We start from the raw sequence: 47,702 nt of genomic DNA, 5'->3' as shown, positions 1-47,702 counted from the left end.
CGGTACGGAGGGCTTCTTCCACACGGGGGAACCGAGACGGGTTCGGTACCCCAGCGAGCGACATATCCGTGCGGATACGACGGCCCAGCCGCACCCTGTCAGCCGCCGTCGACACCGACGTACCCGTATGCGCCGCGAGCAGCTTCTGCACCGTCGCAAAACCCAGCCTCACCGTCAAACGGTCGTCCCCTCGGGTAACCTCGCACCGGGCATCCACTGTCAAAGCGAACTCGACCCGCAAAGCATCAACCAACTTACCAAGCCGCTCCACGAGCACCAGACCCGTCAACGCATCCGCGTCAGACAACCCAGCCACCAGCCCGTCGGCAAGCCCAGTGGGCGCGGCAGAACGGCACCCAGACAGCGCCTCGATCGAGTCGATCAGCGCGCGCATCCCATCACCCACAGACACGGAAGAAGAAGCGGTTTCGTTCATGACCCAAGTCAAACACCAACCACTGACATTCACTCACCTTCGACGTGACGGTCGACGCGGGCACGAAAAAGCCGTCGGCCCCGAGCGAACGCGAGGCCGACGGCCGGTGGAGCGAGACTCGAGTTAGGCCTGCAGCGAAGCCTCGAGGTCGATCGTGATGGTGACGTCTTCGCCGATCATTACGCCGCCGGCCTCGAGGGCTGAGTTGAAGCTCACGCCGAAGTCGGTGCGGTTGATGACAGCCTTGGCGGTGAGGCCCAGCTTGTAGTTGCCGTACGGGTCGGTGATGAATCCGCCGAACTCGACAGTGAACGTGACCTCTTTCGCGACGCCGCGAATGGTCAGCGTGCCGGTGACGAGCAGGTCGTCTTTCTCAGCGACGACGCCGTCGGAGACGAACGTGATGGTCGGAAACTCGGGGGCGTTGAAGAAGTCGTTGGTGCGCAGGTGGCCGTCGCGGTTCGGGTCGCCCGTGTTGATCGACTCGACCTCAGCGGTTGCGGTGAGCTTGGTGTCGAGGGGGCTCTCGCCGGTGACGAAAGTGGCGTCGAACTTCTCGAACTTGCCCTTGACCTTGCTGATGAGCAGGTGACGAACGCTGAACGAGACCTCGCTGTGGCTGGGGTCGATGGTCCAGGTGCCTGCTTTGTGCCCGGGAATCTGGTACGTGTCAGTCATGGTTTCTCTTCTCTAAATAACCGAAAGGGATGAGGGCAGACCTGCCCGCATCTATACAAATGCATCGAATCGCCGGTTTATTCCCGCAGAGTGAGAGAGTTTATTCATGGCTGACTCGACAACACGCGTAGATTTCTGGTTCGACCCCTCATGCCCGTGGGCGTGGATGACCAGCAGATGGGTCGACGAAGTGGCCGAGCATCGCGATCTCGACGTGTCGTGGCACATCATGAGCCTCGCCATTCTGAACGAGAACAACGACGTCTCAGAGAGCTACCGAGCGTTCTTTCCGCGGGCTCTGCGCTATGCCCAGCTCGTGACGGCGGCGAAAGAGCTGCACGGCGACGCGGTGATCAAGCCGCTGTACGACGCACTCGGCACGCGCATTCACTTGGGCGATCGTAAGGATGTAGATGCCGTGATGGCCGAAGCTCTCGCCGAAGCGGGTTTACCAGCCGAGCTCATCGAGCACGCGCCGGCCGACCCCGCCGAGCATCCATTCGCGTTCGAGAAGCAGCTGCGCGAGTCGCACTTCAGCGGAATCGATCTCGTGGGTCAAGACGTGGGTACTCCTGTCGTCAGCGTGAACGGAGTCGCTTTCTTCGGCCCGGTGATTTCGCCCGCGCCGAAGGGCGAGCAGGCTCTGGTGTTGTGGGACGGCGTGGTCGCCGCGGCGAGTTACGACGGGTTCTTCGAACTGAAGCGCAGTCGCACGCGTGATCCGATTTTCAGCTAGTGTGCAGATTCACAAGCCAGTCGCGCCCGGCATTTTCGCAACCGTCGCCTAGCGTAGAAGAATGATCCGTTCGGCGCGCCTCCTCGCCGGGAGTGTGCTCGTCGTTGTGGCCGCTCTCGCGTCGCCGTTGACCGCGAACGCGGCGCCAGGCGCGCCTGCAACGTCGGCAGCGTCGGCAGCGGCAGATTCGGCAACCGCCGCCCTCTCTGCCCCCGTGGTGCTCGCCGACTACCCCAGCTGGGATGACGTCAACGCCGCCGAGCAGAACGAAGCCGCAAAACAGGCCGAGGTCACGAACATCAATAGCCTGCTGAGCGGTCTCGAAGATCAGGCCGCCCAACTCGGCGATGAAGCCGTGAAGAAGGGCAACGACTACCTCAAAGCCGCGGCAGAGCTTCAGTCAGCCACCCAGGTCGCCGACACCGCGAACCAGCGCGCGAGTGACGCCGAAACCAAAGCAACGGCTGCCAAACAGCAGGTCGGTCAACTCGCCGCGTCGCTCTATCGCTCGGGTGGCGATTCGAGTGCCGCCCTGCTGCTCAGCGACAGCAATGCCGATTCGCTGCTCTATCAGCTCGGCACCATGAGCAAGCTCACCCAGCAGTCGGCGAAGCTCAACGAGATCGCCACCTCGGCCCAGAACCTCGCCACCACGCTCAAAGACCAGGCGACCGTCGCCGAGACGGCGCGCCAGAGCCTCGCGGCGGCAGCCCAGCAAGCGGCCGACGATGCGAAGGCCGCGCAAGAGGCCGCTGACGCTCAAGTGGCCGATCAGAAGGCGAAGAGCGACGTACTGTACGCCCAGCTCGCGGCGCTGCAGAACACCACGGCTCAGATCGAAGAGTCGTATCGGCAGGGTCAGGCCGAGGCTGCGGCGATCGCTGCTCAGAACGCCGCCGCAGCGGCCGCGGCAGCCGCGGCGAGCAGCTCGGGGTCGAGTTCAGACTCGAGTTCGGGGTCGGGCTCGAGCGAGGGTCTGCCGCCCGGCTCGGTCATCGTCGACCCGGGTGCCGCGCAGGCGTACGCCGCGAGCCGGGTCGCAGCCATGGGCTGGGGCTCAGACCAGTTCTCCTGCCTCGTCAGCCTCTGGAATCGCGAGTCGGGCTGGCGAGTGAACGCGTACAACGAAGACGGCGGTGCGTACGGCATTCCGCAGTCTCTACCCGGAAACAAAATGGCCAGCGCCGGTTCAGACTGGCGAACGAACGCCCAAACCCAGATCAACTGGGGTCTCGCCTACATCAAAGGCGTCTACGGCTCCCCCTGCGGTGCGTGGGCTCACTCGCAGAACACGAACCCGCATTGGTATTGAGCCGTACCGAGTCGGTCTGAGCCGTACCGAGTCGGTCTGAGCCGTACCGAGTCGGCCTGATCTGGCCCAGGTCGGCCGCGGGCGCACTCCGCCGCGAGCCTCAGTGGCTGAACACGTCGTTCAGCGTCACCGTCTGAAGCCCACGGCTCCGGATGATCTGCAGCAGCTGCGGAAAAACCTCTGTCACCGGCATGAAATTCAAGTGCCCGATCACTACGTGCTGGGGCAAGAACCACTGGTTCGCAAACCCCACGAGCTGGTCGTCGGTGATCAGCCCCGAGTCAGACAGCGATCCGTACCAGAGCACGGGGGTGGTGTAGCCGATGCTGGCGGCGAGGTGGTCGGTGTGATGATTGCGAAAGCCGTACGGCGGCCGGTAGTACGGCCGAGCATCCACCCCGTAGGTGCTCATCAGGAAGTCGTGATTCTTCTGCAACTCGTCGATGACGTCGTCGTCGCTGATCGAGGTGAGGTCGGCGTGATCCCAGGTGTGGTTGCCGAGCTGAATCTGGCCGCTTTTCACGAGGGGGCGCAGCAGGTCGGCGTTTTCGGTCCAGCCCGGGTAGCTGCCGTTCACGAAGAAGGTGAGCCGGGTGCCTGAGCTCTTGGCGAATTCGACGTATTTGCGAATGACATCGCTGTTCGAGCCGTCGTCGACCGTCCAGGCGAGCAGGTTTCCGTCTCCGGGAAGGTCGGTCATCACGCCGTCGGGAATGGGTACCTTCACGAGAGCGGGCGCCGTTGCCGTGGGGGTCGGTGTCGGAGTGGGGGTGGGGGTGGGGGTGGGCGTCGGGGTCGCAGTCGGTGTCGGTGTTCGCGTGAATGTCGGCAGCGGGCTGACCGGCCGAGCGATAGGTTGAGCCTGAGGCGCGCACGCGGTGAGCCCCAGTGTGGAGACCCCCGCGGCAGCCAGAGTGAGAAACAGTCGACGGTCCACTCGTCGACAGTATCGGCTGAAAGGTCATTGATGAGCGATGTTCACACCCCCCGTTCGGGTCAACATCGGTCGCTTTTCCGTGCGCTCGTGGCTGCCTGCCACCCAGGGCCCACCGTCGCGGTGACTCTGCTCTCGGTGGTGCTCGGCATCGCCATTGGGCTGACTCCGCTGCGCGTGGGCGAGGTGGCTCTGGCCGTGTTGGCGGGTCAGTTGGCCATTGGATGGTCGAACGACTGGCTCGATGCGCGGCGCGACGCCGAAGTCGGGCGGCTCGATAAGCCCGTGGCAACGGGGGCGGTTCGGGTGCAGACCGTGCGAACGGCGTTCATCGTGGTGACTCTCGCGGTCATCCCGTTGTCGTTTGTGCTCGGAGTCGCGGCGGGCGTCGCCCATCTCGTGCTCGTCGCCTCGGGCCTCAGTTACAACCTGGGGCTGAAGAAGACGGCGCTCTCGTGGCTGCCGTATGTGGTGAGTTTCGGGCTGCTGCCGCTGGTGGTGACGCTCGCGTCGACTCCTCCGCAGCGAGCGGCCTGGTGGGTGATGGGCGCCGGCGCGCTGTTGGGGCTCGCGGCGCACTTCGCGAATGTGTTGCCCGACCTCGACGACGACCGGGCCACCGGGGTGCGCGGCCTGCCCCACCGGCTCGGCCGAACTCCCTCGGGGCTCGCCGCGTTCGGTTCGCTTCTGGTGGCGTCTGCTCTCGTGACGTTCGGCGCCGGCCGTTCGCTCGGCGATGTCGGGGTGGTCGGTCTCGTCGGCTTCGCCCTGGAGGTGATGATCGCGGGCGTCGGAGTGTGGCTGGTGCTGACAAGGCCGCCGGGGCGGCTGCTGTTTCAGCTGATCATCGCGAGCGCGCTGCTCGCGGTGGTGCAGCTCGCACTCTCGGGCTCGAGCCTGATGGCCTAGGCCGCGACGAACTCCCGGAGGGCGTCGAGCAGAACCTCCGGGGTCTCCATTTGCGGCACGTGGCCGGTGTGCAGCAAGAGTTCGAAACGGGCATCCGGAATCGCAGCGGCAAACGCCCGCCCATAGTCGACGTCGCCGATGCGGTCTGCCTCGCCCCAGAGAACGAGCGTCGGCACGTCGATGCCGGGGAGCCGGCCAAGCAGCGTGGGGTCGACCATCCGCTTGCCGTAGAGGGCGAGTGATGCGCGGTTTGCGGCGAAGATCTCGCGCGCAGCGGGCGGCAACGCCGACGGGTCGAGGCTCGGCGCCTTCGACGGGTCGTACCAACTGAATTCGGCGAGCTGGGTGGGCGCGAGATCTGCGGCAACGGGGTGACCTTCAACCTCAATGCCCACCGAGTCGACCAGGGAGACGCGGCCGACTCGGGGCGAGTGCCTTAGTGCCAATTCGGCCGCGATCCAGCCGCCCATCGAGTTACCGATCACCGTGGTGTCGTCGAGCTCGAGCGCGTCGAGCAGGCCGGCGTAGAGCTCGGCGAGATTCTCGACCGAGGTGAGCGATTCGGGCCGCGGGGTGCCCCCGAAACCGGGGTGCACGGGCACGATTACGCGAGTGCCGGTCTCTTCGGCAAGCAGATCGGCGAATGCGGCGACCGAATTCGGGCCACCGCCGCCGTGCAGAATGACGATGGGCCGGCCGGTGCCGCGCTCGTCGATGGTGAGGGGTACGTCGCCGAACGAGGTCGAGATGGTGAGTGAAGTCGAAGTTGTCATGGCTGCAACTCTATATCCACATGTTTAGATAGGCAACAACTTTATATAAACATATTGACTCAAATGGAGTAGAGTGAAGAACATGACCATGACGATTCCCGAACTGGGCCTGGCGGTGAAACGCCTGCAGGTGAAACATCACCGTGCTGCGACCGAGGGACTGCGGCCGCTCGGCGTGACCCTGGTGCAATGGGATGCCCTGCGGCACCTGCACGAGAACCCCGGCGCATCGCTGCACGACCTCGCCGTTCTCACCTTTCAAACCGATCAGGCGTTCGGAACCCTTGCGGCGCGGCTTGAGTCTCGCGGGCTGATTCGGCGCGTGAATGGCGCCGGACGGGCGATTCGCCCCGAGCTCACCGACGAGGGCGAGCGAGTGTTTGCCGAGGGCCGAATGGTCACCGAGCGTGCGGTACGGGCATCCTTCGCCCCCCTTGATGCCTCTGAGCGCGCCGCGCTGGGCGACATGCTCGAGCGGCTGCTCGCCGCGTAGCGCCTAGAGGCTGGGCCCACGCTGGCCTCAGGCTCCGACCGCGACGTCGGCGGGCGGAGTGGCCTAGTGGCTCGTCACTCCCAGAACGCGCACCACCGCGATGCCCTGCTCGGCCGAGGCCACGAGGTCGACCTCGGCGTCGATGCCCCAGTCGTGATCGCCTTCTGGGTCGTCGAAGGTCTGCCGCACGAGCCAGACGCCGGGCTGCTCGGTCACGCTGAGCATCGACGCGCTTCGGGCGGCCGCGCCGGTGCCGAGGTGGTCGTATTCGCTGAAGTACTCGTCTAGGGCATCCGCCCAGCCCTCGGCGGTGAAGCCCGAACCCGAAGCCGTCTCGAGTTCGCCCAGCTCGTCGATCTTGTCGAGCGCCGCGAGCTGAACGCGCCTGAAAAGCTCGTTGCGCACGAGAATGCGAAAGGCGCGCAGGTTCGACACCACGCTGTGCGGCGCAGGCGGCAGCACGGCCGTCACCCTACGCGCGACACCCGTCACGAGATCAGCCTCGCCTTGCACCTCGGTGGGGTTCGTCAGCTCTTCCCACTCGTCGAGCAGGCTCGAGTCGACCTGGCGCACGAGCTCGCCGAGCCATTCGATGAGGTCGAGCAGGTCTTCGGTCTTCGACTCATCGGGAATCGTCGCGCGAGCGGCCCGAAACGCGTCGGAGAAGTACCGCAGCACGAGCCCCTCCGACCGGTTGAGCTTGTAGTAGCCGATGTAGTCGTTGAACGTCATCGCCCGTTCGTACATATCACGTACCACGGTCTTGGGGCTGAGCTCGAAGTCGCCCACCCAGGGCTGCGACGCCTTGTAGATCTCGAAGGCCGCGTCGAGCAACTCCTCGAGCGGCTTCGGGTGCGTGATCTGTTCGAGCAGCTCCATGCGCTGGTCGTACTCGATTCCCTCGGCCTTCATCGCTGCAACGGCTTCGCCTTTCGCCTGAAACTGCTGGGCCGAGAGCACGGGCCGCGGGTCGTCAAGAGTAGCTTCGAGCACCGAGATCATGTCGAGCGCGTAGGTGGGGTCTTCGAGATTCAACAGCTCGAATGCCGCGAGCGCGAACGGCGACAACGGTTGGTTGAGCGCGAAATTCGGTTGCAAGTCGACGGTCAGTCGGATGCTCACCCGCCCGTTCTGGTCAGGCTCACTCTGCTCGACAATGCCCGCCGTGCGCAGCGTTCGATAGATGGCGAGCGCCTGGCGCTCGAGTTCGAGCTGCCTGGATCTGGGTTCGTGGTTGTCTTCGAGCAGCTTTCGCGTTTCGCTGAAAGGGTCGGGCTGTGGGCCTTCTGGCCCGGGGCCCCGCCCGATGATGTTCAGCAGCATCGCATGGTTGATCTGCATGCTCGACGTCAGCGTCTCGGGCTCGGCCGCGATCAGCCGGTTGAAGCTCGGCTCACCCCACGAGACGAAGCCCTCGGGCGCGCGTTTCTTCACGATGCGCTTGATCTTCTTGGGGTCGTCACCGGCCTTCGCCACGAGCCGCGCGTTCTCGGTCTCGTGCTCGGGCGCCTGGCACACCACCGTTCCAGCGGTATCGAATCCGGCGCGACCCGCGCGACCCGCTACCTGGTGAAACTCGCGTGCGGTGAGCTGGCGCATCCGGGTGCCGTCGAACTTGGTGAGCGCGGTCAGCAGCACCGTGCGGATGGGCACGTTGATGCCCACGCCGAGGGTGTCGGTTCCGCAGATGACGCGCAGCAGGCCGCGCTGGGCGAGCTGCTCGACCAGCCGGCGGTACTTCGGCAGCATGCCGGCGTGATGCACGCCGATTCCGGCGCGGATCAGCCGCGACAGGGTGCGGCCGAAGTTCGTGGTGAAGCGGAAGTCGCCGATCGCGTCGGCGATCTCGTCGCGCTGCTCGCGGCTGACGATCTTCACGCTCGAGAGCGCCTGCGCCCGTTCGAGCGCGGCGAGCTGCGAGAAATGCACCACGTAGATGGGTGCTTGCGCAGTTTTCAGCAGGTCTTCGACCGTTTCGTGCACGGGCGTTGTGGCGTAGTAGTAGTTCAGCGGAACGGGTCTCTCGACCCCGGTAACCACTGCGGTTTCACGGTTGGTGCGCTTCGTGAGGTCTTTCGACAGCCAGCTCACGTCGCCGAGCGTCGCCGACATGAGAATGAACTGCACCCGCGGCAGCGTCAGCAGCGGAACCTGCCACGCCCAGCCGCGTTCGGGGTCACTGTAGAAGTGGAACTCGTCCATCACGACTTGGTCGACTGGAGCATCCGCGCCGTGCCGCAGCGCAATGTTGGCGAGAATCTCGGCGGTGCAGCAGATGATCGGAGCGTCGGCGTTGACGCTCGAGTCGCCTGTGACCATGCCCACGTTTGTGGGGCCGAAGATCTCCACGAGGGCGAAGAACTTCTCACTGACGAGTGCCTTGATGGGTGCGGTGTAGAACGTGCGGCGGCCGTCGGCGAGCGCCGCGAAGTGTGCCGCGACGGCCACGAGCGACTTGCCGGTGCCGGTCGGAGTGCTGAGGATCACGTTGGCGCCCGAGACGATCTCGATGATCGCCTCCTCCTGCGCCGGGTACAGCGTCAGCCCGCGACTCGCCGTGTACTCGGTGAACCGCTCGAAGAGCACGTCGGGGTCTGCGGGCTGCCGGTTCGTGGCCCCGCTGGCAGCCCCGCTCGCTCCGGCTCCGGATGCCCGGCCATCGGTCTCGGGCACGTAGTTCACCAGCGAGACGAGCGAGTCGAGCTGGGCATCCGTCATTGTTCGAGCGTACGCGACCACGCGCCCCGCAGCCTCGCACCCTCGCTACCCCGACGAGACAAGCTCTTCGAGACGAGAGAAGCCCGCGCAACAGCGTCTCTCGTGCGTACCGGCTTCTCTCGTGGAGCGTGGCGCTCGAGTGCGGCGAATCGAGCGGCCACGGAAGAACTGACTACTACGGCGAATCGGATGCGACGGCGATCACCATGTCGTCGAGATTGGGCAGTGCGTGGGTGAGTCGGTGACGGGCGTCGCGCACGATGGCGGTGGCAGCGCCGACCGTCGTGTCAGCCACGGCGATCTCGGCGGCGCCCTGCAGCCGGTGTCCGACCCAGCGCAGCTGAATGCGCGTGACACCACGCACACCGGGCGTTTCTTCGAGAGCGTGCTCGGCGCGGTGCAACAGTTCGGGTTCGACGCCGTCCATAAGACGGCGCCCGATGCTGCGCACGGTGCCCCAGAGCAGCAGCAGAATCGAAACGGCGATGAGCAGCCCGACGAGGGGGTCGGCGAGCGGAAACCCGAGCATCACACCGACGGCCCCGAGCACCACCGAGAGCGAGGTGAGGCCGTCGATGCGGGCGTGCACGCCGTCGGCGACGAGCGCTGCCGAACCGATCTTGCGGCCGACACTGATGCGGTAGATGGCCACGATTTCGTTGCCAGCGAAGCCCACGACACCGGCCACGATGACCCAGCCGAGGTTGGTGACCGTCGCTGGGTGAAAGAAGCGCGTGATCGCCTCCCACCCGGCGATGACGGCCGATAGGGCGACCACGGCCACGATGAAAAGGCCCGCGAGGTCTTCGGCGCGGCCGAACCCGAACGTGTACGCGCGCGTGGCCGCACGGCGGGCGAGAACGAACGCGATCCACAGTGGAACGGCGGTCAGTGCGTCAGAGAAGTTGTGAATGGTGTCGGCCAGCAACGCGACCGAGCCGCTAACGATGAACACCCCGAACTGCACGAGCGTCGTGCCGAGCAAAATGAACAGGCTGATCTTGAGCGCCCGCACCCCCGCCGCGCTCGCCTCGAGTGCGTCGTCGATCGAGTCGGCGGCGTCGTGGCTGTGCGGCACGAACAGCTGAAAGAAAAACCCGCGCACGCCTGTCGGGTGGGCATGCTCGTGCGGATGTTCGTGGTCATGATCGTGCCCGTGGCTGTGCCCGTGTCGATGCTCGTGATCGTGCGTGTCGTCGTGGGTGCGCGGTGCGGGCTGGGCGGGCCGAGCATCCGGAGCGTTGGTCACTCGGCGTGCTCCGCGTGGTGGTGACGCGGGGTGCCGCCGAGGGAGTGTTCGGCCTGGAAGATCGCGTCGCTGACCAGCTTCGATGCGTGCTCGTTCTCGAGGCGGTAGTAGACCTTCTGGCCGTGCTGGCGCGTCGCGACGATCCGCGCGAGGCGCAGCTTCGCCAGGTGTTGCGACACCGACGCGGGGCTCTTGTCGACGATGTCGGCCAGGTCGTTCACCGAGCGCTCGCCGTCTCGCAGCGCCAGAATCACCCGCACACGCGTCGCATCGGCGAGCATGGCAAAGATCTCGACGGCCAGCTCGACGAATTGGCTGTCGGGGCTGCGCCCACATACCTGCTTATCTGCATCCATACGCAAATACTAATATTTCGGATCGATCACCGTGTCAGCCGCGCACCCCTCCCGCTGGGTGTTCAGTTGTGGCGGGTACAATTCTTCGAGCCCATGAATCAGAACATTTCGCCCGACACACGTCTGACCACAGACGGCATCGCCCCCGAAGACCTCGAGGTGGCCCTGCGGGTATTGGCGAGCCTGCACGAGCTCGACGACGAGCATCCAGATTTCGTGGCTGTACGACGAGCCACCGCCAAGATGTTCAAGTCGGTGAAGAAGAACCGGCGCGACGAGAAGCGCGAGGCGATTCAGGCCGCCGACCGCAGCGTGGTCGCCGCCACGGCAACGGGCGCGCCCGACCGCATCGACGACGAGACGCGCGGCATTCCGCTGGCGCTGACCACGGCCGCCCCCACCGCCGGCACGCTCATCAAGTCGCGGCCCTGCTACATCTGCAAGCAGCACTACACCCAGGTCGACGCGTTCTACCACCAGCTCTGCCCCGACTGCGCCGCCATGAGCCACGCGAAACGGGATGCCCGCACCGACCTCACCGGCAAGCGCGCCCTGCTCACCGGCGGTCGCGCCAAGATCGGCATGTACATCGCCTTACGGCTGCTGCGCGATGGCGCGCACACCACCATCACGACGCGGTTTCCGCGTGACGCGGTGCGCCGGTTCTCCAGCCTGCCCGATGCGCACGAGTGGTTGCATCGGCTGCGTGTCGTGGGAATCGATCTGCGTGACCCTGCCCAGGTGATCGGGCTGGCCGAGACCGTTGCAGAGGCCGGGCCGCTCGACATTCTCATCAACAACGCCGCTCAGACCGTGAAGCGCTCGCCGGGGTCGTACGCGCCGCTGGCCGAGGCTGAGCTGAGTCCGCTGCCCGATGGTCCGCTGCCGGAGATGATCACGTTCGGGCACACGAACGACGCGCATCCGCAAGCGCTCGCGGCCTCGGTGGCGGCGCATCCGCTGCTTCAGCGTGCGGGCGCGGCCAGTGCGCTCGCTGCGACGAAGGCGAACACAAACGCAAACGCCAACGCGAACTCAGAGCTGGTCGGCTCCAACCTGCTCGGGGCCGCGCTGCTCGACGCCGGGCTGACCCCTGACGAGCTGAGCGCCGACGAGCTCTCGGGCCTGGCGCTCGCTGCCGGCTCGTCGTCGCTCGAACGACTGGCGGCGGGCACCGCCATCGACGCCGGCGGCCTCGTTCCAGACCTGCACCACGAGAACAGCTGGACGCAGGCGGTGCAAGACGTCGATCCGCTGGAGATGCTCGAGGTGCAGTTGTGCAACACCACAGCCCCGTTTTTGCTCGTGTCACGACTGCGCCCGGCGATGGCGGCTGCGGCTGGGGCGGCGGCCTCTGGCCGGTCGTACATCGTCAATGTGTCGGCCATGGAGGGCGTGTTCGCTCGCGGATACAAGGGCCCCGGGCATCCACACACCAACATGGCCAAGGCAGCCCTGAACATGCTCACCCGAACGAGCGCCAAAGAAATGCTGACTGACGGCATTCTGATGACGAGCGTCGACACCGGCTGGATCACCGACGAACGCCCGCACCCCACGAAGGTTCGGCTGGCCGAAGAAGGCTTTCATGCGCCGCTCGACCTTGTCGACGGGGCTGCGCGGGTCTACGATCCGATCGTGCGTGGTGAGGCCGGCGAAGATGTCACCGGGGTCTTTTTGAAAGACTACAAACCCTCGGCCTGGTAGCGCAGGGCAACGGCGGCCACGCCTCGCGAAAGGGGGCGCCAGGTGTCAGGTGACAGTGCGGGGGGCGTTGGCGCGGGAGCGGCCGGCGCAGGAGACTCAGGCGCGGGAGCCCCGCGAAGCGCGCCAGTACCCGCCCGAGACCTCGCGGCCGAGGCCGCCAACCAGGCACAGGTACGGCAGACTTTCGTGCGCCACGCGCTCGCCCGGCTGCCACTCGTGGGCGTCTTCGTCATCACCATCAACCTGTTCGTTCAAGTGCGTGGCGACATCGGCCTGGCCGTAGCCATTGCGCAGAACCTCACTTTCGGCGCCATCGCGGTGATCGTGCTGCTGAACCTGGTGGTGTACATCATGCTCGGCATCATGGTGGCGATCATGCCGGTGGTGTTCGATCGCGACTACAACATCTGGACCCGTGTGGTGGGCACGACCGTTCTCCTCCTTCTCGCTGTGGTTCTCGTCTTCACGGCGTCATGGCTGCTGCTGGTTGCGCTGCCTGTGGTCTTCGTGCTGATCAGCATCGTCGTGGTGCGCGGTCGGCGAAAGCCGAACGTCCCGGTCAGCCGCGAGACCGTCACTGAGGTGCTGACTCCACAATTGCCGCCGGTCGACTCGGGCCTCCGAACATTGTGGGCCGAGGGCCGCGCCATGCTCCGGATGATCTCGCCTGGGTCACTCGCAATGACACCGGTCGAGGCATCCATTCAGCCGCCGCCCGAACCGAAGACTTTGGCGGCCGTCGCCGACGAGTGGAATGCGCGGTCAGCCCAGATTCGCGAGCCGCAGTCGAAGTCGCTGAACCGGCTGGCGTTCGCGGGCATCATCGGGTTCGTCGCATTGTTCGGCATCAGCATTCTCACCCAGCCCATTCGGTTCGCCCCACTCGAGCTCGTCTCGATCAACGGCGCGAACGCAGAACCGGGCTTCGTGCTGCTGCAGGGCCCCCGAGGAGTTTTCGTTCCGAATCCATTCGGCGCCGCGCAGTTCATCTCCTCAGACCAGATCACCTCGATACACCTCTGCGAAGACACCCCGCACTGGTGGTCGACCTCGCTGATCGACATCATCTCGCCCATCGTCACGAGCGGCGTCGACTGCTCCACCGGGTGAGAGTCGTCACGCGGGAGCTGGGCGCCGGCGACCGAGGGCACAGGGCGCGAGACACACCACGGAGGTCACAATGAGCACCGAGATACGTTCACTGCTGCGCGAGCACTGGCCTGCCGTGCTGCGCATCTACGCCGAGGGCATCGCAACCGGGCAGGCCACGTTCGAATCCGAAGCACCCGATTGGCAGGCGTTCGACGCCGGCAAGCGCGCCGATCTGCGAATCGTCGCCGTCGACGACGGCCTGGTACTCGGCTGGGCGGCCGCTTCGCCGGTCTCGATTCGCGCGGTGTACTCCGGAGTCGTGGAGCATTCGGTGTACGTGGCCGACTCGGCCCGAGGGCGAGGCGTCGGCACCCTTCTGCTGAGCGCGCTGCTTGGCCGTGCTGCGGAAGCGGGCGTGTGGACTGTTCAGTCGAGCATCTTTGCCGAGAACGTCGCGAGCCTCCGTCTGCACGAGAGGTGCGGCTTTCGCGTCGTCGGGCGCCGTGAGCGCATCGGGCTGATGAGCTTCGGGCCGCTCGCCGGCACCTGGCGCGACACGATTCTGATCGAGCACCGTTCGGAGAGCTGAGCGCAACCGCGACGGCTGTGGCGGCTCGCTGCCGCGCGGCACAGGAACGGTGGCGCAGAAAAAAGTCAGTGCGCGCTGGCGCTTTCGACGCGGCGGATGGCCATGTCGTTGTCGATGCCCTCGAAGTCGGCGGCGCCGAACTCGGGGGTGTGCGGCAGGCGCAGGGTGAGGCTCGACATGGCCTGCATGGTGAGGGTGCCCGAGGCAATCGTGTAGTCGAGGCTGTGGCCGCCCACGGCGCGGGCGTCGTCGAGGTAGTGAAAGTGAAAACCGGCGACGCTGATGCCCTGGTAGATGCCCGGTGCCCAGAATCCGATGAGTGAGCCAGAGGTTTCGCCGAGTTCGCTTTCGGCCTGCGTTTTCATCGCCTCAATGAGCGGTTTGAAGGGGTGGTGTTGGCGAATGGGCTCGCGTACGAGCATCCGGTCGAATTCTGCTTCGAGGCGAATGGCGTAGAACAGGTTGGCGCTCGGCATCAGTGAGCTGACCCGAGATTCGAACGCCTCACGGTCGAGCGGGCCGTCGTCGCCCAGCCGAACGCTGAGGGTCGGCACGAAGTCGACGACCTCGGCGAACGGAACGCGTTCGGTCTCGTCGACGAGGCTCACGCGGCCGTCTGACGTGCAGCGGTAGATGAGGCCGTCGACGAACACGAGCTCGCCGTTCAGCGCTTCGCCGCAGCCGATTCCGAAGTCGCCTTTCGCCAGAACTTGCTCGGCGGGAAAGACGCCGTCATACAGCCCCGCCATGAGCGCGTGGATCACGGAGAACTGCGTGATGTTCAGCCCGATGGCCGGGTTGAGGTGCCCGATCGTGCCGCTCGCTGCAGTCGTGACGGTCGTGGCAATCGTGCCGCCCGCGACGGTCGTGCCGCTGCCCGGCGCACTGGCCACCGAATCGGGGCCGTTCGTGCCCACTGCACCTGCCTCTGCGCCGCTCACCGGGTGACGCCGGTGCGGCCCGCGCCACGCTTCGAGATCGCACTGGCGATAAGCCGCCAGCCGAGCAGAAACACGCCCAACACAATGAGCGCCACAATCACGAAGCTCACTTCGACGCCCTGCCCGCTGAGAACCCGCAAGAACATGCCCACGACGACAGTGAACAGCCAGATCGGGATGCCCGGCAGCACCACCCGCACCGGGTACCGCCACGCACGAGTGGCCAGCCACCCCACGAGCAGCCCCACCGCGAAGGGCCAGAACGTCACGAGCGTGCCGCCGAGGCTGAAGCCCTCGCTGTGGCTGCTGCGGCCGATCAGAACGAACACCAGCACGAGCACCACATCGGCGACGGCAGCGAGAACGATCGTGCTGGTGGCCGCGGGGCGCCGCACGGGCGTGGGGGTGGTCTGGGTCATGGCTTCAGTCTATTTGCGGGCGTGCAGAGTTCTGGCTTCGCCGGTGTCTGCCGGGCGAACGCGCGAGCACTGCCCGCGCTCAGGCGCCGGGCCGCAGATCGGGCGCGCGCCTGATGCCGAACTCCACCGCGAGCGCCCGCCGCGCCGCGTGCCACCCGCCGAGCCCGTGCACCCCGGGCCCGGGCGGGGTCGACGACGAACACAGGTACACCCCGCGCACCGGCGTCTGCCACGGGTACGGCGAGAGGGTCGGCCGGCGCAGAAGCTGACCGAAGGTCGCCGCCCCCGCCGAGATGTCGCCGCCGACGTAGTTCGGGTTGCCCTGCTCCTCCTCGACCGCCGTTCGACCCGACGTCGCCAGAATCGTGTCGCGAAACCCCGGAGCGAACCGCTCGATCTGACTGATGATGACCTCGCTCTGGTCGACGTCACTGCCCGCCGGCACATGCGTGTACGCCCAGAGCACGTGCTTGCCCTCGGGTGCTCGCGACGGGTCGACCACGCTCGGCTGCGCCACGAGCACATACGGTTTCGGCGCGTGCTTGCCCGAGGCCACCATCGCCTCACTTCGGGCGATCTGCGCGTGCGTTCCGCCCACGTGCACGGTGCCGGCCCGGCGCAGCTCTTCGTGCGCCCACGGCACCGCGTCACTGAGCGCGAGGTCGAGTTTGGCCACCGCGTTGCCATACCGAAAGCGGGTGAGGCTGCGTGCGTAGCCCCGAGGTATCCGCTCACCGGCGAGAGCGAGCAGTGCCTTCGGGGTGAGGTCGAGCAGCACCGCACGCGCAGGGGGCAGCTCGTCGAGCGAGGTGACCTCTGTCGAGGTGACGACTTCGCCGCCGTGGGCGAGCAGATCATCCACTAACGCCAGAATAATCGATTGACTGCCCCCGACCGGAACCGGCCAGCCCACCCCGTGCGCGTAGGTGCCGAGCAACAGCCCGGCAGCGGCCGGAGCGAGGCCCGGCAGCGGCAGAATCGAGTGCGCCTGAACGCCGCTCAGCAAGGCGGGGGCGATGTCGCTCTCGAATCGAAGGCTCCACAGCGGGCTGCCCTGCTCGAACGCCCGGGCGCCGAACTGCGCCGCCAGCTGCGGATGCCGCGGAACCCGCAACAACGACGTACCGGTGAACTGAGCGAGCTCACGCCAATGGCTCACGAGCGGCTCGAACAGCCGCTTCCACGCCGGGCCGTCGACGCCGAGCGCTCGTGCGGTCTCGTCAAGGCTCTGGTAGGCGAGGCCGGCCCTGCCGCCGTCGAGTGGATGCCCGTAGGCAAGCTCGGGCCGCAACAGCTCGATGCGTGACGAGAGCCGAAATCGCCGAAAGAACTCCGATGCCAAGGCCATCGGATGCACGGCAGAGCACACGTCGTGCAGGTACCCGGGCAGCGTGAGCTCTGCCGTTCGGGCTCCCCCGCCCGGCGTATCGGCTCGCTCGTAGACGCGAACCCGAAGCCCCGCGCGGGCCATGGTCACGGCGGCGGCGAGACCGTTCGGCCCGGCCCCCACAACGACGACATCGACGGCATCCATGCCTTTAGTATGCCTCCCAAAGTTCACTCACAGGTCACTGTCAACCCCTTGTTGGAGGGTGAGCAAAGTGATTGTCTACTATCAAGCACCAAACCAAAGGAGGTTGATGTGACCATCGAATTGAGCCCTCGGGCTCTGGCGCCAAGCGTCACGAATTCGGTCTCGCTCGCGGGCACCGGCTCGCTTGCCAACACGACTCTGCCCGGCAGAACTCTCAGCGACGCGCCTCACGCGTCTGACATTCGCATCTCGATTCTCTCTGACCACGAATGGCGCATCTGCGACCGTCGCATTCCCGAAACCAACGCCGAAAGCGTTCTCGGCTACATCGAGAAAACGGGCGGATTCTTCGAGGTGATGCGTCTCACCGCCACGCGAAACTTACTGTACTACGCCGACTTCGAGCACGCCGTCGAGAGCTTCTCGTCGACCGTCGCTCCCGTCGCGGTAGGCCGCGTATCGTAGCCGCGCCGCCCGGGCCCGCCGCCCCTGACGCGGCGCCGACCGCGGGCGAAGCGTCGTTCGACAAGCACGTAGCCGCGCCCGCGGCGGTGCTCTTCGATATCGACGGCACCCTGGTCGATTCGAACTACCTGCATGTGCACGCGTGGAGCCTCGCGCTCGCCGACCTAAGCCACCCCGTCGACGACTGGCGCATCCACGCCGGCATCGGCCTGGATTCAGCCAAACTGCTCGACGCGCTGCTCGGCGACGAGGTCGACCGCCTCGGTGATAAAGCGAGCGACGGTCACAGCGAGCGCTACGCCTCGCTGGCGACCGAACTGCGGCCGTTCGCGCACGCCCGAGAGCTGCTCTTCGCCGTGGCAGACCGCGGTGTGCGCGTGGTTCTGGCCACCTCGGCGCCAGAAGACGAGCTGAAGAAGCTGCGCGCCGCCCTCGACAGCGAAGACGCGCTCCATGCCGTGACCTCGGCCGATGACGTCGAGACCGCCAAACCCGAACCCGACGTCATAACGGTCGCCCTCGAAAAGGCTGGCGTCGCCGCCGATCGGGCGCTGATGGTGGGTGACACGGTGTGGGATGTCGCGGCATCCGCTCTCGCAGGTGTTCGCTGCATCGGGGTGAAGAGCGGCGGCATCGGCGCCGACGAGCTGCGTGACGCAGGCGCCATCGCCGTCTACGACGATGTGGCGGCGCTGCTCGATGCCCTCGACAGCAGCCCGATCGCCGACCTCTGGCAGAACTAGCGCTCGCTCTCACGGGCAGCGTGTCGCACGGGCAGCGCGATGCACAGCCAGCGCGACATGGGCAGCGCAGATCGCCGAGCGCGCTCACCGAGCTACGAGCAAGGCGCACCGCGCGATCTCCTCCGCACGGTAACGTTTTGACCCATGGACGACCAGACCTGGGCCCGCACTCCGATCGAACCGCAAAGCGCCAACGCGCCGCTTTCGACCGCCGCGATCTTTCTCGTCGTGACCATAACCGACGGGGCCGAAGCCGCGACGACCGCGCGCGGCGTCATCTCTGACCTCGGCGGACTCGTGCGCACCGTCGGATTTCGTGACCTCGCCGGGCATCTCTCCTGCAACGTCGGCATCGGCGCGGCCGCCTGGCAACGCTTCGAACAGCAGTCGAAGCCAGCGCAGCTCGACCGGTTTCACGCGATTCCGGGCTTCGCGCACACCGCGCCGGCCACACCAGGCGACCTGCTCTTCCACATTCGAGCCGAACGCGCCGACCAGTGTTTCGAGCTCGAACGCCTGCTGCTCGGCAAGCTCGGCACAGCGGTAACCGTGGTCGACGAGGTTCAGGGCTTTCGTTACTTCGACTCGCGCGACCTGCTCGGCTTCGTCGACGGAACCGAGAACCCCACCGGCGCATCCATGATGCAATCCTCGCTCATCGGCGACGAAGACCAGGAGTTCTCCGGCGGCAGCTACGTGGTGGTGCAGAAGTACCTGCACGACCTCACAGCGTGGGCGACGCTCAGCACCGAGCAGCAAGAGGCCATCATCGGTCGCACCAAGGCTGACAACGTCGAACTCGACGATGACGACGCGCCTCGCAAGTCGCACAAAGCGCTCAATACCATCGTCGATGAGAACGGCGTCGAGCACGACATTCTGCGTGACAACATGCCCTTCGGCCGCCCCGGCCAGGGCGAATTCGGCACGTACTTCATCGGTTACGCCCGCAACCTCTGGGTGATCGACCACATGCTGCGGCGCATGTTCATCGGCGACCCGGTGGGCGACTACGACCGCATTCTCGACTTCTCCACCGCCGTGACCGGTTCGACCTACTTCGTGCCGTCGAACGACCTGCTCGAATCGCTTGCGCCAGATGCCTGAACGAAACTGCCGCCTGAACCTCCCGGGCGCTTGGCGAATGCCCGGCGAAGCGTCAGCTTTACGGCACTAAACTCCACTCATGGATGAGCAACTGATCAGCTCGCTGCGCCGCGCGGTCGCTACTTCTCCCGATGACATTCATCTGCGCCTTCTGCTCGGTCAGCTGCTGCTGAAAAACGGTGACGCGAGCGAAGCCATCACTTTCGCCGCGAGCATCCTGCAGCTTTCACCAGACAATGTGGATGCCCGGCAGCTCATGAACGACGCCTTCACCACCCCGGCCCCCGCCGCCACGGTCCCTACGGCCACCGTCGAGCAGCTCGAAGTAGAGCGACCCGTGCCCCCAGCCGCCAACGTCGCACCCGATCTCGACGTCGCGCAGGCCCGCTCCGAACCCAGCGCAGAGCCAGACCCAGAACCCAACGCGGAGTCAAGCACACAGCCCGGCACAGAGCCGAGTGCCGAACCCACCTTCGACTGGAGCGCCGCCGAGAACGACGTGCACGAACTCGCGCAGCCCATGTTCGTCGACTCCGAGCCGTCGAAGGCGCCCGGTTCGTCGTTCGACATCGAACGCTCGGTGGTCACTTTGGCCGACGTCGGCGGCATGAAAAGCATCAAAGACCGGCTGAATGCCGCCTTTCTGGCTCCGCTGCGCAACCCCGAACTGCGAAAGCTCTACGCGAAAAGCCTCAAGGGCGGCCTGCTCATGTACGGCCCTCCCGGCTGCGGCAAGACGTTCATCGCCCGCGCCATCGCCGGAGAGCTCGGCGCACACTTTCTGAGCGTCGGGCTCGCCGACATTCTCGACCCCATGCTCGGCAACAGCGAACAGAACGTGCACGAAGCCTTTCAATTAGCACGCCGTGAGGCTCCGTGCGTGATCTTCTTCGACGAGATCGACGCCCTCGGCCAGCGCCGCAGCCAAACCCGCAACAGCGCGCTGCGCGGCACCGTGAACCAGCTGCTCACCGAACTCGACGGCGTTGCCGACCAGAACGAGGGCGTGTTTGTGCTCGCCGCCACCAACCAGCCGTGGGACGTCGACCCGGCGCTGCGGCGCCCCGGCCGCTTCGACCGCACGGTGCTCGTACTGCCGCCCGATGAAGAGGCCCGCGAGTCGATCTTTCGGTACCATCTGCAGCACCGCCCCGTCGAGGGAATCGAGCTGGGGGCGCTCACCCGGGCATCCGGCGGCCTCTCGGGTGCGGACATCGCCTACGTCTGCGAAGTCGCCGCCGAACGTGCGCTCATCGACAGCGCCACGACCGGCGAGCTGCGCATGATCACCATGAAAGATGTGACGGATGCCCTGGGCGAGGTCACCCCGTCGACCTCGAGCTGGCTCGACAGTGCCCGCAACGTGGTGCTGTTCGGAGACGACGACGGCACCTACGCAGAACTCAAGGCCTACCTCAAAAAGGCCAAGCGGCTGTGACGGAGCACGCCGCGAAGCCTGAGGATGCCGCACTCACCCACGCCCGCACCTACCTCTCTCTCGGCAAACCGGCCGACGCGCTGCGTGCCCTCGCGCCCCACCTCGCGTCGCATCCCGACGACGACCGGGGCCTCTGCCTGGCCAGCCAGGCCCACCTCGTAGCGGGCGAAGCGTCTCGCGCCCTGGATGCGGCTCAGCACGCAGCGGCCCTCACCCCCGAAAACGAGTGGGCCTGGCGGCTGGTCGCCCTCTCGTATTCGAAGCTCGGGCATCACGCCGAGGCACGGGCCGCCGCCGCGACGGCGCAGAGCATCGCCCCGCAACTCTGGGTGACGCACGCGCAGGTGGCGCAGGTCGACATCGCCGCCAAGCGCATCACGGCCGAGTCGCAGAACGCAGCACGCGAGGCGACCCGCCTCGCCCCTCTGGAGCCCGACGCGCACCTCACTGTGGGCAACGTCGCACTCGCCCAGCACGACTGGCCGACCGCCGAAGCGGCCTTTCGTTCGGTACTGCGGCTCGAACCCGAGCACGCGGCCGCGCGTAACAACCTCTCGCTCGTGATGCTGCGGCAGGGCAAGGCCGGCAGCGCGGCGGCCGGGTTCGTCGACATTCTGGCGAACGATCCCGACTCCGAAGTCGCGGTGCGCAACCTGCGCGCCGTCGCTGCGGTCGCTTTGCGGCACGTGCACTTCATACTGTGGGTGGCGTTCGCCATCGTCACGGTGGCCTTTTCGAGCGCGGGGCAACCCGACGAATCGCCGGTGTACGGCCTGGCCTGGTCGGAGTTCTTGGGCGGGGTGGCCCTCGTGTCGGGCATCGTGGTGCTGGTCTACGTGCTTCGTCTGAGACGTGCGGCCGGGGCTCGATTCGGCCAGTTCATTCGCAGCGTGCCCCGGCTCGACAACCTGCTCACCGCCTGGGCTGCACTGCTCGTCGCCGACTACCTGCTCATGGTGGCGGCGTGTTTCACCTCGGTGCACCGAGCCCAACTGCTCTACCTGCTCGCCGGTGCGGTTCTCGTGGCGGGCTCGGTCGTGGTCATCTTGCGCCGCAACCGCGCCCGAGTGAGGCTCTGACCGCAGGTCTGAAACCCCAGCAACAATCGGCTTCGCCCTGCGCAGCCACTTCACTGCGACGAGCTTCGCGCTGCGCAGCTAATTCATAGACTCGACCTCTACGGTCGGGGGTTGGGAAACTTTCGAAGGAGTTGCAGTGCCGGCCGACGTGTACGAAGAGCAATTGCGTGGCCTGCCGAAAAAGGAGCGCAAAGCCCTTCAACGCGAGTTCTCTCGCATGCAACGCGAAGACCAACGTAAGCGCAAAAAGCGCAACAAGATCATCCGTCGCACCAGCATGATCGTGGTCGCCGTGGCGGTTGTCGCCATCGCGACTCTCGTGACCGTCAACAACATCAGAGCCGGGCTCATCGGCCCCGCGAACATGGCCAGCGACGGAATCGTGTTCTCGGGCTCGCCGAGCCAAAGCGCCGACCAGAGCTCCAGCAGCCAGAACACCATCACCGCGGCAACCTCAGCGGCATTGCAGGTCGGTCAGACGCCCACACCAACGGTGTTCGACCCATCGACCGGGGGGCTCAGCGTGGTGCTCTACGTCGACTACGCGAACGCCGATGCCGCCAGCTTCGAAACCACCAACGCGTCGAACGTGCAAGGCTGGGTGAACCAGGGCTACGCGACGCTCGAGATCCACCCCGTCGCCCTGAACAGCACCGACGGCAACGATCCCTCCACCCGGGCCGCGAACGCGATTGCCTGCGTGGCGAACACAGAACCCGACGCGGTTCTGGCGGTGCACAACGCCCTCATCGCCGACCAGGCCACCATCGCAAGCGCCGGTCTCAGCAATGACGACCTCGTGGCGCTCGTCAGCAAGGCAGGCGTGACCGACGCGGCTGTCTCGAAGTGCATCACATCGAACGACTTCGACAACTGGGTCAGTGACGCCACCAAGCGAGCCAAGGCGAGCCTGCCGAACTCGGACGTGCCCGCGCTCACTAAAGTTCCGCTAGTGCTCGTCGACGGCAGCAGTTACACCGGCTCGCTGACCGACGCCACGGCCTTCGAAACCTTCGTCAGCGACACCTACACGAAGAACACGCCGGCTAGCACCGCCTCCCCCACACCCACGCCCGACCCCACGAGCGGCGGCTAAAGCCCGCACTATCCGCCACACAGCCCACGTTCAACGAACACGAAGGCGCACCTGGCATTCTTGAGGCATGTTTCGACGCCACCCCGTACTCAGCGTATTCACGCTCGGGTACCTCGGCGTGGTCGCGTGGATCACGCTGGGGCCACAGCCGCTTGACGACAAGGCTGAAGGGCTGCTCTACCAAGCCCTGAGGTTCTTCGGGCGGCACGCCTCCACCGACTGGATCACCTACGACCGCGTCGAGTTCTGCGCTAACATCGCCATGTTCTTTCCCATCGGCCTTTTTCTGCTGCTGCTGTTCGGCCGTCGGCAGTGGTGGCTCGCCATCGTCGTGGGGTTCGTCATGACGGTGAGCATCGAGACGGCGCAGCTGTACATCCCGGGCCGCGTGTCAGACGTAAGAGACGTCGTGTCGAACACGACCGGTGCCACCATCGGTGTGTTGGTGGGTCTGGTGCTCACGGCCGCAAAGGCGCGTCGCCTGCGCAGAGCCAAGTCCTCGTCGACCAGAGCCCGGCCGATCGCCGGCTGACTCAGCCAAGCAGCCCGCAGATCAACCGCAGATCAACCGCGGCGCGAGCCGGTTTCGCCCCGGTGCGCTACGCCCAGCCCAGGGCCGATCAGCTCAGCCCAGCAGCCCGTAGCGCGCCGCGGCCGCCTCGGCGTCTTCACGCGAGGCCACGCCGAGTTTGCGGTACACGCTCCGCAACTGCGTCTTGACGGTGTTGTGGCTCACCCGAAGAGTTACCGCAATGTCGGCGATGGATGCTCCGCTCGGCAATTGCGCGAGCACCGACCGTTCGCGCGGCGAGAGCGGGCCGATGGGCACCGTCGGCGGCAAGAAGATGCCGTGTTCGAGCACCCGGCGAACGGTTTCGTCTGCCGCGCTTCCCGGCTCGAGGCCGGCGATCTCGGCCAACAGCAGCAGATCATCCCGCGACACGGTCGTCAGCAGCGACGCCGAACTCGTATCGAGAACCTGCGTCAGCACCCGGCCGAATTGTTCGACCGCCTGCTCGGTGCGCCCGACCCGCGCAGACACAACAGCCTCGATCAGCAGCGCCGCGGCAAGCGACGGCAGGCGCGCATCGTCGAACGCGATCACAGATTCGGCGAACCTCGAAGCCGCCGCGTAGTCAGCACCCACGAGTTCAACGCGGGCACGAGCGACCAGCGTCGATTGCGACGGCCGGCCCACTGCCTCTGCGCCATCTCGCAGCACTTGGCGCGCCCGCTCCACGTGATGCACGGCGAGGTTCGCGTCAGCCCTGGCCAACGCGAGCAACTGCAGATTGAGCCCAGAGGTGCTGAGCTCGGGCGCGTGACCTTCGACCGCGGTCGAAATCACGCTGAGGTGCTGCCGGGCGATCCACTCGTCTGAGATCAGCCGGCCTTCGAGGTACAGCGCCGCAGCCCAGTATTCGGGTGAGAGCGACATATCGACATCAGTGTGCAGCGCGCTCGCTGCGGCGTCGTAGTCGAGATCGTCGATCAGCAACAAGACGCGGGCGAACTGGGCCGTGGTGGCGTGCCGGGTGCCCCGCCACGAGTCTGAGGTCAGCGGTGCACCGGCCCCGGGCATCCGTTCGAGCCAGCGTTCGGCTTCGTCGCGGTACCCCGAGAACGCCGAGAGCCAGGCCAGGCTGCCGGCCGCATTCGCCGCAACGAGCACGTTGCCTGTGACCACGGCGAGGTCGAAGGCATCGCGGTACTCCTGAAACGCAGCTGGCCCGTTGCCTGCGAACTCGCGAGCCTTGCCCCAGTGAAAGTGCAGGTCGGGCAACGCGGGCCGAAGCTGCAGCAACCCGTCTTCGGTGGAGTCGGCCAAGGCTTCGCGGGCCTCGTCGACGCTCTCTGACGCCTTAGCGAATTGCCCCGCCGAACGTCTCGCGCCGCTTCTGCTGGTGAGTCTGGCGAGCACGTCGAGCAGGGCCTCCGGATGCCCGGCCTGCGCCACCTCACGAAACTGCACAGGGCGCACAGCGTCGCCCGTGGGAATGTAGTCGACGTACGACCTCGCCGCTGCGAGTCGCGGATGCTCGGCAACGACCTCAGGCGGAAGCGCCCCCAACGCCGACCGCAGCCCGTCGAGGTCGGCTGCCATGAGCGCCGACCAGTTGTGTTCGATGAGGTCGATGACTTCGCCCCACTGCCCCGACGCCTGCGCCCGTGCCAGCCGTTCGGCAACGTCGGGCTCTGGCGTGGTCACAGCATCATTATGGCCTACTGCGCTGCTTTCGCTGCATGATCACCGCACTGAGCCCGGCACCCAGAAACAGCAGACCGAGAACGCCGGCGCCCGCGATGAACGGCTCAGAGATTCCGGTGGCCGCGAGCGACGCCGATGCGGCTGCGGTCGCCGTGGTTTCCGTTGTCGTCGTTACGGTGGAGCTCGGTGTGGGCGTCGGAGTCGGGGTCACAACGGTGGCAGGGAACGCCGCGACGATCTGCGGCTCGAGTTCGCTGGCCATGAAGTCGACCCCGGCGGCGTTCGGGTGCAGCGACTTCTCGTCGATGATAGGAGCCTTTGTGCTGGGGTCGAACGTGATGTAGACGCCATTTACGTAGGCCACATCTGGGGCAGCGCATGCACTGTGGCCAAGGGAGTCGGCGAATGTCGGCACGTAGGTAAAGCCAGGGCCAGCTTGACCGACCAACGTCTTCACGGTCTGGTCGAGCCCACTCTCAACTCCGTGCAAGAAGGGTACGTCGACGTCGGTGAACGGAAAGCTGTTCGGCTGGCTGACCGGAGTAAAGCAGCTCGGAGTGCTCGTGGGCGGTGCGATGGTCGGGTAGCCGAGAACGAAGATCTTCGCGTTCGGCGCTGCGGCCCGCACTGCAGCGTAGGTTTGAGCGATTGCCGTCGCCATCGCCATCGAACCCGCCTGAATCTTCGGGGCGAGCGTCGATGTGCACTCGTTCGCCGCAGGGTTCGACCACAGTGGCCCGGTAGCCGACTTCGCTGCGCAAGCGAGGGCCACATCAGTGAACTTGAGGTTGTTACCGCCGACGGTGATGGTCACGATGTCGGTTTTTGCGCTCAACGCGTCGATTTGCACAGGTGCAGTAGCGATGACGGTCGTACCGTCGGGGCCGAGAATATTCTGCGGGGTGGTCGACACATTATTCGCAGTTGCACCTGCACAGGTCACGTCCGTCAGGTTCAGCCCGAGCGCCGCCGCAACCTGGTGCGGGTAGTTGTTCGACGACTGGCCGCAGCCCGCGACGGGCTGGTCGGTCTGCGGGTCGACGCCGAGCCCTGACGAGTACGAGTCGCCGAGCGCTACGTAGTTGAGGCCGACGGTGGGCAACGGGTCGGCACTGACGGCCGGCGCAGTAAGGGTTGCCGCGGTGACGGCCGGCGCAGCGAGCGTGCTCGCGTTCGCTGCCGGAACCGCGACGAACGTCACGAGCCCCACGGCGAGGGCGACGGCGCCGAAACGGCCAACCTGACGGGTGACTCGGGTGCGCCTCGACATGGGTGCCGTCATGATGTTCCTCGTCTGCATTGGCCTTCGAAAGGCGGCAGGCTGCCTGCTGCGAACCGCTTTCGCGTGCTGGGGGTAAGTGCGTTCCCGATGCCGGGTGTGCTGGGGGTTGCCGAAACACTATCAGCGAACACGCAGTTTTGGCAGAAAACGAGGGAGCGATCATCCACTTCGACTGACCCCGTTAGGGGGGTACAGGCCCGTCTGCGGCGACGTATTACGCGCGAAAACCAGCCCCGTGATGCTCGTCGGGCAGATGCGCGCCCGCCCCGAACAAGCGCTGCCGCAGGGTATTACCCGAATACTCGGTGGGCGCCAGCCCGCGTTCGCGCAGTATCGGCAGAATCAGGTCGATGAAGTCGTCGTAGGTACCGGGAGTCATATGCGGCTGGATGAGAAAGCCATCAGCTCCGGTGGTGGCAATGAAGGCTTCGGCCTGATCGGCCACCTCCTCTGGCGACCCGACGAACACGCTGCCGTTGATACCGGTGGTTCTGAAGTTCTCGAGAATGTCGCGCACGAGCGGCGCCGGGGTGCCGTCTTTCGAGAGGTAGCGCTCGAGGTTGCTCTGGCCCATCTCCGTGCTCGTCTGGTCAAGAGGGCGGTCAGGGTCGAGCGCGAGAAGGTCGATGCCCGTGTTTCCGGCGTAGATGGCCGCAGCGCCCTCGTTCGTCGACATCGAGAGCATCTCGTCATACTTCTCTCTTGCCTCGTCGTGGGTCTCGGCGGTGATGAAAAGTGCCCCCACCAGAAGCTTGATCGAGTCGGGCGACCGGCCTTCCGCCACGGCGCTCTGCCTGATGCTCGCCACGTTCGCCGCAACCACGGCCGGGTCACCACCGGCAAGAAAGACGGCCTCTGCGTGGCGCCCGGCGAAGCGTCGGCCCCGACCGGATGCGCCGGCCTGAACGAGAAGCGGCGTTCGCTGCGGCGACGGCGGCACGCTGAGAACGCCGTCGGTGCGAAAGTGCTCGCCCTCGTAGTGCACCATGCGAACTTTGTCGGGTTCTGCGTAGAGGCCAGCCTGTTTGTCGAGCACCAACGCATCGTCGCTCCAGCTGCCCTCCCACAGGGCGAGGTTCACATCGACGTATTCGTCGGCCATGTCGTAGCGCAGGTCGTGCGAAATGAGGTCTTTGCCCATCAGTGCGGCGGCGGTCGCTCCCGATGAGCCGGTGACGATGTTCCAGCCGATGCGGCCGTCGGTGAAGTGATCGAGCGTCGCGAACCGTCGCGCGTTGGCTGCGGGCGGCTCGACGGTGGTCGACGTGGTGAGAATGAAGCCGAGATTAGAGGTCACCGCCGCCATCGCAGAGACGATGGGCATGGGGTCGCCGTGCGGAATTCCGCGGCCCTCGGCCAGAGCCGCATCGATGAGTTCGCCGTTCAGAGCCGGGAAACCGTAGCTGTCGGCGAGAAACAGAAAATCGAGCTTGGCGGCCTCGAACTTCTGCGCCAGCGTCGTCCAGTGGCTGATCTTGAGAAAGTCGGCCGAGGTGTCGTCGGGGTGCTGCCAGGCCGAACCGATGGTGCCGTTCGGGCCGATGTACTGAAAAATGCCGAGGATGAAAGGCTTCATGGTTATATTTATGTCATAAATATTTTTCGGTGATGTGTCAGCGCGTTTCGGGTGTGTAAATATCAGAGCTTGAGAGACCACACAATCAGGAGGCCCGGGTGTCGTCAACGAAGCCGCTCGACGAAGAAGCGGTGCTGGTGGGCGGGCGCATCCGGAGCCTGCGTAAAGCCCACGGGCTCACGCTGGTGCAGCTCGCGAGCGCCACGGCGATGTCGCAACCGTTTCTGAGCCTGGTAGAGCGAGGGCATGCGCGGCTCAGCCTCGCTTCGCTGGCCCGAGTGGCCAGAGAACTCGGGGTGCGCTCTGACGAGTTGTTGGCTCAGCGTCCGGTGAATCGAATCACCACCGCCGAGGTCGACCTGGTGCCCACCGATCATCGCGACCGCCCCGCGCAGGGCGATCGCGCGCTGTGGCAGCTCGCGCAACTGCCAGGCGGACTGGTGGGAGTCGAAATGTTCGGTTCTGAGCCGGAGTTCACCGAATTCGCGGTGCACACGCGCGATGAGTTCGTCTATGTGCTGGCCGGCACGCTCGAGGTGTCTGGCGGCCCCGACGACCCGCATGTTCGTTCGCTCGGCCGCGGTGACTCCATCGCCTTTCGCGCCGGCGCTGCGCACGGCTGGCGTGCTCCCGAGCCCACCGGTTATCGCTTGCTCATCGTGACGGCGCCGACGACGGATGCCCGGCCGTAGCCCGCGCGACGAGCATGAGTCATCGCGGGCGGTCGCACGGCCACACCCTTGCACCTTGCACCTCGCACCGAATGGTTCGCCCCGCTAACGACAGACGTACACTGAAGTGATGTCAGCCGCGCCCGCCCCAGCCCCACAACCGGGCTGGCTGAAGCGACTGTGGCAGTACATGACGCGGCACCGCCGCAGCCTCTACCTTTCACTTGGTGCCGCCCTGCTCGGCAGCGCTTGCCAAGTGCTCGTGCCGCTGGTCGCCCGGCAGATCGTCGACAACGTCATTCTCGTGCCCGACGCCCCACTGCTGCCCTGGCTCGGGCTGCTGCTCGCGCTCTCGGCCGCCGTGTTCGGCTTCGCGTTCGTGCGCCGATACCGCGGCGGCGAAGTCGCGCTCGAGGTGCAGAACGACCTGCGCAACGACATGCACGACCACCTGCAGAAGATGGATTTCGCGAGCCTCGACCGCATGTCGACCGGCCAGCTCGTGTCGCGCGCCAACTCTGACTCGACTCTGGTTCAGGGCCTTCTGAACATGCTCCCCTTGATGAGCGGCAACGTCATTCTGATGGTGCTCTCGCTCGTGGTGATGTTCTACCTCTCGTGGCCGCTCGCCCTCGTTGCTCTTGTCGTCACTCCCCTGCTCGTGCTGATTTCGTATCAGCTGCGTAGCAAAGTCTTTCCGGCCACCTGGGATGCCCAGCAGCACGAAGGCGAAGTAGCCGAGATCGTCGATGAAGACGTGAACGGCGTACGCGTCGTGAAGGCGTTCGGGCGTGAGACCCACGAGGTCGAGCGGATGATCGGGGTGTCGACCGCGCTGTACGGATCGCAGATGCGGGCGGTGCGCATCCAGTCTCGGTACCAGCCTCTGCTCGAAGCGGTGCCGGTGCTCGCCCAGGTCGCGGTGCTGGCGTTCGGCGGCTGGCTGGCCCTCAACAACCAACTGACCCTCGGCACCTTTCTCGCATTCTCGGCGTATGTGGCGCAGCTGATGGCGCCGGCCCGCATGCTCGCAGGCGTGCTCACCATCGGCCAGCAGGCGAAGGTGGGCATCGAGCGCATCTTTCAGCTGCTCGACCGGCCGCCGGCCATCGTGGATGCGCAAGGCGCCGTCGACCTGCCTGCCACGAAAACCTCGGCTGGGGCATCGACGCGATTCGACTCTGCCAGCTCGTTTCGGGCCGCTGCCGCCGACGGGGTCGCTGGGACTGTGAACTCGGGGGGTGCCGCGAATTCGGGGGGTGCCGCGATCGACTTCGACGGCGTGAGCTTCGGCTACTCCCCCGACCGCCTCGTGCTCGACGGCCTCGACCTGCACATCGCGGCCGGAGAACGCGTGGCGATCGTCGGCGCAAGCGGCAGCGGAAAGTCGACCGTCGCCGCACTCGTCTCACGGTTCTACGACGCCGATCGCGGGGCAGTGCTGGTCGACGGCACAGACGTTCGCGGAGTGAAACTCGCCTCCCTGCGCGGCGCCATCGGGGTGGTCTTCGAAGAGAGCTTTCTGTTCTCCGATTCGGTTCGCGCGAACATCGCCTACGGCAGGCCAGACGCCAGCTCCGACGACATCGAGGCCGCCGCGCGTCTCGCTCAGGCGCACGAGTTCATCGAGCGTCTCCCACGCGGGTACGACACCGTCGTCGGCGAACGCGGCCTCAGCCTGTCGGGCGGCCAACGCCAGCGCATCGCCTTGGCGCGCGCCGTCTTGTACGACCCGCGCATTCTGATTCTCGACGACGCCACCAGCGCCATCGATGCGAAAACCGAAGAACTCATTCACGAGGGCCTTCGTGAAACACTTTCGACTCGAACCGTTCTGCTGATCGCCCACCGCGAGTCGACGCTGCGCCTCGCCGACCGCATTCTGCTCATGGAGCACGGCCGCATCACCGATCACGGCACCCACGACGAATTGCGCGAACGCAACTCGGCCTACCGGGCACTGCTCTCGGGTCTCGACGACGAGACGCGCGCGGCGGCAGCGGATGGCCGCATTGAGGTTCTGGCTGACCTCACCGCCGATGGCACCGACGAAGCGGCCGCCGAACGGGCCATCTTCGGCACCAGCGCGCCTGGCCTCATCGGCGCGCCCACTCTCAGTGGCAGCCCTACCGACGCGGCGACCCTCGTTCGCACGACCACCACCGCCACGCCCCGAGCCACGACCGCAACAGCCGCCCCCCGCGCCACCACCGGCCGCGCTAGTCTCGGTGCCGGCCTCGGCGGCCGGGGCGGCGGGCGCGGCGGAGGCGGCATGGGCCGCGGCATGGCCTCCTTTCTCGCCCCCACCCCCGAGCTGCTGGCCCAAGTGGCGAAACTGCCACCCGTGCGCGACGTTCCCACCGTCGACGTCGCCCACGAAACCAGCCACGACCCGAAGTTCAGTTTGTGGCGGCTGCTGAAAGAGTTTCGGCGCCCGCTGAGGCTCGGGCTCGTGCTGGTGGTCGTCGATGCGCTCGCGGGCCTCGCAGGCCCTGTGCTCGTCAAAACCGGCATCGACAGCGGCGTGCAGGCGGGCTCTGCCGCAGTGCTCTTCGGGGCATCCGCTCTCTACCTGCTGGTGACGCTCGCCGATCTGCTCGATGAGGTCGCCGAAACCTTCGTCACCGGGCGAATCGCGCAGCGGGTAATGCTGTCACTTCGCATTCGCATCTGGGCGCAGCTGCAGCGCCTGTCGCTCGACTACTACGAGCGCGAGATGGCCGGGCGCGTGATGACCCGCATGACCACCGACGTCGACCAGTTCGAGTCGCTCATTCAGAACGGCCTGCTCTCAGCGCTGGTCTCTGTCGTGACCTTCGTGGGAGTCGGCGCGGCCCTGCTCACGGTGAACTTCGAACTCGGGCTCTGCACGTTGACGGTCGTGATTCCGCTGGCGATTGCCACGGTGTGGTTCAGGCATCGCTCGTCGAGGCTCTACGACGTGTCGCGCGAACGCATCGCCATTGTGAATGCCGATTTTCAAGAGAGCCTCTCGGGTGTGCGCGAGTCGCAAGCCTTCGTGCACACCGGCGCCACCATGAACCGGTTTCACGGGCTCGGCCGCAGCTACCTCACGTCGCGCATCGCGGCGCAGAAGCTCGTGGCCACGTACTTTCCCTTCGTGCAGTTCTTGTCGGGCGTCGCCGACGTCATCGTGCTGGGCGTTGGCGCGGGGCTGATCGCCTCGGGGCAGCTCAGTTCGGGGGCGCTGATCGCGTTCATCCTCTACATCGACATGTTCTTCTCGCCGATTCAGCAGCTTTCGCAGGTGTTCGACTCGTGGCAGCAGACACGGGTGTCGGTGGGGCGCATTTCAGACCTGATGGCGCTGCAGACGCTCACGCCTAAGGCCGAGCATCCCGTCGACCCAGGGCGTATCACGGGCGCTCTCACCCTCTCGAACGTGCGGTTCGCGTACCCCTCGGCGCCGCTCGTTCGGCCCGGTTCGCGCTCTGATGCGGCGGTAGGCCCGTCGGATGCCCGGCTCATCGTGAGCGAAGATGCCGCTTTCACGAAGCCGCCAGAAGCCCTTCGCGGCATCGATCTCGACATCGCTGCCTACGAAACGCTCGCGCTGGTCGGTGAAACGGGCGCCGGAAAGTCGACCGTGATGAAGCTCCTCGCCCGCTTCTACGACGTCGACCAGGGTCAGGTGCTCATCGACGGTCGGGATGTGCGGAGCCTCGACCTGGTGGCATTCAGAAAGCAGCTCGGCTATGTTCCGCAAGAGGCGTTCTTGTTCACCGGCAGTGTGCGCGAGAACATCGCCTATGGGCGGCCGACCGCGACCGACGATGAGGTCGTCGCCGCGGCAGTTGCTGTCGGCGCGGCGGAGTTCATCTCGCACCTGCCAGGCGCCTACGCGCACGAGCTATCGGAGCGCGGGCGCTCGCTCTCGGCAGGGCAACGCCAGCTCATCGCGCTGGCGCGGGCTCAACTCGTCGACCCCGCGATACTGCTGCTCGACGAAGCCACCTCGAACCTCGACCTCGCCACCGAGGCCCGCGTCTCGGCGGCCATGCAGCGCGTCTCCGCGGGGCGCACCACCATCGTGATCGCGCATCGGCTGCAGACCGCGCGCGCCGCCGACCGCATCGCGGTGCTGCACGACGGGCGTATCGCCGAGGTCGGTTCGCACGACGAACTCATCGCCGAGGGCGGTCGCTACGCGACCATGTGGCGCGCCTTCGAGGTGGCGGAGCGCCCCGCCTAGCGGCGGCGCTCGCGCGCGCCCGCCGGGCGCGGGCGGGCGCTGGCAGGCGGCACCCGCGCGCCCACCCCTCGTACCCGCCTGCGTTGCGCGAAAGCACCTCAGACCGCCCCGCGCGGTGCTTTTGCGCAACGCAGGCGGGTGCGGCGAGCTTGGGGAGGCGCAGACGAGCTGGAGGCGCAGAGAGCTCAGGGCGCGCTCGAGCCGAATACGAGCTCGCCCGCAAAGTACGTCGCCAGAACCCGGGTCTCGGCGAGCTGCACGGGCGTGACCGCGAAGGGGTCGCGGTCGATCACCACGAGGTCTGCGTACTTTCCCGGCGTGATGCTGCCGACGATGTCTTCGGCGAACAACTGCTTCGCCGCCGAGGTCGTGTGCGCCCGCAGAGCGTCGACGAGGTCGATGCCGGTGGCTTGGTCGAGCACCCGCCCGCTGCGGGTGCGCCGGGTCATCGCCGTCGCCATGTTGCGGAACGGCTCCAGCGGCGTCACCGTTCCGTCGTTATGGAAGGTCGGCTCGAGCCCGGCGGCCAGGGCTGCGGCGGTGTCGGCCCATCGACCGCCGTGCTCGGGCCCGAACAGATCGTCGACCAGAACCTCGCCCCAGTAGTACACGTGGTCGGCGAAAATGCTCACGCACACTCCGAGTGCTGCCGCCCGCTCGAACTGGGCCGGCGTCATCGCCCCCACATGCTCGAGGCGAAAACGGTGGTCGGTGAGGTGATTCTCTTCGATGACCTGCTGCCAAGCATCCAGCGTCGCATCAATCGCCAGGTCGCCGTGAGCATGGCAGGCGAGTTGCCAGCCCTCAGACGCGTATTGGCGTGCAATGGCCACGATCTGCTCGCGGTCGAAGTTCAACGCCCCGCGATGCCCGGGCTCGAGGCCCATCGCCCGCGTGGCCGGAGTATCGAGGTAGGCGAAGCTCGTGGCGATGTTGCCGATCCAGGGCGACCCGTCGGCCCAGGTCTTCACGCCGATCTGCCGCACCACGTCGTCACCGTACCCCACCGGCACGCTCGCCCGTGCACCCGGCGCCGACATTTCGTAGAGCCTCAGCCGCGCGGTGAGTGAATGCTCAGCCCGAACCGCATCGAGCCCAGCCTGTGTCGACGCCTCCCACGACAGGTCGGCAATGGTCGTCACGCCAGCCCGATTCACCCGCACCAACTCGTCTCGAAACACCCGCACAAAGTCGCCTTGCGCCCGCGAGAGCACCGGGCCCGCGACCTGAAACACCGCACCCGCCTCGTACCCGACTCCGGTCAGCCGCCCGTTCGCGTCGCGCCCGAAACTCGCCCCCGCAGGGTCTGGTGTCGCGTCGGTCACCCCGGCAACGGCCGCTGCCGCACTGTTGAAGTACACCGAATGCCCCGAATTATGCAGAATCACCAGCGGAGTCGCGCCGGCCAACTCGTCAAGAACCTCGATTGTGGGGTTGATCAGGCCTTTCTGCAACAGCGGATCCCACCCGTTCGCACACACTCCCCCCGGCTTGGCGCCGACCTCGGCCCGCAACACGGCCATCACGTCGTCGGCAGTGGTCAGCGTCACGGGCCTGATGTCGAGCACGTAGTCGCTCATCAGCACTGCTGCGGCCGACGGATGCCCGTGCGGCTCGATGAGGCCCGGCATCAGGCACCGCGTGCCCAGCTCCACCACCTCGGCATCGGCTCTCGCGAGCGCCCGCACCTCCTCCTGCCGCCCCACCGCGACGATGCGGTCGCCCTCGACGAGCACGGCATCGGGCGCAGGCTCGCTCTCGCCCGCCCCATTCACTCCACCTCTGGGCGCGCCTTCTTCCATGGTGATGATGCGACCGATGAAGAGCGTGGATGCCATGGAAGAATTGCTACTTTCTGTGCAGAGAATTGAACTGATATTCGAACCTTACCCGGTTGATTCGGGGCTGAAATCGAATATACTTGAGTGAAGCTCATGACACAACCACCCTTCCACCCACAGCCATTCGGCCACTCGCCAGAGACTCCCGCTGGCGCCATTGCTCTGCGATGCGCACGCATGCGCGAGTTCGAAGTGATTCGGTTCAGTGTGTGCCCGGTCAGTGTGTGCGCAGCCAGTGTGTGCCCGGTCAGTGTGTGCCCGGTCAGTGTGTACCCGGTCAGTGTGTGCGCAGCCGACGAGCGAACCCCAGCAGCACGGATGGCTGACAGCATCAGCGCCATGGTCGACGACGTCGTGGTCATCGAGGCTGAGATAGCTGAGGCGTTCGCTCGCCGGGCCTCGGCCATCGAGCGAGTTCGCCAGTGGACCACGTAACACGAGTCGTTCCTCGTGCCCATCGACGACGGTGACCTGCTCCCCGGCTCGGCTCCCATCGAGAGCTCCTTCGCCACTCGCATCAAGGTGGCCAAGCGTGCCGAACTCGCGCGTAGGGCACTCACGGCCGAGCTGGCGTGCGCGCTGCGCGTTCCAGAAAGCACGGCGGGGCGCCTCATCACCGAAAGCGAAGCACTCGCAACCGAGCTGCCCGAGACGCTCGCGACCCTCCGAGCTGGCGAGATCAGCTACCGCCACGCACAAGTGGTCATCGACCACGCCACGTCACTGCCCGTTGAGAGCCGCACTGCTTTCGAGTCGGCCATCCTGCCGGCTGCCCTGACCTCTACGGCCGCGCAGTTCGAGCGCACAGCCCGTGCCGAGCGTGAGCGTCGCCACCCCGAGTCGCTTGTCACCCGGGCACAGAAAGCGGCCCGCGATCGCCGCGTCTGCTTCGAAGCCGACCGCGACGGAATGGCGTGGCTGCACCACTACCTCCCGGCGGTAGACGCGGTGCGAATCGACGACACCCTCGAACAACTCGCGCGCTCCCTCCGTGACGCTCACCCACCCGCTGCTCCCACGGCGCCCTCCGCGCACGGCACGGCCTCCAACCCGCTTGAGCACCTGGCCGACCAGCCACCCGCGGCACGTGAAGACGCTCCGGATGCATGCGCCGAGGGTATTCCGAAGACCGAAGCGCGCACCATCGCTCAGCTGCGATCCGACGTACTCGTCGACCTGCTGCTCAGAGACTCGGCCACGGGCGAACCCCGCTCTCTGGTGCCGACAGTGATCGTCACCGTTCCGGTTCTGACGCTTCTCGGCCACGCCGATACCCCCGCCTCGCTCGACGGATACGGCCCGATCGATGCCGAGACGGCCCGCAAGCTCGCCGCACACGCGCCGAGCTTCGTTCGCCTACTGACTCACCCCGAAACCGGTGCCACCCTCTCGGTAGGCCGAGATCGCTACCGGCCGCCGGCCGACCTCCGAATGGCGCTCGAAATCGAAGACCGAACCTGCCGCTTCCCGGGCTGCAGCCGATCAGCCCGCCGCTGCGAGCTCGACCACACAATCGATTGGGCCGACAACGGCCCGACCGCCCGAACGAACCTGGCTCACCTCTGCCCGAAACACCATCATCTGAAACACGAAACCGCCTGGGCGGTATCAATTGATGCCACCCGAACCCTGCACTGGCAATCTCCCGCCGGCCGCCGCTATGCCACCACGCCCGCATCGCCTCCATCGGTTGCTTCGGTTACTTCGGTTACTTCGCCACCATCTCCCGCGCAATCACCTTGCTCGTCTGCTGCAGCGAGCTCTCCGCCATCACCGCTCGCGCCAGGAGCCGCGCCCTTCTAACGACCACTGATCGAGCCAGCACCGAACTCTCGCGCGAGTGTCATTCGCGGCCGTATCGATCCGCATCTTCATGTGAGTACAACTAGAATCGCGACTAGTTCGATCGAATACGCACGTGGCCAGAGAGGGCAGAACCCAATGAGCGACCCCAACGCCAACCCGACAGATGCGTATCCGCCGGCGCAATACCCGCCCGCCCAGTATTCGCCTGCCCAGTACCCGCCCGCGCAGTACGCCTCCCCGGCTCAATACGCCCCGAACCCGTACCCCGCGGCCGCGGCGACCAATGTGTTCGCCATCGTCGCGCTCGTGTTGGCCTTCGTGGTGCCGATAGGCGCCATCGTCGTCGGACACATCGCCCTCAGCCAGATCAAACGCACGGGCGAACAGGGCCGAGGCATCGCACTCGCGGGCACCATCATCGGCTACGCGTTCACCATTCTCGCGATTCTCGCCGTTCTGGCTTACGTGGTCTTCATCTTCTTCATCATCGGCGTGAGCGCCTCCAGCGCACGATACGACACCTAACCCAACCGCAGACCCGGCCGCGCACCCGCCCCTCACACCGACGCCACGAGCCCCCGCAACACCTCAGCGCGCCGCGTCACAGCAATGAAGTGCCCCTCGCCCGGGTACGAATGCAGCACCGCCGAAGGCAACCGCGACACCATCGTGCGCGCCCACTGCGCCGGAATCAGCGTGTCGTCGTCGCCCTGATACACATCCACCGGCACCGTCACCTGCTCGAGTTCGAAACCCCAGGGCGCCACGAACGCGGCGTACTCGTCGACCGCACCCGCAGCATCCCGAGCCGCATCGACAACGCACTGGGCGAACCACTGGTGATTCTCTTCTACGATGTCGGCGTCGACCCGCGACATGGTTCGTGCCGCCACCCGAGCCACGACCCGCGGCGACGCCCCCGCCAGAATGCGGCTCGTCGCAAAGTATCCACGCGCCAGCAGCGGAGCCCGCCGCGACAACCCTGACAACCGCCGATCCGTCGCATTCAACTCACCGAACGCCGACGGATCATCCAGCGGCAGAGCGCCCGCAATAACGGCCACCCGATCGACCCGCGACGGCAACGCGTACCCCGCCGCCAGCGCATACTGCCCGCCCTCTGACCAGCCCATCACCGTGAACCGATCGATGCCGAGCCGGTCGACCAGCTCCACCAGATCGGTTTGCGCCCAACTCAGAATGCCGTGCCCCGACTTGCGGTCGCTCGTTCCGATACCCGGCCGGTTCGGCGAAATGATCGAAATACCGGATGCCCGTGCTGCAGCATCGCTCAACCCCACGTCGAGCCCGCTCACCAACCCGCCGTGGCAGTTCACCACCACGGCCCCATCGGGGTCACCGAACCGGTAATACGCAAGCCGCCGCCCGTCGGCCAGCGTCAGCTCTTCAGCGTCGCTCACGGTCGTTCACCGACGCAAACGGTCGCACGCGGTCGCACGCGGTCGCTCACCGTCGCTCACGCCAGCACCTCATCGTTTCAGTCTGCCACCCCAGGGCACTGTCAGCGCGCGCAGAAGTTGTCAACTCCCCATGGATTTGCCCCGTAATTCTGCGAAGGAGGCCCAGCCGCACTAGGTTGAAAAAATGAGTGCAGAGTTGACCCTCGGTGCAGAAGAAGAATTGCATCTCATCGATCTCGAAAGCGGAAAGCTTTCGGCCCGTGCACCACAGCTGCTGTCGAGGCTGCCGCAAAGCAGCTATTCGGCCGAGATTCAGCGCACAACGGTCGAGACCAATACGGCCGTCACGTCGACCCTTTCCGGCTTGCGGGCCGAACTCGTGCGACTGCGCAAGGGCCTCATCGACGAAGCCGCTGCCTTTGGCCTCGGAGTGGCCGCCGTAGGCACCGCACCGCACTCCGACTTCGCCGACTTCGAACTCACCGCCACCGGCCGGTATCGCCGCATGCAGGAGCAGTACCGTCTGCTCGTCGACGAGCAGCTCATCTGCGGCACCCAGATTCACGTGGGTGTCTCAGACCGTGACCTTGCCGTTCAGATCGCGCAGCGAGTGTCTCGCGACCTGCCGATTCTGCTCGCGCTCTCAGCGAGTTCGCCCTTTCTGAACGGGCACGATACCGGGTACGCGAGCATCCGCACCACCATCTGGCAACGCTGGCCGAGCGCCGGCGCGACCGGTGACCTCGAGTCGGGAGCCGAATACGACGAGCTTCTCGCCGACCTCATCGCCAGCGGGGTCATCGCCGACGCGAAGATGGCATACTTCGACGTGCGACCGTCGGCACACGAGCCCACCCTCGAGCTGCGGGTGTGCGACGCCTGCCCCATCATCGACGACGCCATACTTATCGCAGGCCTCTTTCGCGCCTCAGTGCGGGCCGCCGAAATCGACATCGAAGCCGGTGTGCCCGCCACCCTGCTGCGGGCTCCCCTTCACCGCGCTGCCATGTGGCAAGCGGCACGGGGCGGGCTCTCGGGGCAACTACTCGACGGCACCTCTCACCCGAGGCCTGTTCCGGCAGCGTGGGCCGTTCGTGATCTGGTGTCGCGGCTCAGGCCTCAGCTCGAAGAACTCGGCGACTACGACGAGGTGCGCGAACTCAGCGAATTCACCCTGGCCCGCGGCAACTCGGCCGACCGCCAGCGTGCGGCTTTTGCCGAGCGTGGTGAGCTGCGCGACGTGGTCGAACTCGTGGTGCAAGAGACGCACGGCCCCGCGCACGGCACAGCTCCCTCGGTTTCGGCGATGCGTTCGTATCGCAACCGGGCGGGCGACGAAGCAGTCGGCCCCAGCTCGATGCCGCGGCCCGCCTACCACGACATCATCGACTTCTACCGCTCGCTGCCGCCCTCCGAACTGCTCGAACGGGAGAATTCGCGCACCGGATTCACCGACGGCGAAGGCCTCACCTTCGGTGTGAACGGCGAGATGCAGAGCTTCGACGTCGACCTCTTTCCGCGCCTCATCAGCGCCTATCAATGGGCCGAACTCGGCGCCGGTCTCGCCCAGCGCGCCCGCGCCATCGAGGCATTTCTGCAAGACGTCTACGGCGAACAGCGCATCATCGCCGACGGCCTGATGCCAGCCAACATCTTCGACTCCCCCGGCTGGCGCGAAGAAGCCACGCTGATTCCGCCCGGCGTCGTGCGCGCGCCCATCATGGGTTTCGACCTGGTGCGCAACGAGTTCGGCGGCTGGCGCGTACTCGAAGACAACCTCCGTGCACCGAGCGGCGCGGCGTATGCCATGGCTGCACGCAGGCTGATGGATGCAACGGTGCCCGACTTACCCCGCCCGGGCGGCCTGCTCGACCCGCACTCGGCGCTCGTTCACTTGCGCGAAACGCTTCTCGCCGGGGGTGCCGCAACTCTGCACGAGCCTGGATCAAGCACCACAGCAGCGCTGCTCTCGAGCGGCCCGACCAGTTCGGCCTGGTTCGAGCATTCGCGGCTGGCCGAAGGCGCAGGGCTTCTGCTCGTGTCGGCCGACGACCTCGAGGTGGTCTGGCCTGCTGAGGACTCGGGGAGCACAGCGTCAGTACCTTCGGTGATCGAGAAGAGCACCGGCACGGTCATCCATGCTCTCTACCTACGACTCGACCCCGAGCTCATCGACCTGACCGACAGCCAAGGCCAGCCCATCGGTGCCGAGATCATGCGCGTCGCAGCCGAACGCGGTGTGTTTCTCGCGAATGCACCAGGCAATGGAATCGCCGACGACAAGGCGATGTACTGCAACATTCCCGATCTCATCGCCTACTACCTCAACGAGCGGCCACTGCTCGAATCGGTTCCCACCTACCGCACGAGCGACGAGTCTGAAAGGCGCATCGTGCTCGAGCGCGTGGGCGAACTCGTCACGAAACCGGTCGACGGCGAAGGCGGGCGCGGAGTGCTCATCGGCCCGGCTGCCCCGGCATCGCAGGTCGCCGAACGGCGCAGCGAGATCGCCGCGAACCCCACCATCTGGGTCGCCCAAGAGCTGGTTGCGCTCTCGTCGCTGCCCACCTTCGATGGAGTCGCGCTCGAGCCCCGTCACGTCGATCTGCGTGCCTTCGTCTACGTGCGCGGCACCGGCCCTCGTGATGCGACCGTTGCCGACTTGGCGCTGACGCGGGTCGCCCCGCTCGGCAGCATGGTGGTGAACTCGTCGCAGGGCGGCGGCGCGAAAGACACCTGGATTCTCGGGCCTGACGCCTCGCTCGAAGAGAATGCTCTGCTGCGAACCGGGCCCATCATGGTGACGCGGCTGACGTCGCCGCCGCCGGCACTCGGCGATGCCGCCGACCCTCAAGATTTACAAGCAGCACAAGAACCCACCGCCGACGGTGCAACTCCGGCCGAGAAGGAGAACTGACATGTGCGGCCTGGCCGGCGAATTCCGTTTCGACTCCCGCAGCGCCGACGTCGGCGCCGTCGCCCGAATGAACTCGTGCATGGTGCACCGCGGCCCCGACGGCGACGGCTTCTGGGCGCACGGCCCCGTTGCGCTCAGCCACCGGCGCCTCTCCATCATCGACTTGAGCGCGGCCGGAAGCCAGCCGATGGTCGATGCCCCGCTCGGCCTCACGGTGGCGTTCAACGGCTGCATCTACAACTATCAAGACTTGCGTAAAGAGCTCGAAGGCAAGGGCTACTCCTTCTTCTCCACTTCAGACACCGAGGTCATCGGCAAGGCATATGCCGAATGGGGCATACACTGCGTCGACCACTTTCTGGGAATGTTCGCCTTCGCCATCGCGGAGCGCGAGAGTGGCCGACTGGTGCTCGCCCGCGACCGGCTCGGCATCAAACCACTCTACCTCGACCAGACCCGTGACCGGCTGCGATTCGCGTCGACTCTGCCCGCTCTAGTGGCCGGCGGTGGTACGGACACGTCGATCGATCGTGAAGCCCTCGCTTACTACATGACGTTCCATTCCGTGGTGCCGGCGCCGCTGACCATTCTGACCGGCGTGCGTAAACTGCCGCCGGCCACGGTTCGGGTGATCGAGCCGAACGGCGAAAGCCGCGACCACGTGTATTGGCGCCCTGACTTCAGCCGCGACGAATCGCGCGCAGACTGGTCAGAACGCGACTGGCAAGACGCGCTCATCCAGAGCCTGCGCACGGCGGTCGAACGCCGCATGGTCGCCGATGTGCCCGTGGGAGTGCTGCTCTCGGGCGGCATCGACTCGAGCCTCGTGGTGGCCCTGCTCGCCGAGGCCGGCCAAAAAGACCTCGCGACCTTCAGCATCGGCTTCGATTCGGCGGGCGGCGAGTCAGGCGACGAGTTCGAGTATTCGACCCTGGTGGCCGAACGGTTCGGCACCGACCACCACCGAATCACCATCGACAGTTCGCGCCTCTTGCCGGGCATCGACGGAGCCGTTGCCGCGATGAGCGAGCCCATGGTGAGCCACGACTGCGTGGCGTTCTACCTGCTGAGCGAAGACGTGTCGAAGTCGGTGAAGGTGGTGCAGTCGGGCCAGGGCGCCGACGAGGTGCTCGGTGGTTACGACTGGTATCCCCCGCTCGCCGACGTTGCCCGCGACGACGCCGTGGAGGCCTACTCGAAGGTGTTCTTCGATCGACGCTGGCCTGCCATGAGTTCGGTGCTGTCACCCGAGTGGATGTTCGGCAGTGATGCACCGACCGAGTTCATCAGGCGGCAATTCGCCGCCCCTGGGGCCGAAACCTCGGTTGACGCAGCGCTTCGCAACGACACCACCATCATGCTGGTCGACGACCCTGTGAAGCGCGTCGACAACATGACCATGGCCTGGGGCCTCGAAGCGCGTGTGCCCTTTCTCGACCACGAGTTCGTCGAGTTGGTGGGGAAAATCCCCCCACCCCTGAAGCTCGCCGACGGCGGAAAGGGCGTGCTGAAGCGCGCGAGCCGCGGAATCGTGCCCGACGAGGTCATCGATCGCACGAAGGGGTACTTTCCGGTGCCTGCCATCAGGCAGCTCGAGGGCCCCTACCTGAACCGCGTGCGCGAGGCACTCAGCGACCCGGCCGCCCGCGAACGGGGTATTTTCGACGACGCCACGGTGCAACGCCTTCTCGCCGCCCCGAACGAAACGAGAACCACCCTAGGGTCGAATGCGCTCTGGCAATTGGCTTTACTAGAGATGTGGTTACAGACGCAAGGAATTCGTTGACCGAGGCTGACGCAGCCGTCACACAGGCCGTCGCACCGGCGGTAGCATCGGCCGTCGAGCTGGGCAACGCCCTCGTCGACGCCTGGGGCAGCTGGAACCCCACCATGACGCCCGACGCGAGCCGAATGGCGTTCATCAGCGATCGGGGCGGGGTGCCAGAGCTGTGGGTGCAAGAGGTACCAAGCGGCGAGGATGCCCTGCGCGACGCACTGCCCCAACCCACGTGCATCCACCTCAGTGACGACCCCGTCATTTCGGTGACCTGGTCTGCCGACAGCGCGTGGCTCGCCTGCGCCGTGGCCACCGGCGGCGGGGTGCGCAGCCAGGTGTGGGTGGTCAGACCCGACGGTACGGATGCTCGTCGCTTGGCCGGATCGCCCGAGCAGCATGCCGAACTCGGCCCGTGGACGCGCAGTGGTCACCGCGTGGTCGTCACCATTCCGTCGGCAGAGATCGGCGAGCCGACCTCGACCTACCTGGTCGACCCCGTGACCGGCGATTTCGAACTGTTGGCCGTAGGCGAGCTCATTCACGTGCTCGACCTGTCGGTGGGCGAAGAGCTCGTGATCATTCGCGATGGGCGGCGCGGCCACGAATTCTGTGTCGTCGTCGACCGCGTCTCTGATCAAGACCACCCGTTACTGCCGCACAGTTCGGCAACCACAGTGGTTGCTGCCGCCGAATCGGCAGCGGCCACGGCCCTGCTCACCGGTGCGACCGGCTCCACGTCGGTCGCGTTACTTCGGCCTGCTCCCGAGGGGGCGGATGCTCTGGCCGAACTCGGAGCGTCGGCACCCCTCACGGCATACCTCGCCACCGAGGTGGGTGCGCAGCGGCATCGCCTCGTCGCCTTGCCGCTCGGGCCGAACGGCTGGCGCGGGGTTCCGCAGGTGCTCGCCGAACGTGATGACGCCGAACTCGAGGCGCTCGACGCCGACGATGCGGGGCGTCTGCTGCTGATGGTGTGGAACCGGGCCGGCACCAGCGAGATCGAGCTCTTCGACACCACCACGGGCGTGCGCATCGGGGTGCCCGAGCTGCCGGGACTCGTGGCCTCAAGCCCCGTGTTGAGCCGTGACGGGGGAACGGTCATCCTGAGCGTCGAAGGGCCCGAACGGCCTCGCGAGCTCTGGCGACTCGACACCGCGACGCACCGCTGGGCGCGGGTGACGCAGGTTCCGGTGTTGCCCGAGCGTGAACTCGTGACGCCGACGCTCGAGCGCTTCGAGGGTGCCGACGGGCTGGCGCTGACCGGATGGCTGTACCGGGTGCCGGGAACGATGGAGCCGGGCCGGGCGATGCTCAGCCTGCACGGCGGGCCTGAGTCGCAAGAGCGGCCCACCTTCAACCCGCAGTATCAGGCAATGCTCGCCGCCGGAATCGCGGTGTTCGCGCCGAACGTTCGTGGATCTTCGGGCTTCGGCCGCACCTTCAGCCACCTCGACGACGTGCACGGTCGGCAGGGCGCCTTCGACGACGTGATTGCGAGCGCCGGGCATCTCGTGGCGCTCGGCGTCGCCGACCCAGCGCGCATCGCCGTGACGGGGCGCTCGTACGGCGGCTACCTCACGCTCGCGTCGCTGGCCTTTTCACCCGAGGTGTTCGCGGCCGGAATCGACATCTGCGGCATGTCACACCTGCTCACGTTCTATCGAGACACCGAACCGTGGATCGCTGCGGCCGCGGTGACGAAGTACGGGCATCCGGAGCACGATCAGAAGCTGTTGCGCCGCATCTCGCCGTTACCGTCGGCCGATCGCATCAGCGCGCCGGTGCTCGTGGTGCACGGTGAGCTCGACACGAATGTGCCGCTCAACGAGGCGCTGCAGATGGTGTCGGCGCTACGCGAGCGGGGCAAGCCGGTCGAGTACCTCGAGCTCGCGGGCGAGGGCCACGAGTACCGGCGGGCCGACTCGAGGCGGTTGCTCGGCGAGACGATGGTGCGGTTTCTGGCGCAGACGCTCTAGGCGCGCTGGGTGGTCGGAGCGGTCGGAGTGGTCTGAGCGTCCTAGGCGCGCTGGGAGTGCGCGAGGCTCTGGGCGCGCTCCGCGTTCGCGGCGCCCTGCGCGTGATCGCCGTTCGCGGCGCCCTGCGCGCGCTCGGCGTTCTAGGCATGCGCGGCGTTCGTGACTGACGCCGCGATCGCTTCGGTCATCTCAATGACTTTGTCGAGGCGATTCGGTGCTGGTGCGTGGCGCGGCCGGCAGCATCGGCATCATGGCCGTGCAACTGGCTGCGGCCGGGGGCGCCTCGACGGTCGCCGTCACGACCTCGTCGAGCGAGCGCGGTGAGCTGCTGCGCTCGCTCGGCGCCACCATCGTGTTCGACCGAGACGGAAACGCGCTGGGCTCTGACATGCTTGACACCAGCACGCTCGACACAGGCACACGCGACACCGACCCGCGCGACACTGACGCCGACAGTTCCGGTTCGCGCGACGCCGCCACTCGCACTTCTATCGCCCACGACTTCGACGTTGTCATCGACGTGGTGGGCGGCACAGCACTGCCGACCTTCATCGAGCGTCTCGCCCCGAACGGCAGGTTCGTGTCGGTCGGAGTGGTGGGCGGCTACCCTCCCACCGACTTCGGCATGACGCTCATGCGGTCGTTTCAGAAGTCGCGGTCGTTCGCCACGTTCAGCCTGAACACCGTGCCCATCACTCGCCGCAACGTGAAGCGAGCCGCGTTGTTCGAGGCGGCATCCCGAGGCGAACTTCGCTCAGTGGTGCACGACGTACTGCCACTTTCTCAGGCAGCCGACGCGCACCGCCGCATGGACTCAGGCGAGGTGTTCGGGCGCATCGTGCTCACACCCTGACCGCTCGCCCGACTGCGTCTAGCGGCCGACCGGCGGCACGCCGTGGTCGAGGATGCCCGGCGGCACCTGGCCGTCCCACTGGTTGATCCAGTAGAGATTCTCCTCATCCCAGTAGCGAATCTCGCGCTCAGGGTCGAAGATGCGCTCGAGGTCGGTGTACAACTCGATCACAGCGCCGGTCGGCTCCACGTAGTACACGGCGATGTTGTCGCCTGCACCGTGACGCACCGGGCCCCAGGCGAGACGCGAACCGCGACGCGCGAGCCGGTCACCGAGCTTGCTGAGGTCGACGATGCTCTGCGTCTGCCACGCGTGGTGGTGCAGCGCCGGCCGAGTGCTCTTGAACACCGCGATGCCGTGGTGGTCGTTGTTGCAGCGCATGAAGAACGCAGCGTCGTTGCCGATGCGGTCAGACACCTTGAATCCGAACACGTCGGCCAGAAAGTCGCGCATCGCAATGGTGTCGACGGCCTGAATGTTCACGTGACCGAAACGGTCAGGCCCGAAGCTGCCGTTCTTCACCATGCTGTACGAGTGGCGCGCGGTGTACACGTGCCACGTGAATCCCTCGGGCCCGACGAAGGCGAAACCCTCGTCAATGTAGTCTTCGAATGGATGCTCAGAGATGACGGTATAGCCGCCGAACCTGACCTTGTCGCGAATAGCTGCGAGCTGGTCAGAGCTCGAAGCGATGAGCCCCACGTGATCGAGCCCGTCTTCGCTGCCCTGCGTATAGACGATCTCGCGCCGCCCGAATTGTGCGGCGAACACCGCCTTGGAGCCGTTGTTCTCAACCTCTTCGAGGCCGAGCAACTCGGTGGCGTTGCGGGCGACCGCCGAGAGATCGCGTGCACGCAACGAAACATAGCCGAGCTCGCTGATCGAACCGGTTCCAGTCATAACAGGCCTTTCTGTTTGTTCTTGCGCCTGCAGAAACGATGCTCCACTGCACGATCCGCTCTCCGGTCTCCCGAACATCACAAGCAAATTCGATATTACCCAAAAATTCGAAATAATGTTGGCCGCGGCCGGTATTGGCTAGCTCGCTTTACCCGCGCGCTCTGCGAGTGCGGCCTGTGCGTTGAGCCGAACCCGGTCTAGCACGCGTCGCGCAATCTCTTCATCGTCGCCAGATACCCCCGCGGTCAGCGCCGAGGTCGCCCTCGCTTTCCACCCTTCTGTCGCGCGTGGCCGCCCCCGATGCGGGCCGGCGCTAGAGGTGCGCATCGGCGAACACGCGCATCGTGTCTCGCACGAACGTCGCGCCTATCACTCCCCCGTAGTTGACAGCGAAGCGCTCGTCATCGACGTACGAATCGGCCAGCCAGGTGAAGTACTGCCTTGTCGGGCGGCCGTCAGCCGACTTCGGGGCGCCGGGAATGCCGACCAGCCAGTCGCACTGGCGCTGGGCCAAGGCTTGCGCCTCGGCACGGTCGACCGCCACGCCGCGCTCGGCCGCGGCCGCCCAGTCAGAGGCAAGCTCGGCCGCCGTCAGCAGAAAGTCGTCTTTCTCGCTCTGCGACATCGAGGTGTAGCACTTGTCACTCGTCGCGTACGAGTCGCTCCCCCAGCGCTCTTCGACCTCGCTTTTGTAGATCGTGTGGTCGAACCCGTCGAACATCTTGTCTGCCATTGGTTTTTCGCCTCTCTCTAGATCACTGATCGTTCGCGCAACGCTCGCCAACTGGCGGTCGAGACGTTGCTTCTCGTTCGTGAGCCACTCGAGATGCGCGCGCAGCGCGACGGTGTCGTCGCGTTGCCCAGTCAGAATGTCGGCGATCGCCGGAATACCGAGCCCGAGTTCGCGCAGCAACAGAACCCGCTGCAGTCGCACGAGGGCAGCGGAGTCGTAGTAGCGATACCCGTTCTCTCCGACACGGCTCGGCACCACGAGGCCCACGTCACCGTAGTGGCGCAGGGTGCGGCTCGTGGTGCCTGCCAGCCGGGCTATCTGCTGGATGCTCCATTCCATAAGTAACTCTCCTTCTGAGAGAGACTCTAGAGGTTGACGTTACGTCAAGGTCAAGCCCGTGGCATTCACTTCAGAACGTCACGGTGCGCCGCGAAGGCATCGCTCAGGCGACGGGGAATCTGGTCGCAGCCCTGTTGTAGTACTCGTCGCTCGAGGTCAGGGTCGAGCGCGTCAACGAATCGCCGTTGGCGAGATCGAAGTTGGTCCAGGTGGTCAGACCGCTCGGGTCGGGTGTGCGCCCGAGGTAGAGGGCGTACATTGCCGAGACGCGCTTCTGTACTGTCTCAGTAGAGTTCCAGAAGTCCTTGACGACCTCCATACGGCCCTGACGCTGTGCGATCGCGCTCCAGAACGAGATGTCGGCCTGGGAAGGCAGCCTGTTCA

40 protein-coding genes (1 of these 40 only partly in view) are annotated in these 47,702 nt (G+C 66.1%); 22 read left to right on the top strand and 18 right to left on the bottom strand.

Annotated elements, in window-relative coordinates; genetic code table 11:
- Nucleotides 1-436 (bottom strand): hypothetical protein (locus IEX24_RS18320; RefSeq protein WP_188680962.1); only part of this gene is annotated, 436 nt, incomplete at its 3' end.
- Nucleotides 437-559: 123 nt separating this feature from the next.
- On the bottom strand, nucleotides 560-1,114 hold the full coding sequence (locus IEX24_RS18315; RefSeq protein ID WP_188680960.1) for a YceI family protein: 555 nt from the start codon (nucleotides 1,112-1,114) through the stop codon (nucleotides 560-562).
- A 106-nt stretch (nucleotides 1,115-1,220) separates the two neighbouring features.
- On the opposite strand from IEX24_RS18315, the gene IEX24_RS18310 reads away from it, so the two are divergent.
- Together IEX24_RS18310 and IEX24_RS18305 are read left to right on the top strand one after the other, a co-directional pair.
- Nucleotides 1,221-1,850 (top strand): mycothiol-dependent nitroreductase Rv2466c family protein, encoded by a 630-nt coding sequence (locus IEX24_RS18310; protein ID WP_188680958.1) that lies wholly within the window; start codon nucleotides 1,221-1,223, stop codon nucleotides 1,848-1,850.
- A gap of 61 nt (nucleotides 1,851-1,911) precedes the next feature.
- On the top strand, nucleotides 1,912-3,162 hold the full coding sequence (locus tag IEX24_RS18305; protein WP_188680951.1) for a coiled-coil domain-containing protein: 1,251 nt from the start codon (nucleotides 1,912-1,914) through the stop codon (nucleotides 3,160-3,162).
- Between the two features lie 100 nt (nucleotides 3,163-3,262).
- Here IEX24_RS18305 and IEX24_RS18300 read toward each other — a convergent pair whose 3' ends face one another.
- Nucleotides 3,263-4,099 (bottom strand): polysaccharide deacetylase family protein, encoded by an 837-nt coding sequence (locus IEX24_RS18300; RefSeq protein WP_188680950.1) that lies wholly within the window; start codon nucleotides 4,097-4,099, stop codon nucleotides 3,263-3,265.
- A gap of 30 nt (nucleotides 4,100-4,129) precedes the next feature.
- On the opposite strand from IEX24_RS18300, the gene IEX24_RS18295 reads away from it, so the two are divergent.
- Nucleotides 4,130-5,005: a UbiA family prenyltransferase gene (locus IEX24_RS18295; RefSeq protein ID WP_188680947.1), complete on the top strand. Its 876-nt coding sequence runs from the start codon at nucleotides 4,130-4,132 to the stop codon at nucleotides 5,003-5,005.
- Here IEX24_RS18295 and IEX24_RS18290 read toward each other — a convergent pair.
- Complete coding sequence (locus IEX24_RS18290) at nucleotides 5,002-5,778, bottom strand: alpha/beta fold hydrolase (RefSeq protein ID WP_188680946.1); 777 nt, start codon at nucleotides 5,776-5,778, stop codon at nucleotides 5,002-5,004. The two genes, IEX24_RS18295 and IEX24_RS18290, sit on opposite strands and share 4 nt — an antisense overlap.
- A gap of 82 nt (nucleotides 5,779-5,860) precedes the next feature.
- Between IEX24_RS18290 and IEX24_RS18285 the strand changes: the two genes are divergently transcribed.
- Nucleotides 5,861-6,271, top strand: a complete 411-nt coding sequence (locus IEX24_RS18285) for a MarR family winged helix-turn-helix transcriptional regulator (protein ID WP_188680944.1) — start codon at nucleotides 5,861-5,863, stop codon at nucleotides 6,269-6,271.
- 63 nt (nucleotides 6,272-6,334) lie between these two features.
- Here IEX24_RS18285 and IEX24_RS18280 read toward each other — a convergent pair whose 3' ends face one another.
- The 3 genes from IEX24_RS18280 to IEX24_RS18270 all read right to left on the bottom strand — a co-directional run bounded on the left by IEX24_RS18280 (nucleotide 6,335) and on the right by IEX24_RS18270 (nucleotide 10,594).
- A complete protein-coding gene (locus IEX24_RS18280; RefSeq protein WP_188680942.1) occupies nucleotides 6,335-8,989 on the bottom strand; it encodes a DEAD/DEAH box helicase in 2,655 nt (884 codons plus the stop codon).
- Nucleotides 8,990-9,164: 175 nt separating this feature from the next.
- Nucleotides 9,165-10,238 carry a cation diffusion facilitator family transporter gene (locus IEX24_RS18275; RefSeq protein ID WP_188680940.1) on the bottom strand — a complete coding sequence of 358 codons (1,074 nt, stop codon included), beginning with the start codon at nucleotides 10,236-10,238 and terminating at the stop codon, nucleotides 9,165-9,167.
- Nucleotides 10,235-10,594: an ArsR/SmtB family transcription factor gene (locus IEX24_RS18270; protein WP_188680938.1), complete on the bottom strand. Its 360-nt coding sequence runs from the start codon at nucleotides 10,592-10,594 to the stop codon at nucleotides 10,235-10,237. The genes IEX24_RS18275 and IEX24_RS18270 overlap by 4 nt, the downstream gene beginning before the upstream one ends.
- 93 nt (nucleotides 10,595-10,687) lie before the next feature.
- Here IEX24_RS18270 and IEX24_RS18265 point away from each other — a divergent pair, with 93 nt between their 5' ends.
- The 3 genes from IEX24_RS18265 to IEX24_RS18255 all read left to right on the top strand — a co-directional run bounded on the left by IEX24_RS18265 (nucleotide 10,688) and on the right by IEX24_RS18255 (nucleotide 13,982).
- Nucleotides 10,688-12,301: an SDR family NAD(P)-dependent oxidoreductase gene (locus IEX24_RS18265; RefSeq protein WP_188680936.1), complete on the top strand. Its 1,614-nt coding sequence runs from the start codon at nucleotides 10,688-10,690 to the stop codon at nucleotides 12,299-12,301.
- Between the two features lie 42 nt (nucleotides 12,302-12,343).
- Nucleotides 12,344-13,411 carry a hypothetical protein gene (locus tag IEX24_RS18260; protein ID WP_188680934.1) on the top strand — a complete coding sequence of 356 codons (1,068 nt, stop codon included), beginning with the start codon at nucleotides 12,344-12,346 and terminating at the stop codon, nucleotides 13,409-13,411.
- A 70-nt stretch (nucleotides 13,412-13,481) separates the two neighbouring features.
- Nucleotides 13,482-13,982 (top strand): GNAT family N-acetyltransferase, encoded by a 501-nt coding sequence (locus IEX24_RS18255; protein WP_188680932.1) that lies wholly within the window; start codon nucleotides 13,482-13,484, stop codon nucleotides 13,980-13,982.
- A gap of 65 nt (nucleotides 13,983-14,047) precedes the next feature.
- On the opposite strand, the gene budA is transcribed toward IEX24_RS18255, so the two are convergent.
- From budA to IEX24_RS18240, 3 genes are all read right to left on the bottom strand, one after another.
- Entirely contained in the window at nucleotides 14,048-14,923 is an 876-nt protein-coding gene (gene budA, locus IEX24_RS18250) for an acetolactate decarboxylase (RefSeq protein ID WP_188680930.1), read from the bottom strand.
- Complete coding sequence (locus IEX24_RS18245) at nucleotides 14,920-15,342, bottom strand: DUF3054 domain-containing protein (RefSeq protein ID WP_188680928.1); 423 nt, start codon at nucleotides 15,340-15,342, stop codon at nucleotides 14,920-14,922. The genes budA and IEX24_RS18245 overlap by 4 nt, the downstream gene beginning before the upstream one ends.
- Before the next feature lie 79 nt (nucleotides 15,343-15,421).
- Entirely contained in the window at nucleotides 15,422-16,876 is a 1,455-nt protein-coding gene (locus tag IEX24_RS18240; protein WP_188680926.1) for a phytoene desaturase family protein, read from the bottom strand.
- Nucleotides 16,877-16,984: 108 nt separating this feature from the next.
- Here IEX24_RS18240 and IEX24_RS19735 point away from each other — a divergent pair, with 108 nt between their 5' ends.
- The 7 genes from IEX24_RS19735 (at nucleotide 16,985) to IEX24_RS18210 (ending at nucleotide 23,336) form a co-directional block, all read left to right on the top strand.
- Nucleotides 16,985-17,341, top strand: coding sequence for a hypothetical protein (locus IEX24_RS19735; RefSeq protein WP_229715521.1), 357 nt, complete (start codon nucleotides 16,985-16,987; stop codon nucleotides 17,339-17,341).
- 86 nt (nucleotides 17,342-17,427) lie between these two features.
- Entirely contained in the window at nucleotides 17,428-18,084 is a 657-nt protein-coding gene (locus IEX24_RS18235) for an HAD family hydrolase (RefSeq protein ID WP_229715519.1), read from the top strand.
- 144 nt (nucleotides 18,085-18,228) lie between these two features.
- A complete protein-coding gene (locus tag IEX24_RS18230; protein WP_188680922.1) occupies nucleotides 18,229-19,191 on the top strand; it encodes a Dyp-type peroxidase in 963 nt (320 codons plus the stop codon).
- A 79-nt stretch (nucleotides 19,192-19,270) separates the two neighbouring features.
- Entirely contained in the window at nucleotides 19,271-20,629 is a 1,359-nt protein-coding gene (locus IEX24_RS18225; protein WP_188680920.1) for an ATP-binding protein, read from the top strand.
- Nucleotides 20,626-21,708, top strand: a complete 1,083-nt coding sequence (locus IEX24_RS18220; protein WP_188680918.1) for a tetratricopeptide repeat protein — start codon at nucleotides 20,626-20,628, stop codon at nucleotides 21,706-21,708. Before IEX24_RS18225 ends, IEX24_RS18220 begins: the two co-directional genes overlap by 4 nt.
- A gap of 136 nt (nucleotides 21,709-21,844) precedes the next feature.
- Nucleotides 21,845-22,804: a DsbA family protein gene (locus tag IEX24_RS18215; protein ID WP_188680916.1), complete on the top strand. Its 960-nt coding sequence runs from the start codon at nucleotides 21,845-21,847 to the stop codon at nucleotides 22,802-22,804.
- Between the two features lie 67 nt (nucleotides 22,805-22,871).
- A complete protein-coding gene (locus tag IEX24_RS18210) occupies nucleotides 22,872-23,336 on the top strand; it encodes a VanZ family protein (protein WP_188680914.1) in 465 nt (154 codons plus the stop codon).
- A 93-nt stretch (nucleotides 23,337-23,429) separates the two neighbouring features.
- Here IEX24_RS18210 and IEX24_RS18205 read toward each other — a convergent pair whose 3' ends face one another.
- The 3 genes from IEX24_RS18205 to IEX24_RS18195 form a co-directional block, all read right to left on the bottom strand.
- The gene (locus tag IEX24_RS18205; protein WP_188680912.1) at nucleotides 23,430-25,013 is read right to left on the bottom strand and encodes a helix-turn-helix domain-containing protein; all 1,584 of its coding nucleotides are present in this window, start codon (nucleotides 25,011-25,013) and stop codon (nucleotides 23,430-23,432) included.
- Between the two features lie 7 nt (nucleotides 25,014-25,020).
- The gene (locus IEX24_RS18200) at nucleotides 25,021-26,295 is read right to left on the bottom strand and encodes an SGNH/GDSL hydrolase family protein (protein ID WP_188680910.1); all 1,275 of its coding nucleotides are present in this window, start codon (nucleotides 26,293-26,295) and stop codon (nucleotides 25,021-25,023) included.
- Between the two features lie 214 nt (nucleotides 26,296-26,509).
- The gene (locus IEX24_RS18195; RefSeq protein ID WP_188680908.1) at nucleotides 26,510-27,871 is read right to left on the bottom strand and encodes an NtaA/DmoA family FMN-dependent monooxygenase; all 1,362 of its coding nucleotides are present in this window, start codon (nucleotides 27,869-27,871) and stop codon (nucleotides 26,510-26,512) included.
- 98 nt (nucleotides 27,872-27,969) lie between these two features.
- On the opposite strand from IEX24_RS18195, the gene IEX24_RS18190 reads away from it, so the two are divergent.
- Both IEX24_RS18190 and IEX24_RS19890 read left to right on the top strand, forming a co-directional pair.
- Complete coding sequence (locus tag IEX24_RS18190) at nucleotides 27,970-28,563, top strand: helix-turn-helix domain-containing protein (RefSeq protein ID WP_188680902.1); 594 nt, start codon at nucleotides 27,970-27,972, stop codon at nucleotides 28,561-28,563.
- A gap of 109 nt (nucleotides 28,564-28,672) precedes the next feature.
- Nucleotides 28,673-32,755: an ABC transporter ATP-binding protein gene (locus tag IEX24_RS19890; RefSeq protein ID WP_203586062.1), complete on the top strand. Its 4,083-nt coding sequence runs from the start codon at nucleotides 28,673-28,675 to the stop codon at nucleotides 32,753-32,755.
- A 185-nt stretch (nucleotides 32,756-32,940) separates the two neighbouring features.
- Here IEX24_RS19890 and IEX24_RS18180 read toward each other — a convergent pair whose 3' ends face one another.
- Nucleotides 32,941-34,593, bottom strand: coding sequence for an amidohydrolase (locus IEX24_RS18180; RefSeq protein ID WP_188680900.1), 1,653 nt, complete (start codon nucleotides 34,591-34,593; stop codon nucleotides 32,941-32,943).
- A gap of 453 nt (nucleotides 34,594-35,046) precedes the next feature.
- Between IEX24_RS18180 and IEX24_RS18175 the strand changes: the two genes are divergently transcribed.
- Together IEX24_RS18175 and IEX24_RS18170 are read left to right on the top strand one after the other, a co-directional pair.
- The gene (locus IEX24_RS18175; RefSeq protein WP_188680898.1) at nucleotides 35,047-36,399 is read left to right on the top strand and encodes an HNH endonuclease signature motif containing protein; all 1,353 of its coding nucleotides are present in this window, start codon (nucleotides 35,047-35,049) and stop codon (nucleotides 36,397-36,399) included.
- Nucleotides 36,400-36,537: 138 nt separating this feature from the next.
- Nucleotides 36,538-36,927 (top strand): DUF4190 domain-containing protein, encoded by a 390-nt coding sequence (locus tag IEX24_RS18170; RefSeq protein WP_188680896.1) that lies wholly within the window; start codon nucleotides 36,538-36,540, stop codon nucleotides 36,925-36,927.
- A 32-nt stretch (nucleotides 36,928-36,959) separates the two neighbouring features.
- Here the strand turns inward: IEX24_RS18170 and IEX24_RS18165 are convergent, their stop codons facing one another.
- The gene (locus tag IEX24_RS18165; protein WP_188680894.1) at nucleotides 36,960-37,823 is read right to left on the bottom strand and encodes an alpha/beta fold hydrolase; all 864 of its coding nucleotides are present in this window, start codon (nucleotides 37,821-37,823) and stop codon (nucleotides 36,960-36,962) included.
- 184 nt (nucleotides 37,824-38,007) lie between these two features.
- Here IEX24_RS18165 and IEX24_RS18160 point away from each other — a divergent pair, with 184 nt between their 5' ends.
- The 4 genes from IEX24_RS18160 to IEX24_RS18145 all read left to right on the top strand — a co-directional run bounded on the left by IEX24_RS18160 (nucleotide 38,008) and on the right by IEX24_RS18145 (nucleotide 45,346).
- Entirely contained in the window at nucleotides 38,008-40,740 is a 2,733-nt protein-coding gene (locus tag IEX24_RS18160) for a carboxylate--amine ligase/circularly permuted type 2 ATP-grasp protein (RefSeq protein ID WP_188680893.1), read from the top strand.
- A 1-nt stretch (nucleotide 40,741) separates the two neighbouring features.
- Complete coding sequence (locus IEX24_RS18155) at nucleotides 40,742-42,526, top strand: N-acetylglutaminylglutamine amidotransferase (RefSeq protein ID WP_188680891.1); 1,785 nt, start codon at nucleotides 40,742-40,744, stop codon at nucleotides 42,524-42,526.
- Nucleotides 42,523-44,493, top strand: a complete 1,971-nt coding sequence (locus IEX24_RS18150; protein ID WP_229715516.1) for a S9 family peptidase — start codon at nucleotides 42,523-42,525, stop codon at nucleotides 44,491-44,493. The genes IEX24_RS18155 and IEX24_RS18150 overlap by 4 nt, the downstream gene beginning before the upstream one ends.
- 214 nt (nucleotides 44,494-44,707) lie before the next feature.
- Nucleotides 44,708-45,346: a zinc-binding dehydrogenase gene (locus IEX24_RS18145; protein ID WP_229715515.1), complete on the top strand. Its 639-nt coding sequence runs from the start codon at nucleotides 44,708-44,710 to the stop codon at nucleotides 45,344-45,346.
- Nucleotides 45,347-45,364: 18 nt separating this feature from the next.
- On the opposite strand, the gene IEX24_RS18140 is transcribed toward IEX24_RS18145, so the two are convergent.
- From IEX24_RS18140 to IEX24_RS18130, 3 genes are all read right to left on the bottom strand, one after another.
- Nucleotides 45,365-46,246, bottom strand: a complete 882-nt coding sequence (locus IEX24_RS18140; RefSeq protein ID WP_188680889.1) for a VOC family protein — start codon at nucleotides 46,244-46,246, stop codon at nucleotides 45,365-45,367.
- A gap of 313 nt (nucleotides 46,247-46,559) precedes the next feature.
- Nucleotides 46,560-47,318 carry a MerR family transcriptional regulator gene (locus tag IEX24_RS18135; RefSeq protein WP_188680875.1) on the bottom strand — a complete coding sequence of 253 codons (759 nt, stop codon included), beginning with the start codon at nucleotides 47,316-47,318 and terminating at the stop codon, nucleotides 46,560-46,562.
- Between the two features lie 103 nt (nucleotides 47,319-47,421).
- Nucleotides 47,422-47,702 carry the 3' portion of a DUF4214 domain-containing protein gene (locus tag IEX24_RS18130; protein ID WP_188680873.1) on the bottom strand. It continues 1,414 nt past the right edge of the window, so the window shows 281 of its 1,695 coding nt (coding positions 1,415-1,695); the start codon falls outside the window, past its right edge — the gene reads right to left on this strand; its stop codon occupies nucleotides 47,422-47,424.

It is taken from the genome of Subtercola lobariae (assembly GCF_014640255.1).
GTDB classification, from domain to species: Bacteria; Actinomycetota; Actinomycetes; order Actinomycetales; family Microbacteriaceae; genus Subtercola; species Subtercola lobariae.
Note: the sequence above shows the minus strand (reverse complement) of the source record. Positions and strands in the feature narration are given on the sequence as shown.

Excerpts from the sequence above, each read along its gene's own strand:
- IEX24_RS18270 (WP_188680938.1), bottom strand. The coding sequence starts at position 10,594 with ATGGATGCAGATAAGCAGGTATGTGGGCGCAGCCCCGACAGCCAATTC.
- IEX24_RS18255 (WP_188680932.1), top strand. The coding sequence starts at position 13,482 with ATGAGCACCGAGATACGTTCACTGCTGCGCGAGCACTGGCCTGCCGTG.
- IEX24_RS18210 (WP_188680914.1), top strand. The coding sequence starts at position 22,872 with ATGTTTCGACGCCACCCCGTACTCAGCGTATTCACGCTCGGGTACCTC.
- IEX24_RS18245 (WP_188680928.1), bottom strand. The coding sequence starts at position 15,342 with ATGACCCAGACCACCCCCACGCCCGTGCGGCGCCCCGCGGCCACCAGC.
- IEX24_RS18285 (WP_188680944.1), top strand. The coding sequence starts at position 5,861 with ATGACCATGACGATTCCCGAACTGGGCCTGGCGGTGAAACGCCTGCAG.
- IEX24_RS18310 (WP_188680958.1), top strand. The coding sequence starts at position 1,221 with ATGGCTGACTCGACAACACGCGTAGATTTCTGGTTCGACCCCTCATGC.
- IEX24_RS18200 (WP_188680910.1), bottom strand. The coding sequence starts at position 26,295 with ATGACGGCACCCATGTCGAGGCGCACCCGAGTCACCCGTCAGGTTGGC.
- IEX24_RS18230 (WP_188680922.1), top strand. The coding sequence starts at position 18,229 with ATGGACGACCAGACCTGGGCCCGCACTCCGATCGAACCGCAAAGCGCC.
- IEX24_RS18170 (WP_188680896.1), top strand. The coding sequence starts at position 36,538 with ATGAGCGACCCCAACGCCAACCCGACAGATGCGTATCCGCCGGCGCAA.
- IEX24_RS18265 (WP_188680936.1), top strand. The coding sequence starts at position 10,688 with ATGAATCAGAACATTTCGCCCGACACACGTCTGACCACAGACGGCATC.
- IEX24_RS18295 (WP_188680947.1), top strand. The coding sequence starts at position 4,130 with ATGAGCGATGTTCACACCCCCCGTTCGGGTCAACATCGGTCGCTTTTC.
- IEX24_RS18140 (WP_188680889.1), bottom strand. The coding sequence starts at position 46,246 with ATGACTGGAACCGGTTCGATCAGCGAGCTCGGCTATGTTTCGTTGCGT.
- IEX24_RS19890 (WP_203586062.1), top strand. The coding sequence starts at position 28,673 with ATGTCAGCCGCGCCCGCCCCAGCCCCACAACCGGGCTGGCTGAAGCGA.
- IEX24_RS18155 (WP_188680891.1), top strand. The coding sequence starts at position 40,742 with ATGTGCGGCCTGGCCGGCGAATTCCGTTTCGACTCCCGCAGCGCCGAC.
- IEX24_RS18280 (WP_188680942.1), bottom strand. The coding sequence starts at position 8,989 with ATGACGGATGCCCAGCTCGACTCGCTCGTCTCGCTGGTGAACTACGTG.
- IEX24_RS18135 (WP_188680875.1), bottom strand. The coding sequence starts at position 47,318 with ATGGAATGGAGCATCCAGCAGATAGCCCGGCTGGCAGGCACCACGAGC.
- IEX24_RS18225 (WP_188680920.1), top strand. The coding sequence starts at position 19,271 with ATGGATGAGCAACTGATCAGCTCGCTGCGCCGCGCGGTCGCTACTTCT.
- IEX24_RS18305 (WP_188680951.1), top strand. The coding sequence starts at position 1,912 with ATGATCCGTTCGGCGCGCCTCCTCGCCGGGAGTGTGCTCGTCGTTGTG.
- IEX24_RS18240 (WP_188680926.1), bottom strand. The coding sequence starts at position 16,876 with ATGGATGCCGTCGATGTCGTCGTTGTGGGGGCCGGGCCGAACGGTCTC.
- IEX24_RS18160 (WP_188680893.1), top strand. The coding sequence starts at position 38,008 with ATGAGTGCAGAGTTGACCCTCGGTGCAGAAGAAGAATTGCATCTCATC.
- IEX24_RS18195 (WP_188680908.1), bottom strand. The coding sequence starts at position 27,871 with ATGAAGCCTTTCATCCTCGGCATTTTTCAGTACATCGGCCCGAACGGC.
- IEX24_RS18290 (WP_188680946.1), bottom strand. The coding sequence starts at position 5,778 with ATGACAACTTCGACTTCACTCACCATCTCGACCTCGTTCGGCGACGTA.
- IEX24_RS18315 (WP_188680960.1), bottom strand. The coding sequence starts at position 1,114 with ATGACTGACACGTACCAGATTCCCGGGCACAAAGCAGGCACCTGGACC.
- IEX24_RS18180 (WP_188680900.1), bottom strand. The coding sequence starts at position 34,593 with ATGGCATCCACGCTCTTCATCGGTCGCATCATCACCATGGAAGAAGGC.